Below are 54,003 nucleotides of genomic sequence, written 5' to 3' on the forward strand. Positions count from 1 at the left end.
CGCTCGGCTACATCAGCCCCGTGCAGTTCGAGGAGCAACATATCCGGCCCATGGTCAAATCAGCAGTCTGATTCTGTCCAGCACCAGGGGCCCACTCCAATACGGGGTCAAATTTGCGAGCCGATTGACAATCAGCCCAACTCTCCCTCCGGCGGACGGTTGTCGCATATTGAGTTGGGAGAATTCCTCAGGAGTGGAAAAGGCCCTGAACAGCAGGCACTGCTCCGGGTGATTGGTACGCTCGTGGAAGTGCCGCCATTTTACAGCGCGGATTGAACTTCCATGTTCGGCTCACGTTGCCGAACATGGCACGGCAATGGACATCAACTGACGATCGAGAACTTGCCTTGTTGAAAGAAACTCGGAAGCCCACTTCTGTAATCGCCAAACTCTTCCGCACCACAGAGGCGTCTGTCAGTAGTCGGTGGTCCGTTCTGCGTCGATCTATGTCTTCGGCGGATCGCGACCCAAATCACCAGAAAGCCAGCTCTTCGCCGTCTCGTCCCGTAGCCAGTCGCAGTCGACGCACGTGAGAACACGCGGACCTTTGCCGCCTGGCGGCAATGCCATGGTCATTGGCTTCCGGCAGATAGGACAGTTGGTTGTTTTGAGGAGTTGGCCCATCAGACAGAAAACCATGGCAGAGCGCCAAAGTCGAGCCATGTTTTGTCCAAAGCTTCCACCTCTGCGGGTCGTTGGTGTTTGGCGCCGTCTGAACAATCACGTCGACGGCGCGCTTACTTGCAAACTCAACCCCGCTCCGGCGGGGTTTTCTATTCCGGGAGCTAGAGGCTCTTTCGACCTTGCTAATCGATCGATTCGGCCGCCTCGTCGGCCTGGCTTGGGCGCCTGCGACCGACGTCACCTATTGACGTTTACGATCGCGCCGGTGCGCGCATCCACATCTACTTCCATATAGCTTCCGGCAACGTCATAGCCCTCGACCTGCCACTCGTTGCCCCATTTGTTCGTGTTTGACACGGAAACCAGTCCGATACCGTTGGCGATATCGACTGCCGCCTGAAGCGGCAGTGGTCCCGCCTGGGTGTAGCTCTCGGTCACCGGTTCCTGAACGTAGCCGACGTCGGCTGCCGACGCGGGAACAGTGAATCCGATCATGGCTAAGGCGGCGGCGGGAAACAGATTTTTTCGCATGATCGTTCTCCAAGCGCGTTCAGACATTAGACGTTGTTGACACATCTCAGCAAAACGCATGTGGCGGAAGACCGTTCCGCATTCATCGCTTCAACCGGGTCGAGGGGGGCCGGTCTGCTCGGACAGTTCTGCTTCTGATCCGCAAAAAGGCCCGCCGGGATGGGTATCGCGGCGGGTCTAATCGAAACGGTGATCATACGTCAGGCATGAGCCCGTTCCTCCGACCCAATGCGCGGAGCAGAAGGCGTTCCTATCGCTTCGCCTTCAGCGCGCGCTCCGGTGGGGTTTTCTTGGAGTTACGCTCCAAAGATCGCTTCGGAGGGGTTTTCTGGCCCACTCGGCAATGCCTTATCGACGATCGCCAGGATTATCTCTAAATCGCGCTTCATGACGGCGGTGTCCTCACTCTTTATGGCAACACGGGCCAGTGTTCGGATATCCACCAAGGCTTCCCTGGGATCGAGGGAAGGCTCTTTATCCCCCTGTCGAGAGGGGACTTCCTGCCCACGCGCCTTTATCAGTGTTCGGATGTGAGACAAGTTCTTACGCTTGTTCATCAAACCCTCCTTTTGTCGCGGCGACGTCTGGGGCGACGGCGTCGACCAACTCAGATGTAAATGGCGACGAAGACGACCGTCCCCAAATGCAGAAACGGCAGATGAACCACTAGCGACCGTATCGGTCATGGCCATCGTTCGAATGGGGTCTTTAACGCTTCGGTGCCCTGCATCCCGCGGCTTCGGCTTCTTTCTCAGAACAAAACCATCTGTGATCCGGCTTAGCCATGTTCATGTCCGCATACCAGCGATCACCCACGATGTGATAGATGCATTCGCCGTCGTGCACGCCGGCCTTAATGGTGCATGCCGGATCGGGAGCTTCCTGTGACGACATTCCTTCCAGCAAGAGCTTTTGAGCAGTCGCGGGCACTGAGACGGAGCCGAGAATGACGGTCTGTTTGCTCCGGGATCGCCAGTCCCATGGGGCAATAAACGCGCCAGACCAAAGTCCGGCGTGTATCTCGCGGGACCATGATTCATCAGCGACATAGCGGTTGGAATCCCTAACGGATGCGAGTGCCCATCCGTGCTGGACCATCCACTGATTGATGTCATGGCCGGCGATGGAGCAAAAAGCGAGCGAACGATCATAGCTTTCCTTGCCAGATACTTCGCAGGACCACGGCCGGTTGTTGGAGAAGTCCGAGAGAGCATCACGCGCGGCGATGCCACATGCCCATTTCTTACCTTCGGCATCCAGACACAGTTGGTCCGATTCTGGGGCATCGATACTCTGCAGCCGGATCTTTTTCTCTCCAATATCAACGGTATCGCCGTCGATAATGCGCGGCTCGCCTGAGATGGTCTCAGCGTGAGCTACGAGGCCGGCTAAACAGAGCAATCCAACAAAAGTAGTGGCGGCGACAGTGCGTGAGAGGGTGAACATTGGTACCGCCTGGGTAGGTGCGTTTCTCACTCTCTTGTAGCCTTAAATATCATGGCTGTATCGTTATGAAGAAGCTTTTGCTGTTCGCGGTTGTCCCACTTGATGACGGAGCGGCCACTGCTATGGCGGTCGGAACCGTCAACACTCCGGCCGCGCTGCAAAAGGCGAGGCCGGCGCCCCACAGCGTCATGTCGAGCGTTTTCTCGCAGATGCTGACGTGTTTTTCCTCCCAGAAGTGGCGAAGTCCATCTGCGATCGAAAGCGCCTTCGCGATCGGCTCTCCGTCTCGCTTCGCATTCGCAGCCAGGAATTCTTCGACGCGATGCTTCAGATTGCTGAATTCGTCGATTTCAGAATTTGAACCGCTCTCGCGCAGCAAGCTTGATCTTCAACTCGATTGCGGTGAGCAGCGCCACAGCGGTGAGCTGCGCCTGAATCTGGTTGCCTAAGACCGTCCGGATGATGACGTCCGCGTGGGGACCACGTGACCGTCAATGTGCGCCCCGTCGGGTTTCTCGACCAAAATGGCTTGGCCGTCTTCCGTTAAGAGCCGCGCGCCGTTTTCGTTGGCGAGATTAACCCAAGCATCGCTTGCCGATTCCTCGCCACCGGCCATTGCTCTAACGGCTGCGCCAGGAATGTCGATTTGCTTGTCTTCCTTTTCCAGCCAGTCATGTCCAGCTGGAGTCAGGCTGTGAACGACGACGCGATCTGCTCTGCCGCCCGCTCTATGAACAAGTGCGTGGATCAGCTTTTGTTGCTCTGCCAAGCCCAGATGGTCGACCACATCTTGGGGGCCTTCATCATCGATCGTCAGGTCATGCGGCCCGCCCGATGGTAAGGCCTCGACCTTTAGAAGGATACGGCGCAGCAAGTCTCGATTCCAACGCATCAACGCCCTCCGTCAAATTATCGACCGTTACCATCATAGCAACGCGCCCTTGACCGCAAATCCGCGCGGCGATGCTGACGGCTGGAAGTGGTGGCGAAGGGCCGCCGGGCCGTGCTGCCCTATTCGATAATGGCTTTGCCAACATAATGCCTACACGAGGCATTTCCGGATTGCGGTGATATGAGTTTAAGTTATTGATTTTGTTGGTGAGCGCGGAGGGACTCGAACCCTCGACCCCATGATTAAAAAGCCAGGTGCGGGCCAGTTACAAGCACGGGCGCGATGTTAAAACGGGCTGGGTTTGATCCAAGCATGGAGAACCCAATGCCAGTCCTGAAGTCCCTTTCCTTCACCGCAATGCCCAAGTCCGCCAGTGATCCGGTCCATATCCGGAGGGCTAAATTCATTGAAAAGCTGGAGGAGCAGAAGCTTCTTCTTCAAGATCCCGGATATGTCCGTACTGTCCAGAGGATGGCTGAGGTGGACGGCCAGAAGCAGGCGGTCGTCCGTAGGCAGAGGGTCCGGCCATGGTGGAAGATGGATTCCACCGGCCAGATCATCATGTCGGTCAAGTTCGGTGCCAAGCCCATCGAGTTTGAGAAGGGCAAGGCCGGAATCGCCGTCCCGTCGAAGGACAAGCTGCCGACGGTGATCAACACCCTGATCGAAGCCGTTCGCGCGGGCGAAATGGATGATCTCTTCGCAAATGCCAGCAAGTCGCGACCTGCCGTCGGGAAGAAGTAGAGCCCACCTGATAAACCGGGAGGCTCAATCACTCCCGGTTTCTGGGCTTCTGGAACGTCCAAATCCTTGAGAAGGTATTTCTCCATTCTTCAGACCCCGGACGTTCTGGTGTGTCCTGAAGAGGGATGAGTTGAGCCAAAGGATCTTCGGATGATCAGTCACCGGGAATCCTGTGAGCCGGTGAATCCTGTGCAGCGCGGATTTCAACGCAGGAATCTAGCGCTTACGGCCACGCCTCGGCGGACGTTGTAATAGGTCAGCTGGCTCGACACCAAGAGCGTCGCTGAGCTTGACCATGATTTCCAGCCCCACCCACGTATCGCCCTTTTCCACTTTGCTCATGTACGTCCGATTGACCTCAGCCTCATAGGCGAGCTCTTCCTGAGAAATCCCTTTCTCATGCCTGATCCGGCGCAGGTTGGCGGCAAAGACTTGGCGATAGTCCATACGGACAGCCAACCGCCGTGTCCGCTATAAACCCACCGCTTTAAACAGACATTATTTTCTGATAGGCCAGTTACTCATTCTGGGACCGAGGGTAGAATCTCGTCTGTGATGAGATGAAGGGAGGCTGAAATGCAAATTGACAAACTGTCGGCACTCGTTCTGGCCGGAGCACTGATCTTGTGGTTTCCGGGATATCGCTGGACGGATAAGGGAGCCATCTGGACGATGACGGCCTTGATCATCGTTGCGGGCGCCTACTTGGTGATGTGGGAGAAGCAGCGTTGGCGGAAATGACTAACTCTTCCGATCAGCCAGCGGAGCGGCCGACCTCGTTTGTCAGCCAGCGCGGGTTGGCGCTCACCGTCTACATCCTCTACCTCATCGGCTACGTGAACGGCGTCACGGCGCTGGTCGGGGTCATCATTGCGCACGTCAAGGCACCGTCGTCCGACGAGGTCCTGCGAAGCCACTACCGGTTTCAGATTCGGACCTTCTGGATCGGGCTTCTGTATCTCGTCGTCGGTTGGCCCCTTGCCTACGTCTTGATCGGCATCCCGGTGCTGGTCTGGTGGCTCATTTGGAGCATCATCCGCATCATCAAGGGAATGGTCGTCTTGAACGATGGCAGGCCGATTGCCAGACCCAAATCCTGGTTATTCGGTTGAGAGATCCCTTTAGAAGAGCGTGAGGCGTCCGAACTTCGATGGGCGGTTCAATCGAAGGCACCCGCCGACGCGGCATGCGGATCACGTAGTTTAACGCGTGCCGATGCAATTTTCCGGCCGCACCATCGAAAACGTCTCATTCCTCAAATCGCAACACGCAAGGCGACAAGCGGAAGTCCCATAGAAAAATAGAGGCTCTTCATGACCCAGAAAGTTCTGATCTTTTCTGCCGCAGTTGTCGCCGTTGGCCTATCGGCTGCTGTTTTGAGTGGCGCCTTCACCACGTCGCCGCAAGCCATGTGCTCGGCAAGGGACGTTGAGGGGACACTACATCGGGAGTGGGTCGACATGTTGTCTAACACCACTTTCGCCAGCATACTTGGACTTCCGAAAGATGCTGTCATTGGTCTGACGGAAGCTGAAATACAGAGTGATCCAGCCTATAAAGAAGCTTACGCGCAACTTCTGGAAGTGCAACGGGCTAAGACAATCGACCAGGTCAGGGCTAAGGAAATTCGTCAGGAGATGCTGCGAATTAAACAACGCGTCATTGACGAGTATAAGGCCAACCACCCGACGCCTAAGGCACCGCCGACAGAAGTCAGGTTCGTTTCAGACCCGGTCGCCCTCGAATTTGATCCCAATATTGAGCGGGTCACTTGCACTCGGCAGTTGGCCACCAACAATCAGTTCATAAACCTCATTCTCGGGGCCGACGGAGAAAACGGCGTGACAACGAGATACAGCGTTCAGCCGGGAACGGATGGGGGATATATGGTCTCGATCTTGGACAACCGCTGAGCTTCGTTACTTTCAGAAGTCAAATTTCGAGACGCACAAGTGCGGGAATCACGGCTCGGGTTTAAGTGGTCCGTGGGAGATCGCTATGGGTGACCATCGACGACCGAGGACATACATTGCGCCGTGACGGTTCGGAATGCAGTGCGTCGAAGGATCGATTTCAGACTGACAAAGACGCTGGCGCTATTTCTCCGGTGAGCGACCTTTCACGCGCCCGATCACATGTTCGTCTCCGTGAATTCTGGCTGGCGGTGTCTAAACATATGAAAGCCCGATGGCTCCCCTTGACGTTACGATACTGTTGATCGGAGCTGAGTGCCTCATTTGGTGTGAATCATCGGCTTCCATTTGCCGTCTCTGATCGCCAACATCACTTGCTCGCAATCAGCCTCGGCGCGGCGACCGTGTCCCAGTAGCCGACGACGGAGACGCCGATGATGATAGTCACATTGAATATTTGATGATGGGTAAAGCGCAGCTTGCTTCTCCTGAAAGCGTAGCACGGCCTATCCAAAGCGTCTGCCCGATCGCCGGCGTGCCGGACAGGTTGGTGGTGAATGAGGTGATTGCCGCCGCGAGCGCGGTGATCGCGTAGAACGCCACGCCGACCAGGCTATGAAGTCATGCCGAATTGCACGGCGCACGGAATCGAACTCATGTTACCCGTTGCCTGCATGAAGGATTGGACGGGCGGCGAACCCTCAGGCCCGTCCTTGCTCTCACGCGTGCGTGAGCGTACGCCTAGCTCGGTTGCTGTTCCTAACCATGCACAGCATGGTATTGGACTGCATTCCCTCGGAGGTTGAACATGAGTAGCGTAAGGCAAGGCTGGGTTATCGGAGGCGCGGTCGTCGTGCTGCTGGCCCTCTTTTCCTCCTTTTACAACGGAACGGGCACGCATTACCGGCCTGCCGGGACTGCCGTAGCGCAATCTGAGTGAGTTGAACTGGTTTCGCAAAAACGAAGCCGCCAGACCCTTCACAGGCGATGGCGGCTTCCTCTGCTCTTAGCTCTGTTTCTACGGCAGAATGTCGCTCTTTCCCGGCTTGGCGTACTTGATGTTCTCGTCGCCGCCCTTCTTTATCTTCTCGGCCAATTCCTTATCCGCTTCCTCGGTCAGCTGTTCCATAGTCTTGCCGAGCGTCTTCGTCGGGTCCTGCTTCGGCTCGCCCGCAGGGGGGAAGTTCGTGCTGCTGTCGTTGCCCATATGAAAGTCCTTTCGTTAGGGATGCGAGGACAACGGGTGCCTTCTGGAAGGGTTCCTCCGTGCAGCGGTTTTGCTCAACACGATTTCCGGGATGCATTCACGCGCCGTGCGCGACCAAGCCGCCGTTTCTAAGAGGCTAACAATTCATAGCGGCGCGACTGCGATCTTGATGCGGGGCTTCTGCTGGTCGTCGGCGAGCGCGACGGTCACCTGCCGTATCTGGCTGTTGTCATATGCGATGCTGTTGAGCGCGTCGCAGCTCAATTTGTGGAGATTATCCCAGTTCGCGCGGGGTGCTGCGTTGATTTCGGCTCGCCCGAGAGTAGGCGGTCTTCACCGATTAAGTGCAGCACCCGAATGGGCGAAGGGAGGGCTTCTGCGGTTAATCGGCGCCCTGTGCACTTCCTCGCCTTCGAGGTTGGTGGCGGAGATCGCGTAGTCCTTGCCTCTGAGCTCCGGCCGGTCCTTGTAGAGCTCGGACGCCATCCTGTCAGCTTCGTCCGCCGCGGCGATGTCATCCGCGAGATCGCGGCCGCCTTCGTCGGCAAGCGTGCATCCGTCTATGAGATCGAAATGGTAGTGCGCCATACGCCGCTAACGCTGAAGCGGCAGCAGCGTTCCAACAGAAACAAGGCCGCGCGGGCCTGTAGGTGTTTATGTCAATTCTGCTTGCGCTTCTCGTGAACCCTGCGGCTGTATCGGATGCGGTCGGCCTCCTTGCGGAGTACCGGCATGTCCCGCTCCAGATTTCCCTTCGCGCGCTCGGCGTCGAGGTCGGAGAGCGTGCAGTCGAGCCTGATGATGAAGTTCTCAAGCCGCTTGATGTACGCGTGGGTGATGCGGCTTGCTCCCGCTTCTCTTCCGAGAAGGCGCGAAGGTAGTCCGTCGCCTTAGAAGCATGCTCGCAGCCGATAGCATCGCTCGGCTGTCCTGCCTGAACGAATGAAAGCACAATGGCTTCTCTTATGACTTCACGATCCTCTTGAACTGGGATTCTCACTTGCCATGATTCATCGGCTTCCATTTGCCGTCTCTGATCGCCAACATCACTTGTGCCTGCGGCAATAGAATCGGATTTGTCTTGCTGGCTGCAGATGCTTCGACCTCGTCCCAGTCAATCAGAACTGTGCCGTCGTCTTTTACTTCATAAAGCGCAGTGTCGTTCAGAGGTTGGATGACTTTGACTGTCTTGATGGATTTTGGCTCTTGGGCTGAGGTAGTTGTCGCGTAAGCGAGCGCAGCCATCAGAACGATGCGGTGTAACATTTTTCCTCCCACCAAGGCAGCTTGAGCCTTCCAGACTACGCATTCGATGGAGCGGCAGATTTTCCATCCATACCGATGCAAGTTCCGGCCACGTCAAAAATGTCTCGATACCGCAAGCGTAGCGCTCAAACCCACAAGCAGAAGGCCCGAGAATCTAGGACGCTCTCGGACAGACCATATTGCCAGTAGAATGATCAACAGGCCCCGATTGGGGCCGAATGCCCGCATAACCGTGCCCGCTTGGGCAAGAACTCCTGTGACACCACTTTCGTTATCAGACATCCCGCAAAGTCCCTCGTCATCCTGCATGGGAATATAATCCCATAAAAATGCGGCAGGATTACGAGGTGTATATTCCTAACACCATCGCTTGTTTCAAGCGGACTAGCGAACCTGGCTAAGTTCTGAATTATTTGTCTCCGTATTCCACGGCAAAACGCTTATCGTTTCCCGGATGATCTGTAATTTGCTCCTCGTATTTGAGCGGGTCGTCATCACGTGGATAGACGACACGCACCGCATTGTTTCGAAAGCCCACCGCGAAATACCGCCTTGCAGTCTTACCCTCATTCAGACGTTTCTTCAGATGGGATATCACGTCTTCGGAATCGGGTTGCTGCTCAAGAAACTCGATCGTTCGTTGAAGTTTTGGCCTATCGCCCAAAGTCGCCACGCTAATCGTTAGCACAAGGTTTTTCAGCCGTGAGGCGATCTGCGCTCGCAGCTTGTAGAGCTCAGCGCCGGAGGGCCCCTGCAGACGCTCTAGGAGATGCGTGAGCCCGGCCCTGCTTTGACGCAAGCTTGAAGCGCGCAATGCTAAAGCATCACGGACTCGTTTTTTCTCGATCAGCTTAGTGTCACATTCATTGTCGCGTTGCTGCAATTCCTTAAGCTTGGCGGATACGAACTCCACAGCGCTGCCAGCGTCCAGCAGCGCGTATGTTTTCTCCATCGACGCCTTGATGTCGGCTAGCTGCCCCTCTAGCGAAGAGATCTCTGATTCGATCAGTTTACGTTGGGTCGCCTCGGCATCCTGATCGATCAAGCTCTCCAGATCGAGCTCAGAAACAAAGGCAAAAAACGAAGTCTCAAAGTCTTGGTAACGCCATCGCACGGCTTCACAGCCGAGGTGGCGTCGAGCGTTATCACAGACTAGGTAAGTACCACCTTTGGGCGTAGCTCCCTTGTTTTCGAACGACATCGAATAGTTGCAGTGAGCACAGTTAGCCAGCCCTGAAAAAAGATTCGTATAGGTCGGACCCTTCCGTCCAGCCCCCGCGCCACCACTGCTTCGCAGACTTTTGGCAGCTTGCGCCTGGAAATACGTCTCGCTGTCCATGATCGCAGGGTAGTAGTTTGGTATCGGGTCGCCGTCTGGAACGCGCTTCCCGTCCACTTTTCTGTGTGGTTGGAATTCGCCAAGCACCGCACGATTCGCTAAGGTTTTAGCGATGTAGGACTGATGCCAGCCGCTCTTACCTACGAACGCTGGTATACGGTCCTGGTTGAGGCGCTTCGCAACGGAATACATTCCGACGCCGGCGATTGTTTCCTCGAAAATGCGATGGACGATGTCGACCCTAGCCGGAATTATCTCATAGGCCTTTCGATCGGACGATAGGCGAAGCCACGCGGGGCACCGCTGAGTCATAGGTGTGCCTTCAGCAGCCTTGAGACGCTTATGATTCCAAGCTGCTCCAACCCGCTGACTCTTCTTAAGCGACTCCTCGTGTGCGGTGCTCATGATGACGAGCGATATGACGAGGTCTCCGAGATTTGTCTCGCCAGCGCGATACACTCGACCATCAGTTAATGTGACGAGATTGATCCCAGCTTGAATAATCCGAAGGAAAACTCCTTGTGCAGCGAGGACGTGCTCCCGACTAATTCGGTCTAGAGACTCGACAATGAGATATGATCCTCGCGCGACGGCACCCTGTTCGACTGCTTCCAGGAACCGGCCGAGGGCACCTTCTCTGAGGTTGGCCCCCTTGAACGCTGATATGCCGATGTCTTCAAGTTGAGCGTCGTCAGCGAGATCCAGCCCATTCCGATCTGCGTATTCTCGGGACGCCTCAAGCTGACGTCGACGACTATCCCCCTTCAATTGAAGGTCAGTCGACATCCGAAGATAAGAATATGCTTTCGAGTTCAAACGGTTGGGCTACATTCGAAGAGGACTTCTTCGGATACCACAGGTCCGGTTAATTGTACACATTATCAGCAGATGATGTCCGCCGGCGGCTGCGATCTCGAGCGCACGCTTGGCGCTCTCCTGCCCTTTGATGTCGCGAAGATCAAGAGCGCTACCTTGGGTTTCACGAATCCGGGGCTGCGGGCGAGACAGAACCTGAGTTCCCTTGAAATGATTTGCGATCTGAATGAGCGAACTGGCGGCGACGATCTGGATGTCGGGGCTCGCCCAGGCTGCCTCAGCGCCGCAGGCTGCGGGGCAGATCAGCCCTTCATCGCGCGCATTCGCACCGATCGCAGCGGGTAGAACCCCCGCCACCGCCGCAATCGATCCGTCGAGGCCGAGTTCGCCGAGTACCGTAAACCCCGACAACGCGTCGGAGGGAATCGCTCCGATCGCCGCCATCAGGCCGAGCGCAATAGGGAGATCGTAGTGACTGCCTTCCTTGGGCAGATCGGCCGGAGCCAGGTTGACGGTGATTCGTCTCGCCGGCAGCGCAAGACCTGAAGCGATCAGGGCCGCCCGCACCCGCTCCCGGGCCTCGGACACGGCTTTGTCCGGCAAGCCCACAATGTTGAAGGCGGGCAGGCCGGGAGCGACCTGCACCTGCACGTCGACCGCGCGCGCCTCGATCCCTTCAAATGCGACGGTGGATACCCGCTGAACCATGGCCGCCCCCTTTGCCACGGCGAAGCTAGCTTACAACTCCCCGATGTACAAGAACATTAAGGGAACGCAGGCTGCAGGATTTCTGGGTGAGCCTATTGGCGCTTCGCCTCGATCCCGTCCCAGATTTTTCCGGCGACATCCGGGCCGCCCAACGCGGCAAGCGCCCGAATTCCGGTCGGCGAGGTAACGTTGATTTCGGTGAGCAAGCCGTCGATGACGTCAATGCCGACAAACAACAGACCGCGCTCGCGCAGCGCCGGACCGATGCGCTTACAAATCTCGCTCTCGCGGGGAGAGAGGTCGGTTGCCCGCGCCGCACCGCCGCGCACCATGTTGGAGCGCAGATCGTCAGCGGCAGGCACGCGATTGACAGCACCTGCGAATTCGCCGTCGACGAGGATGATGCGCTTGTCGCCCTGTTTGACCTCGGGCAGGTATCGCTGGATCACCCACGGCTCGCGAAACGTCACCGAGAACATGTCGAACAGCGATCCGAAGTTCATGTCTTGCGGCGTGACGCGAAACACTGCGGCTCCGCCGTGACCATGCAGCGGCTTCATGACCACCGCACCATGCTCGTCACGAAACGAATTGATCTCATCGAGATTGCGCGAAATCAACGTCGGCGGCATCAACTCCGGAAAATCCATCACGAACAGCTTTTCCGGCGCATTGCGCACGCTTGCCGGATCGTTGACCACGAGCGTCTTCGGATGAATGCGCTCGAGCAAGTGAGTACTCGTGATGTAGGCGAGATCGAACGGAGGGTCCTGGCGCAGCAATACGACGTCGAAGGATTCTAGGTAAGCACGCGCCGCTTCACCGAGCGTATAATGGTCGCCCTCCTGATCCCGAACGGTCAACGGCTGGACCGACGCAACCACGTCCTTGCCGCGAAGCGATAACTTATCCGGCGTGTAGTATGAGATTTCGTGGCCGCGTCGCTGTGCCTCCAGCAGCAGCGCAAAGGTCGAATCGCCGCGAACGTTGATGCGCGCGATCGGGTCCATCTGAACGGCGACTTTCAGTTTCATCTTGTTGGTCCGGGTTGTGTCAATGCGGAAAGCGTCTGAATACGTCAGGCTATGTGCTGGCGTCGAATGCACCTAACAGATGACGCGGCAGACGTCGCGGCGCAATCAGCATGGCGTCAAAGCGGAATTCGAAAGCCGCATGTTCGGGGTGCGCCATCAGCCAGGCTTGGGCTGCGTTGATGATCCGCTGTTGTTGTCTTTGCGTCACTGCATAGGCAGCATCGTCGAGGCTGCGACGGGCTTTGACTTCGACGAAAGCGAGAAGTTGCCGCCGGCGGGCCACGATATCGATCTCGCCATGAGGCGTGCGAAACCGGCGTGCCAAAATCCAGTAGCCCTTGGCGATCAGATAGGCTGCGGCGAGACTTTCCGCCGAAAGACCGGTACGAAACGCCGCGACGCGCTCGGGCGCCGCCGCCTCTGGGCCGTTTCGGGAGCGGTCCTTACAGGCTGCCATTGTTGTCACTGTCCCTCATCTGTCCGGCGAGCTCAAGCGCGCGGGCATAGACTTGACGTCGGGGGAGGCCCGAGATTACGACCGCGTGAGCCACGCTGTCTTTGACGCTGCTCTCCTTCAACAACGTCAGCAGCAGATCGTCCAGCTGGTCGGAGGACATCGTGCCTGCATCAGCCGTTGGTGGTCCGACGACCAGGACGAATTCGCCCCGCGTTTCCAGCGTTTCGGCTCCTTGCGCGAACTCCGTGAGGGTCGCGCGGCGGATATCCTCGTGCAGCTTTGTCAGTTCGCGGCAGATCGCGGCGTCGCGATTGCCGAGGATGGCCGCGAGGTCGTGCAAGGAATCCCGGATACGACTGCCGGACTCGAACATGACCAGCGTGGCATCGATCCTTGCGAGTTCGGCAAGGCGCGTGCGGCGCGCGACCTCTTTTGCCGGCAGAAACCCCTCGAAGAAGAACCGGTCCGTCGGCAGCGCTGCTATGGACAGCGCCGCTAGCACCGAAGATGGTCCCGGAACCGCGATCACCTGATGACCAGCGGCACACGCTTCACGCACCAGCTTGAAGCCCGGATCGGAAATCAGCGGTGTGCCGGCATCGGAGACCAGGGCGATGGAGGCGCCTTGTGCCAGCTGCGCCAGGATTTTCGGCCGCGCTGTCGCAGCATTATGCTCGTGGTAAGGCTTGAGCACGCCTGTAATCGCGTAGCGTTCGGTGAGGCGGCGGGTGATGCGGGTGTCCTCGCAGGCGATGATATTGACGCCTGCGAGGGTCTCAAGCGCCCGTAAGGTGATATCTCCGAGATGACCGATCGGCGTAGCGACCAGGTGAAGACCGGGCGCGGCCGTCGGGGCAACCAGTTGATGGCCCGCTATGGAAAAGGTCCGGGTCCCCGGGGTTTCGATGTCCGATTTCAGAGAGGCGGGTTTTGCACGCATACTGCGACATTCTATAACATTTTCGAGAAAATGAGTTCGGCCCGTGTCAAGAAGCGTCTTCGGTGCCGGAGCCGGATAACACGAAGATTGCGTGCGAACGGATCCGTCCCATGCTTTCCGATGTTCCGCGGCACCCAAGGTTGGGTATGGAGCTAAATTCGGGGCGGACACGATCCGTTTGTTTTGGTTAACTGGCGGCATCGGCAATATGGCTGATTCTGCGGGGCTTGTGCCCGGACCTGTCCGGAATGGGTGCACTGCAAGGATAATGATGAAGGATCCCTTCGAACCGAAATCTGAGCGCCAGGGAGCGACTCGGCGAGCCGCGCTGGGCCTTGTCATCGGCGCGCCTCTGCTTGGCGCCTGCTCGGGCGTCCAGCAAACGCTGACGAACAATTTTTCCAGTTCCCCCGGTTCTTCTCCGCAGCCAGAGGCAGCCGGTCCGCCTCAGCAGGCAGCTACAATCGGTACGGGTCAGGTCAAGGTCGGTTTGATCCTTCCGTTGTCGGCCGCAGGCAATGCGAGCGTTGCGGCGCAGTCGATGAAAAACGCGGCCGAGATGGCGCTGTCTGAATTTCAGAACCCGAATGTCCAATTGCTGGTCAAGGACGCAGCCGGCACGGCGCAGCGTGCGCAACAGGGAGCGCAACAAGCGCTCGATGAAGGAGCCGAAATCATTCTCGGTCCGCTGTTCGCAGCATCTGTTCCGGCGGTTGCTCAGGCGGCGCGGACACGCGGCACGTCGGTGATTGCGTTCTCGACTGATTCGAGCGTGGCGGGCCGGGGCGTCTATCTTCTGAGTTTTCTCCCTGAATCGGACGTCAACCGGATCGTCGAATATGCCACCAGCACCGGAAAGCGCTCGTTTGCCGCCTTGGTGCCCGAAAATGCGTATGGCAATGTCGTCGAGGCGGCCTTCAAACAGACAGTTGGTCATCGCGGCGGGCGTATCGTCGCATTCGAGAAATATGGCGCCGATCGCGCCAGTGCGGCACGGAAGGTGGCGCAGTGGCTCCGCTCGGCTGATGCGCTGCTGATCGCCGATGACGGCGATGCGGTGGTTTCGGTCGTTGACGCGCTCGCCGCGGCGGGTGCGAATCTGCGCAATGTCCAGCTTCTGGGTACCGGTCTGTGGGACAATCCTCGCGTATTCGCCAGCGCGTCGCTGCAGGGCGGCCTCTATGCCGCCCCTGATCCATCCGGTTTCCGCAGCTTCGCAGGGCGCTACCGCGCCAAGTATGGCGGCGATCCGGTACGTACGGCCACCCTTGCCTATGACGCCGTCGCGCTGGTGGCGGCTCTTGCTCGCACCCAAGGCCCGCAGCGCTTCGCGGCCGAGACGCTGACCAATGCGTCAGGCTTCGCAGGCATCGACGGTCTGTTTCGGTTCCGTTCCGACGGCACCAACCAGCGGGGCCTCGCCGTCATGCGAGTCGCATCCGGCGGCGGCCAACCGGCGGCAGGTTCGCCAAAAAGTTTTGGCGCCTGATCTGTAGCCCGCGTCGTCAGATCACGATGATTTTGGATCGATTCGATCCAAAATCATGACGTGATTGGTTCCAAATATTTGAGACACGGGATGCGGGCGGAAAACCGCACCACACTTTCCTCTTCCCGCTCTACGCGGCGAGATCGGCCACCACGGCATCGAGGAGGGGAAAGCCATCCTGCGTGACGCGCAGGCGGCCCTCGGTGCTGATTGTGATCGCACCTTCGTCACGGAGGATTGCGATTCGCCGCGGATCAAGAGGGCGGCCCGATAGCGCCGCGTAGCGCTGCGGATCGATGCCCTCGCGCAAGCGCAGTCCCATGAGCAGGAATTCGTCGGCGCGTTCTTCGCTGTTCAGCAGATCGTCGGCGACGATTCCATTGCCGATCGCCTCGACCCGCATGAGCCAGGCTTCCGGCCGCTTTTCCGTGGCGACGGCATGCCTGATGCCGTCGATGTCGAGGCGACCGTGCGCTCCGGGTCCGATTCCCGCATATTCCTGGCCGCGCCAGTAAAGCAGGTTGTGCCGGCATTCCGCGCCGGGCAGCGCATGATTCGAGATCTCGTAGGCTGGCAGGCCGTGACGCGTGCAAACGTCCTGCGTGACGTCGTACAGCGCGCGTGCAATCGCTTCGTCGGGGGGCCTGAGTTTTCCGGCTGCGTGCAGGTCGAAAAACGGCGTACCCTCCTCGATAGTCAACTGGTAGAGCGACAGATGCTCCGCCGCTTCCGAGATCGCCTGCCGCAGTTCCTCGGTCCACATCGCTGGCGTCTGGCCGGGTCGCGCGTAAATCAGATCGAAGGAATAGCGATCGAAGACGGAGCGTGCGATCGCCACTGCTTCCAGCGCCTCGTGTGCGGTATGCAGGCGTCCGAGAGCCTTTAGCGAGGAATCGTCGAGCGCCTGCACGCCGAGCGACACGCGGTTGACGCCCGCTGCGCGATAGCCGCGGAATCGCGTGGCCTCGACGCTGGTCGGATTGGCTTCCAGCGTGACCTCGACGTTATCAGCGACGCCCCAATATTTTCCGATTGCGTCGAGGATCGCGCCAACGGTCTGCGGCCGCATCAAGGACGGGGTACCACCGCCGAAGAAAATGGAGGACACCTCCCGGCCGCGCGCGCGTGCGGCGGTGGTCTCGATCTCGCGCTTGAAAGCACGAACGAAGCGCTCTTCATCGATCGGCGCGTGGCGGACATGACTGTTGAAATCGCAATACGGGCATTTCGACAGGCAAAACGGCCAGTGCACATAGATGCCGAAGGCAGTGGTCGGATCAGCGCCGATCAAGAGCAATCTCCGCCAGCTTCACGAACGCGCGGGCGCGATGCGACAGGCCAAGGCCGCGCGGCGGAAGCCCGTGCTTTTCAATGCCCGTCATCTCGCCGAAGGTGCGCGTATGTCCGTCCGGGAGGAACGCAGGATCATAGCCAAATCCGGCCGTGCCCCGCGGCGGCCATACCAGCGTGCCGTCGACTCGTCCTTCGACTTCCTGGAGATGGCCGTCCGGCCACGCGACGCAGAGCGCCGAAACGAAGTGAGCCTTGCGCTTGTCCGCGCTCGTCGCGCCGCGCTCCTGCAGCAGGCGCTCGATCCGCGTCATCGCAACGGAGAAATCCTTGGTCTCGCCGGCCCAGCGCGCGGAATAGATGCCCGGCGCACCGTCAAGTGCGTCGACCACGAGGCCGGAATCGTCGGCAAAAGCCGGAAGCTTTGCGCTCAGGGCCGCAGCGGTCGCCTTGATCCGAGCATTGGCGCGGAAATCATCGCCTGTTTCCTCAGGCTCGCTGAGACCGAGCTCGCCTGCGGAGATTGCCTCGACGCCATACGGCGCAAGTAGCTCGCGCATCTCGGCGAGCTTGCCGGGATTGTGGGTGGCGATCACGAGCTTGCCGGCGATCCGACGATTCATGGCCGATCCTAGAGCCATTTCGACTTTGACGGAATTCAAAGTCAGGCTCCGGTTTCTTGTGTTGACGCAGTTTCTTGACGCGAACCGCTACCCACTCTGCTCGAAAACGCTATTGGAGGAGCATCCCACGGAGCGCTCGCAGAACGAATCACGCCAACGCCATTTTCTGCAAATCCACCAGCCGTGCGACTCCTTTTTTCGCCAGCGCCATGAGCGCAAAAAATTCGTCGTCGGAAAAAGGTGTCTTCTCGGCGGTTCCCTGCACCTCGATGATGCGTCCCTCGCCGGTCATCACGAAGTTTGCATCGGTGTCGGCTTCCGAATCTTCTGCATAGTCCAGATCGAGGACGGGCGTGCCATTGTAGATACCGCATGAGATCGCTGCGACATTGTCTCGAAGCACGCTGGCCTTGAGCATGTTGCGGGCCTTCATCCAGTTGACGCAGTCGGCTAACGCGACCCATGCGCCGGTAATCGATGCGGTGCGCGTGCCGCCATCGGCCTGAATGACGTCGCAATCGACTGTGATCTGGCGTTCGCCGAGCGCCTCGAGATCGATTGCGGCACGCAAAGAGCGGCCGATCAGGCGCTGGATTTCGACGGTCCGGCCGCCTTGCTTGCCGGCGGAGGCCTCGCGCCGGGTTCGCTCCAGCGTGGCGCGCGGCAGCATTCCGTATTCGGCCGTCACCCAGCCCCGGCCCTGGCCCTTGAGCCACGGCGGCAGCCGCTCCTCTAGCGTCGCGGTGACCAGCACATGGGTATCCCCGAATTTCACCATGCAGGAGCCTTCGGCGTATTTGACCACGCCACGTTCCAGCGACACGGCGCGCAGTTCATCCGGTGCACGGCGGCTAGGCCGCATGGGAACCCTCCAGCTATTCTATGAAAATCGTCGTGCCGTGCTTTTAGGGGTGAGGAGCCGCACCGGCAAGGGTCAGAACTGCGATTGCCAAAGGCTGCTTGTAACTGGTGCGCCGGAGAGACAAACTAGATCCGGTCCCAGGCGCAACAGTCATTATACGCGGGAGATATCGTTGGCCCATCACGATCCGATCGGTCTGATTGCGCCGAACGCCGGGCTTGCCCAGTTGAACGAGCGGTCGCGCGACATTTTTCGGCAGATCGTCGAAAGCTACCTTGCAACGGGCGAACCGGTGGGTTCCCGCAACGTTTCCCGCCTCATCGCGGTGCCGCTCTCGCCAGCGTCGGTCCGCAATGTGATGTCGGACCTCGAACAGCTCGGGCTGATTTATGCACCGCATACCTCAGCCGGCCGCTTGCCGACCGAGCTCGGCCTGCGGTTCTTTGTCGATGCCTTGATGCAGGTCGGCGATCTGACCGAGCCGGAGCGCCAGTCGATCCAGACTCAACTCGCGTCGGTGGGCAAGGCGCAATCGGTCGAGGCTGCATTGGGCGAGGCCTTGACACGGCTGTCCGGATTGACCCGGGCGGCGGCAGTGGTTCTGACGGCGAAATCCAATGTACGGTTGAAGCATATCGAGTTCGTCAGGCTGGAGCCCGACAAGGCGTTGGTCGTGCTGGTCGCCGAAGACGGGCAGGTCGAAAACCGCGTGCTGACGCTCCCCTCCGGCGTCCCGGCTTCGGCGCTGACGGAGGCGTCAAACTTTCTGAACGCTCGAATTCGCGGCCGGACGCTGGCCGAGGCAGGGCTCGAGCTTGAAACCGCGTTGACGCAGAGCAAGGCGGAGCTCGACCAGCTCACACAAAAGATCATCGCGGCAGGAATTGCGAGTTGGTCTGGCGGCGACAGCGACGACCGGCAATTGATCGTGCGCGGCCATGCCAACCTGCTCGGAGATTTGCATGCGATGGAGGACCTTGAGCGCGTGCGGCTGCTGTTCGACGACCTCGAAACCAAGCGCGGCGTGATCGATCTGCTTGGCCGCGCCGAACGCGCCGACGGCGTAAGGATCTTTATCGGTTCGGAGAACAAGCTGTTCTCGCTGTCCGGATCCTCGACGATCATCGCGCCCTACAGCGACGGCGCCGGCCACATCGTCGGCGTTCTCGGAGTGATCGGACCGACCCGGCTGAACTACGCGCGCGTGATCCCGATGGTGGATTACGCGGCCCGCATTGTCAGCCAGATGCTCGGCGGCTGAGCCCGCCCGCCGCCCTGCGCTTGATTTTTACGCCTGAAGCACGATATCCCGCACGACCATCCCTTTTAATTCGAGACCATGTGCAAGAAGGCTGTGTAATGACCGATTCCGACGGCAAATCAAACAATTCCGGCGATCCGGCTCCGGAGGCCGAGCCAGTGGTATCCAAGCCTTACATTATGCCCGACGATCCTGAGGAGGGGGCGGTTGAAGCGCTGACCAAGGAGGTCGCGGACGCCAAGGACCGGATGCTGCGCACGTTGGCGGAGATGGAAAACCTGCGCAAGCGCACCGCGCGAGAGGTGTCGGACGCGCGGACCTACGGCATCTCGGGGTTCGCTCGCGACGTGCTGGATATTGCCGACAATCTGCAACGCGCGCTTGATGCGGTGTCCGCCGAGGCACGCGCGGCCGCCGACCCCGGACTCAAAGCCCTGATCGAGGGCGTGGAGTTGACCGAACGCTCGCTGCACAACGCGCTGGAAAAACACGGTGTGAAGCGGTTCGATCCGGCTGGTGAAAAATTCGATCCCAACGTCCATCAGGCCATGTACGAAGTTCCCGATTCGTCCATCCCCGTCGGCACGGTCGCGCAGGTCATTCAGGCCGGCTACATGATCGGCGAGCGGGTGTTGCGTCCGGCGCTGGTAGGTGTTGCGAAGGGCGGAGCCAAGGCAGCCGCGTCCGAATGAATCCGCCCGTTCGCGGGCTTACCAATATTATGTCCTCGGGCTTGAATGCGAGAATCAAACACCACTGGCCGATATTGGTTGCTGGTCGAGTTTTGAATTCGACATTCACGCCCGGGACGCGCGGCTAGGTGGGTCGCGAATGTCAAATTCACTCCACTAGCGCGGCCGGATACCGTCACGAACCGCGCGGAAGCGCGAAAAAGCTTCAGACCACCCATCCCGCGGCGTACTTCCGATCAGACGCATTGCCGTTTTTCCGCTGCCAAACACCAGCCACTGCACGACCGTCACTGGCGTATTCGTTCGTGTGTTCGTGCCGTCGATCCGCGTTTCAAAACCGGGCGATCCGTTGATCCGCATCGACTCCGACATGGTGATACGTCCCTCACGCAGGTTCGGGATCGTGGCCGCGATGTCGCGCGCAAATCTGTCCCGGTCGTCCGGTCGTTCAGGGACCGAACCGATCGGGCTGATAATCATAAAGGCTTTGCTGTCGATGTCGTTTTCTGCTTCTGCGTCGGAAAGCAGGATAACTGCTCCTGGTGCCAGCGTGCGGATCAATTTGAAGGAGCTCAATTCGCTCAGCTTGAAGGGCAGCAGGCCGAGTTGCTCCTCGACCGGTACGTCCTTGCGCAAGGCGACCGTTGCGAACATCTTTCGCACCGCTTCATCGGAATAGATCTTTCCGACGTTCTCTGGCACCTGCGCTGCGACGTATCCGGAAAATGTGCCGCCCGAAATTACCATTGAATAGCGCCGGACATTGTCGTCGCCGTTCTTGGCCGCCTCGACGATGAAATAACCCTGTCCGCTCGCCGTCTCGAGGCCTTGTGGCTTCTGGCCTCGAGGGTCGGCCACGTTCGATTTGGCGACGTTTTCCACGTCTCTGAAGGCGGTGACGGGGAGTTCGGCGACGATGACCTTGACCCGCTGATCCGCGGTTTCGAAACCCGGAAATGTCTTTGCCGGGGTCAGACCTATCAGCGGAACCAGCCCGATCCGGCTGCCCGGCGCATAGACCACGTCGTCGGCGAGGGCCGAATTTGCGCTGCTCAATATGCAAAGAGCGATCAATACGTGCAGAAGGTGTCTCATGCGCGCTTATTGGATTTGCATTAAGGCCGTTCAATGATCGCCAGGTCGGCGGTGCTGGAAGGAGATTTGACTGCCGCCTCAAGCGCATGATTCGTCGGCAATCGGCCGAACCTCTCGTCGCTGTTGTGCGGCGGCCTACCACCGTTTTGATTATGAGGCCAAGGTGTCCGGTGAGGCTGGGTTAATTATCTGCCTATTCGGGCCGTCTCTGGCTGTCCGGGATTGCAAAAGAATTGCGTTTTCATCCGGTGGAGAGTGGTCTGGTCCTTGCAGCCCCCACCCCCCCTCCTATATGAGGCTCACCGTCGCTAATCGCGAGTAATTGATATCTGGGGGTCTGGATGAGGGTGCCGTCAGGGCCTGGCCGGACTGCCGCAACAAGAAGGATATGAGGACCATGGGAAAGGTCATTGGGATCGACCTCGGCACCACGAATTCGTGCGTGGCGGTAATGGACGGCAAGACGCCGAAAGTCATCGAAAACGCGGAAGGGATGCGGACTACGCCGTCCATCGTTGCCTTTAGCGACGATGGCGAGCGTCTCGTCGGGCAGCCGGCCAAGCGCCAGGCTGTGACTAATCCCGAGCGGACCATTTTCGCCGTCAAGCGTCTGATCGGCCGGCGGTACGACGACCCCACGGTTGAAAAGGACAAGAAGCTTGTCCCTTACAAGATCTCGAAAGCCGGCAACGGCGACGCCTGGGTCGAGGTCGACGGCAAGACCTATTCGCCGTCGCAGATTTCAGCCTTCACGCTTCAAAAGATGAAGGAAACCGCCGAGGCTCATCTCGGTCAGAAGGTTGATCAGGCTGTCATTACAGTTCCTGCCTATTTCAACGACGCGCAACGCCAGGCGACCAAGGACGCCGGCAAGATCGCGGGCCTCGAAGTGCTGCGCATCATCAACGAGCCGACTGCGGCCGCGCTTGCTTATGGCCTCGACAAGTCGAAGGCCGGCACCATCGCTGTGTACGACCTGGGCGGCGGCACCTTCGACGTGTCGATCCTCGAGATCGGCGACGGCGTGTTTGAGGTGAAGTCGACCAACGGCGATACGTTCCTGGGCGGCGAAGACTTCGACATGCGCCTGGTCAACTATCTGGCTGACGAATTCCAGAAGGAGCAGGGCATCAACCTGCGCAACGACAAGCTGGCCTTGCAGCGGCTGAAGGAAGCCGCCGAGAAGGCCAAGATCGAGCTGTCGTCGACCACGCAGACCGAAATCAACCTGCCATTCATCACCGCTGACCAGTCAGGTCCGAAGCATCTGACGATGAAGCTTACCCGCGCCAAATTCGAGGCGCTGGTCGACGATCTGGTTCAGAAGACGATCGAGCCGTGCCGCAAGGCGCTGAAGGATGCCGGCCTGACGGCGGGCGAGATCGGCGAAGTGGTGCTGGTCGGTGGCATGACCCGCATGCCGAAGGTCCAGGAAGTCGTCAAGCAGTTGTTCGGCAAGGAGCCGCACAAGGGCGTCAACCCGGACGAGGTTGTCGCGATCGGCGCGGCGATTCAGGCCGGCGTGCTGCAGGGCGACGTCAAGGACGTGCTGCTGCTTGACGTCACGCCGCTGTCGCTCGGCATCGAGACGCTGGGCGGCGTGTTCACCCGCATCATCGATCGCAACACCACGATCCCGACCAAGAAGAGCCAGGTGTTCTCAACAGCCGAGGACAACCAGAATGCCGTCACCATCCGCGTTTTCCAGGGCGAGCGTGAAATGGCGGCCGACAACAAGGTTCTCGGCCAGTTCGATCTGATGGGCATTCCGCCCGCTCCGCGCGGCATGCCGCAGATCGAGGTGACGTTCGACATCGACGCCAACGGCATCGTCAACGTCTCGGCGAAGGACAAGGCGACCGGCAAGGAACAGCAGATCCGCATCCAGGCATCGGGAGGTTTGTCGGAGGCCGACATCGAGAAGATGGTCAAGGACGCGGAAGTGAACGCAGCCGAGGACAAAAAGCGACGCGAGTCCGTCGACGCCAAGAACCACGCCGACAGTCTGGTGCACTCGACCGAGAAGGCTCTCGCCGAGCACGGCTCGAAGATCGAGGAAAGCGAACGCCGCTCCATCGAGGATGCCGTCAGCGATCTGAAGGAGGCGCTGAAGGGCGACGACGCAGAGGCGATCAAGACCAAAACCAACACGTTGGCGCAGGTATCTATGAAACTCGGCGAGGCCATGTACAAACAGCAGGCGGAGGCCGATGCGGCCAAGGACGCCGCGAAGGACGATGTCGTCGATGCGGAGTTTACCGAAGTCGACGACGACAAGAACAAGAAGTCTGCTTGAACGGCAGGTATGACCATGGCCCCGGCCCCCAAGGAGTGCGCAGCGCGTCTCGGAGGACGGGGTCATGTTTGTTTAGGTGGGACGCTGCATCCAGCGACAAGCGAATTTCTGACGCGTTTTCCGGGATAAAACGACGTTCGGGCGGAATGGACTGATGTCGACCAAGCGCTGTTACTACGAAACCCTTGAGGTCGAGCGGAGTGCGGACGACACCAAACTCAAGGCGGCCTTCCGCAAGCTGGCGATGAAATGGCACCCGGACAGGAATCCGGGCGATTCGTCCAGTGAGATGCGTTTCAAAGAAATCAACGAAGCCTATGAAGTTCTGAAGGACGGCAACAAGCGGGCGGCTTACGACCGCTTCGGTCATGCCGCGTTCGAGCAGGGCGGCATGGGTGGCGGTGGCCCCGGGTTCGGAGCCGGCTTCGCCTCATCATTCTCTGACATCTTCGAGGACTTGTTTGGAATGGCCGGCCAGCGCGGTCGTACCGGCGGTCGCGAACGAGGCGGAGATCTTCGATACAACATGGAGATCACGCTGGAGGAGGCTTTTCAGGGTAAGACTGCTCAGGTCGAAATCCCAGTCTCGGTGACTTGCGAATCCTGCTCAGGCACGGGCGCCAAGGCCGGGACCAAGCCGAAGAACTGTTCGATGTGCGGCGGTGCTGGCCGGATCCGCCAAGCCCAGGGTTTCTTCACGCTGGAGCGCACCTGTCCTGGCTGTCAGGGGCGGGGCCAGATGATTGAGGATCCCTGTCCGTCCTGCGGTGGGTCAGGTCGTGTCAACCGGGAACGCTCGCTATCGGTCAATATTCCCGCCGGCGTCGAGGATGGCACCCGCATTCGCCTGGCCGGCGAGGGTGAGGCGGGAATTCGTGGCGGTCCGCCGGGTGATCTCTACATTTTCCTCTCGCTGGCTCCGCATGAGTTCTTCCAGCGAGACGGTGCCGATCTGCATTGTCGCGTTCCGATCTCAATGGTTACTGCCGCGCTTGGTGGAGAACTTGAGGTGCCGACCATCGACAAAAGCAAGACCAAGGTGAGGGTGCCGTCTGGGACCCAGTCAGGCCGACGTTTCCGCGTTGCAACAAAGGGGATGCCAGTGCTGCGCTCCCGTCAGACCGGCGACATGTATGTGCAGATGGTGGTCGAAACGCCGCAAAATCTGACCAAGAGGCAACAGGATCTCTTGGCCGAGTTCGAAAAGCTATCTTCGGGTGAGACTCAACCCGAGACGGCAGGTTTCTTCACTAAGGTCAAAGACTTCTTCGGCACTCGCGCCACTCCGTAATGACCGTTTTGCTTGACCGTGTCGATTGTCGGTTGTACCTGTGTATAACTTAAGCCTGACTTCCTGCCAGTAGTGACCCACCTGGGTGCGAAATGCCTTTGCAATTGTCCGCGCGTGCGTCGAAGAAACCCCTTCGTCTTGACGACGAGGTACGCTTTCTCCGCTCGTGGATTGAAAAGCCGCTCCATATGGGTGCCGTCATGCCGTCCGGCCGCATCCTGGCACGCACGATGGCGCAGTATGTCGATGTCGGATCGTCCGATCCGGTCATCGAACTGGGACCGGGGACCGGTGCGATCACCAACGCGCTGATTGAGCACGGCGTCGATCAGAAGCGGTTGGTGTTGGTTGAATACGATCCTGGTTTTTGTGCGCTGCTTCGCGACCGCTACCCGCAGGCAACGGTTGTGCAGGGTGATGCCTATACGTTGCGAGATTCGCTGTGGAACGTGCTGAGCGCTCGCGCCTCGGCGATTGTCTCCGGGCTGCCGCTTGTCACCAAGCCGATGTTGACCCGGCTCAAATTGATCCGGGACGCTTTCGCGACGCTCGCTCCCGGCGCTCCGTTCGTGCAGTTTACTTATTCGGTCGTCCCTCCCATTCCCAAATCTCTCCCCGGTATTTCGACCGAAGCGTCCGAGCGGATTTGGATGAACCTCCCTCCTGCACGCGTCTGGGTATATCGCAAGCGCTGATGAGCTCGTGTGGTGGTTCAGAAGTTCGCTATTTTTTCTCTGCGAGTGCTTCGAGCGAACTTCTGAACCCAAACCACAAGATAGCGTTTTCGAGCGAAGGGATCCGGTTCGCGGGAAGAAAACGCGTCTAATCAATAGACGGAGTCTTTCACCGTTTCCGTGAAACGGGGAAAGAGAATTATGAACGTGCTAATGCCCTTTCGAATCTGAAGTCCGCTCTGGAAGGCGCCGCACAATGAGGCAAACTTCAGATTCAGGGCACGAGCGCGGCGGCTGGTGTCCCTGCAATGCGATCGACAGTTCTGTTCGCACCGAAAATTCTCATCATTCCCGGCTCGCTTCGCACCGGCTCGCAGAATGCAAGGCTTGCCGCCGTCGTAGCCGAGGAATTTGTTCGAGCCGATGTCGAGGTCACCCGAATTTCGCTTGGAGACTTCCCGCTGCCGATCTACGACGCCGATCTACAGGCAAATTCCGGCGTGCCCGCAAGCGCCATCAACCTCAAGCAGATGATCGGGGCGCATCATGGGATTCTTATCGTGACGCCCGAATACAACGCCTCGCTGCCGCCATTGCTCAAGAATGCGATCGACTGGATATCGTGCGTACAAAGTCCGCATGAAGCACGCGGTCAGGTTTTCCATGAACGCGCGTTCGCGATCGCCTCGGCCTCCGCGGGCCGGTTTGGCGGCGCAAGATGTCTGGCTCAGTTGCGTCTGATACTTACGGCGTGCGGGGCGATGGTGATTCCTAATCAGCTCGCGCTGTCGTTCGCCGGCGAAGCCTATGACGATATGGAACGGTTGAAGCGTTCGGCGGATGCGGATGCGCTGAAAAAGATGGTACGCCAGTTGATCACCATCGCCGGGGATATGCGATGAGGCCGCGCCTGATGTGAGGCACTGCGCTGATGTAGACCTGATCGGTTGCCGCGAAACGCAGCCCCCGCTATACCCGAAGAGCATTTGAGGAGTCGTGGCTGACATGCGGTTGATCGTTGCAGGAGCAGGCGGCCGGATGGGCCGCGCGCTGGTGCGCGCGATCGCGGAAACCGGTGACGCAGTGCTGGCCGGCGCGCTTGAGGCGCCCGGATCCGAGCTGATCGGGAAAGACGCCGCCGTCCTGGCCGGACTTCCCGCCAGCGGAATCGAAGTGTCGGCAGATCTCTGGTCTTTATCGGCAAATGCCGACGGTATTTTGGATTTTACGGTTCCGGCCGCGACCATCGCGAACGTTGCCGTCGCTGCCGAGCGGGGTCTGGTTCATGTCATCGGCACCACCGGACTCTCAGCGTCGGATATGGCGGTGATCCGAAGCGTGACCTCACGTACGGCGGTTGTGCAGTCGGGCAATATGAGTCTGGGCGTCAATCTGCTCGCCGCGCTGGTGAAGCGGATGGCGCAATCACTCGACGAGAGTTTCGATATTGAGATTCTCGAGATGCATCACAGAGCCAAGATCGACGCGCCTTCGGGCACCGCGTTGATGTTGGGACAGGCGGCGGCTGACGGCCGCAAGATCGGGCTGGATGAGCGCGCGGTACGCGGGCGAGATGGCCTGACCGGCGCCCGCAAAGCGGGCGACATCGGTTTTGCCTCGCTCCGTGGCGGCTCCGTGTCCGGAGATCACAGCGTCATCTTCGCGGGTCCGTATGAGCGCATAACGTTGTCGCATCACGCCGAAGACCGGATGATCTTTGCCCATGGTGCGTTGAAGGCCGCGAAGTGGGCGCGCGGCAAGGCGCCCGGGCTTTATTCAATGGCCGACGTGCTTGGGTTGGGCGTTTAGAATTTAAGAAACGGAGCAAACAGAATGAGCGAACGTCTTCTGGTGCTCGTGCGTCACGGCCAGAGCGAATGGAATCTGAAAAATCTGTTCACTGGCTGGAAGGATCCGGATCTGACGGATCTTGGCGTGACTGAAGCGAAGAATGCAGGGCGCAAGCTGAAGGGGCAGGGCTTTGTTTTCGACGTTGCCTTTACCTCGACGTTGATCCGCGCCGAGCACACGCTCGACCTTGTGCTGAAGGAATTAGGCCAGACCGGAATTCCGATCAGGAAAGATCAGGCGCTGAATGAACGGGACTACGGCGATCTTTCGGGTCTCAATAAGGACGAGGCTCGTAAGAAATGGGGTGACGAACAGGTGCTGATCTGGCGCCGCTCGTATGACGTGCCTCCGCCCGGCGGCGAGAGCCTGAAAGATACGCTGGCGCGCACGCTGCCGTACTTCGTGCAGGAAATCCTGCCATGCGTCCTCCGTGGCGAGTGCACGCTCGTCGCGGCGCACGGCAATTCGCTGCGCGCGCTGGTCATGGTGCTGGAAAAATTGTCGCCGGAACAAATCCTCGCGCGCGAACTGGCAACCGGTGCGCCGGTGATCTATCGGCTCAATGCCGATGCGACAGTGGCCTCGAAACTTGATCTCGCAGCCTGATAAACTTCATTCTCGAGTCTTTTCGTCGCTTCACGGGACCAGTGAAAGACTCTAGCTTTTTGATTTGACGCATTTTCTTCACGCGAACCGGGACTCCCCTTCGCTCGAAAAGGCTATAGGCCGATCTGCCCGGCTTCCCACCCCAGCATTGCTTGCTTGCGGGTGAGTCCCCAGTGATACCCGGTCAGCGCGCCGCTTTTGCCGAGCACGCGATGGCAGGGCACAACGAATGATACGGGGTTCTTGCCGACGGCGGCGCCCACAGCGCGCGAGGCGTTCGGGCGATCGACATTGGTAGCAATGCTCGAATAGGTCGTGGCCTTTCCCATGGGAATCCTGAGCAGGGTCTGCCAGACCCGAACCTCGAAATCCGTCCCGATCAGAACCACACGCAGCGGCTGATCTGCTCGCCAGAGCCTCGTATCGAACACGCGCTGCGCCAGCGCACCGGTGCGACCGGCATCCTCAACATAGGTTGCATTGGGCCACCGCCGCTTCATGTCGGCAAGCGCGGTCTGCTCCTCGCCTGGGTCGGCGAAAGCGAGTCCGGCGAGTCCACGGTCGCTGGCAATCACGATCGCGATGCCGAAGGGCGAGGGATGAAAGCCGAAAGCGAGCTTCATACCGGAGCCGCCATTCTTCCATTCGCCGGGTGACATCGCTTCATGCGTGACGAACAGGTCGTGCAGGCGCCCCGGACCGGAGAGTCCGGAATCGAGGGCTGCGTCCAGCACGCTGGCGGAATTGCGCAACAGCCCCTTGGCGTGGTCGAGCGTCAGCGCCTGCATGAACAACTTCGGAGTCAGGCCTGCCCAGCGCCGGAACAGATGATGCAGTTCGTCGGACGTCACTCCAGCGGAGTCAGCCATCGCTGCGATGGGAGGCTGCGAGCGCCAGTTTTCCGAGATGAAGGCGATAGCTCGCCGTACGGCGTCGTAGTCGCGCAATGCGGCACCCGGCGCGTCCGTGATGCAAGAATCACTCGGAGCGAGATTTTTTGTAAGCGTCATCATGGCCAAGATGTAGAACGGCTGCCGCCTCGCGGCCACCCGATTTACCGCGGCCCTCAAGTCGCCAGATTGTAGGTCGGTCCGCGTTTTGCGAGTTGGAGCGCTGCTGATAAGGCTTTAACGAAACTCAACTTCTCGTCCGGACCAAGAAAACTTGCGATCGAGATCCGGCGGCCGCGCGAAACCAGATAAAGCCGCTCAATGCCATATTCCTCGTGGATTTTCTGGTCGAGATGCACCCACAGCGGATTGGAAACCCACTCGACGATGTGACCGCGGTGACTGGTGCGGCGCACCCGCAACTCATAATGGGTGATGGAGATTTCCTCGGTCGCTTGGGCGCGCCGGAAGTTGATGCGGAAAGCCCAGTAGATGGCGAGGACGTCGAGACCTAAAAAGCCGAACACCGGCCAGGCGCCCATCATCAGGAATATCATTCCCGCGACAAAGCTTCCCATGGCTACAATCGTCATCATCACAACAAATCCAGTTTGAGACAACGAGCGATGGGGCGTTAGCAGCGCTGAAAACAGCGTCTGTTCAGGTAACTTCGGACCAGCCTGTGTATGGTCTAATGTCATTGGAAATCCACTATACCACGATCATGTCTAAAAACACCCGCCGCACATTTTCAAGGCTGAAGCCCGCTGGCGCCGGGACCGACAAACCACCCTCGAACAGCCCTGCGGCGAATTCTCGGCAGCAAAAAACCTCCGCGGCGAAATCGGAGCAGCCCGCGACGGCAAAAAAAAGGAAAACCGGAAAGCCGGCGGCACGCCAGACGGGGCCGACCTCCAAGGCCAAGCAGCCTTCCAGCGCGACGCAGGGATCCGCAGTGCTCCCGCCACCCCTTAAGCCCTGGACGCCAGCCGAAGTCCGTGAAGCCTTTGTGCGCTTCCGCAAAGCCAATCCCGAGCCCAAGGGCGAACTCGAGCACCTCAACCCCTACACGCTGCTCGTCGCCGTGGTGCTGTCGGCTCAGGCGACCGACTCCGGCGTCAACAAGGCCACTCGGGCGTTGTTCGCTATCGCCGACACGCCTGCCAGGATGCTGGCGCTCGGGGAGGAGAAGGTCCGCGACTATATCAAGACCATCGGGCTCTATCGCACCAAGGCGAGAAATATCATAGCGCTCTCCGAAAAACTGCTTGCGGAGTTTGATGGCGAGGTCCCGCACAGCCGGGCAGGGATCGAATCGTTGCCCGGCGCGGGACGCAAGACCGCCAATGTCGTGCTCAATATGGCCTTCGGGGAGCACACCATGGCGGTTGACACTCATGTTTTCCGCGTCGCCAATCGCACCGGTATGGCACCAGGCAAAACGCCTCTTGACGTCGAGCTCGGGCTCGAACGCGTCATCCCCGACCAATTTATGCTGCATGCGCATCACTGGCTGATCCTGCATGGACGCTACACTTGCCTAGCGCGATCACCGCGCTGCGCAGTGTGCCTAATCAATGACCTATGCCGTTGGCCCGAAAAGACGCTAGAGGGCTCCCGGTCATAATCGTCTGGTCCGGATGGCGCGGATACCTCCATCTTTAACAGTAACCGGGTACGCAGCGTTAGGTTCCCGTGAGTCGGAGTCTGATGTCGCGTGCGTTTGCGAACAACGAAAAGGCCCCGGCGAGACCGGGGCCTTGATACAATGCGCCTCATTGGGAGCAAACGATGACGGATCAGGAGCGATCCAGATCCGTCACAAGGAAGCTGCGCTTATTTGGTGTCGGTGCGCTGTTTCAGAGCGGTGCCGAGAATGTCACCCAGCGTCGCGCCAGAGTCGGAAGAGCCATACTGCGCGATGGCTTCCTTCTCTTCGGCCACTTCGAGCGCCTTGATCGAGACCTGCACCTTGCGGGCCTTCTTGTCGAACTGGATGACACGGGCATCGACCTTTTCGCCGACGGCGAAACGCTCGCTGCGCTGGTCGTTGCGGTCCCGCGCCAGTTCCGAGCGCTTGATGAAGGTCTGGAACTCGGTGCCGGAAATCTGCACCTCGATGCCGCCGTCCTTGACCTCAAGCACCTCGCAGGTGACGACCGCGCCCTTCTTGACGTCGCCCGGTTCGGCAAACGGGTCGCCCTCAAGCTGCTTGACGCCAAGCGAGATGCGCTCCTTCTCGACATCGACGTCGAGCACGACGGCCTTGACCATGTCGCCGCGCTTGAAATTGTCGATGACCTGCTCGCCCGGCTGCTTCCAGTCGAGGTCGGAGAGGTGGACCATGCCGTCGACATCGCCCTCCAGGCCCAGGAACAGGCCGAACTCGGTCTTGTTCTTGACCTCGCCCTCCACGGTCGATCCGACCGGGTGCTTCTCGACGAATGCCTCCCAGGGATTGCGCATGGTCTGCTTGAGGCCGAGCGAGATGCGGCGCTTGACGCTGTCGACCTCGAGCACCTGCACCTCGACTTCCTGTGAGGTCGAGACAATCTTGCCCGGATGCATGTTCTTCTTGGTCCAGGACATTTCCGAGACGTGGATCAGACCCTCAATGCCCGGCTCCAGCTCCACGAAGGCGCCGTAATCGGTGATGTTGGTGACGCGGCCGGTGAAGCGGGAGTTCAGGGGATACTTCGCTTCGATGCCCTGCCAGGGATCGTCGAGCAGCTGCTTCATGCCGAGCGAGATGCGGTGGGTCTCGTGGTTGATCTTGATGATCTTGACCTTCACCGTCTGGCCGATCGCCAGCACTTCGGTCGGATGGTTGACGCGGCGCCAGGCGATGTCCGTGACATGGAGGAGGCCGTCGATGCCTCCAAGATCGACGAAGGCGCCGTAGTCGGTGATGTTTTTCACCACGCCGTCGATCACCTGACCCTCTTCGAGGTTCTGCACCAACTCTTGTCGCTGTTCGGCGCGGGTCTCTTCCAGCACCGTGCGGCGGGAAACCACGATATTGCCGCGCCGGCGATCCATCTTGAGGATCTGGAACGGCTGCGTGTTGTTCATCAGCGGACCGACGTCGCGAATGGGGCGGATGTCCACTTGCGAGCGCGGCAGGAAGGCGACGGCGCCGTCCAGATCGACGGTGAAGCCGCCCTTGACCTGATTGAAGATGACGCCGTGCACCTTCTCGTTATTCTGGAATGCTTTTTCGAGCTTGCCCCAACTTTCCTCGCGGCGCGCTTTGTCGCGCGACAGCACGGCTTCGCCGAGCGCGTTCTCGATGCGATCAAGGAACACCTCGACCTCGTCGCCGACCTTCAGGGCGCTCTCGCGACCGGGTCCGGAGAATTCGCGCAGCGCCACGCGGCCTTCAGTCTTGAGGCCGACATCGATGACGGCCATGTCCTTCTCGATCGCGACCACCTTTCCCTTGATGACGGAGCTTTCCTGCAGGCTGCCGCCAGCGAAAGACTCATCGAGCATCGCGGCGAAATCGTCACGGGACGGATTGAGGGTATCAGTCGAAGCCATGTGTTCTCCAATGCGGGGTACTTGCCGGCCGTTCGGGTTGATGTGCGTTTCGCGCGGGAAGGGTCAGGGTCCGCAGTCCTGACGACCGTCGTGCAGAGAGCAACAACGGGCCGGCAGAAGCCTTCACGTTCGAGACGATGATTTGGTCCGGAGCCTGATTAAGAGCGATCGATCGTAAGGACGATCGATATGGAGACTGAGCGGGACATTCCTCCAATGGCGGCGGGAATTTGAGATTCCGGCCGGTCCGCTCGGACAGCCTCGACACTTCGACGATGGTCCGGATGCCGTGGATATACCGTCAAAGCCGCAAGCGAACAAGGCTTTTGTAAAACGTCCTACAGTGGTTTCGAGGGAAGTGGATACCGGTTCGCGTGAACAAAATGCGTCAAATCAAAATCATAGAGTTCCGCTTCTGATGAATCACCCGCGGCCGGAACCGATCCTCACCGCCTCGACGATCGCAATCGCCGCTTTCAGGCCGGCCTCGATGTCAAGATGGGAGTTGTCCAGCACATGGGCGTCCGCGGCCGCTTTCAGCGGTGCGACGGGCCGGTTGCGGTCCCGTTCGTCGCGCTTGAGGATATCAGCTAGAACCACCGCCTCATCGGCCTCCTCGCCACGCGCCCGCGCTTCCAGCGTGCGCCGCCGGGCCCGCACGACAGGATCGGCCACCACGAAAATCTTCACGTCGGCGTCCGGGCAGATCACGGTTCCGATGTCACGGCCGTCAAGCACCGCGCCGGGCGGCTCGGCCGCGAATTGGCGCTGGAAGGTCAGAAGCGCCTCGCGCACTCCGGGAAACGCCGAGACCACCGAGGCGGCCTCACCGATCGCCCGGGTTTTCAGGGCCGGATGGCCGAATTTTTCCGGGTCGAGCTCATGCGCGGCCGCGACCGCGTGTGCCTCGTTGGCCAGGTCCGCGCCGATGTCGAGCAGGGCCTTCGCGACCGCACGATAGATCACCCCGGTATCGAGATGGCGGAAGTGATAGTGATGCGCCAGCCGCTTGCCGAGCGTGCCTTTTCCCGAAGCGGCAGGTCCGTCGATGGCGATGATCATGCGAAATCCGCTCCCAACCGCTGCATCATCGGAACAAAATCGGGGAAGCTCGTGGCGATGAAGGCGATGTCGTCGACCTTGACCGGCGCGTCCGAGGCGCAGCCCATCACCAGCGCCGACATCGCGATGCGATGATCCATGTGGGTGGTGACGAGACCGCCGCCGGGCACACGGCCGCGGCCTTCGACGATAAGGTCGTCGCCGGCGATCTCGACTGCGACGCCGTTGACGCGCAGCATCGCTGCGGCGGCTTCGAGGCGATCGGATTCCTTGACGCGCAATTCGTGCAGGCCGCGCATGACGGTGGTGCCTTCGGCAAAAGCTGCGGCGACCGAAAGCACGAGATACTCGTCGATCATCGACGGCGCGCGTTCCGCCGGCACCTCGACCCCGCGCAGCTTCGATGCGCGCACGCGCAGCTGCGCCATCGGTTCGCCGGCATCAAGGCGTGTTTCGCTCTCCTCGATCGACGCGCCCATCTCGCGCAGCGTGACGAACAGGCCAGTTCGCAACGGGTTTGTCATCACGTCGTCTAGCACGATGTCGGAGCCTGCGGTGATCAGCGCGGCAACAATCGGAAACGCTGCCGATGACGGATCGGCTGGCACGGTGACTCCGGCTCCGTGCAGTTCGGGCTGTCCGGTCAGCGATATCCGGCGGCCGTGCGCCTCGTCGGCCACGGAAACGATGTCGGCGCCAAAATGCTTCAGCATCAGCTCTGTGTGGTCGCGGCTGGCTTCGCGCTCGATGACCGTCGTGACCCCAGGAGCGGACAGTCCCGCCAGGAGCACCGCCGATTTGATCTGCGCCGAGGCCACCGGCGTGCGATAAACGATCGGCAGCGGATCGTGCGCGCCCTCAAGCGTCAGCGGTAGGCGGCCGCCTTCGCTTTGTGAGATCACCCGCGCGCCCATCAATTCCAGAGGATCGAGAATGCGCCGCATCGGCCGCGAGCGCAACGAGCCATCGCCATCAAAGGCTGCTCTGATAGGGCAGCCGGCCACCGCGCCCATCACCAGGCGGCATCCAGTGCCTGAATTGCCGAAATCAAGCGGCGCCTGGGGTGTCGCGAATCCACTGGTGCCGACGCCGCGCACCGACCAGGCGATCCCGCCTTTGTCGTCGGTCCGTTCGACCTTCGCTCCCAGCGCCTGCATCGCCCGGGCCGTGTTAAGCACGTCCTCACCCTCGAGAAGGCCCCAGATTCGGGTTTCACCAACCGCCAGCGCGCCCAGGATCAGCGCCCGGTGGGAAATCGATTTGTCTCCGGGCACCCTGACGCGCCCGGTCAATGACTGGCATTTTCGCGCCTCAAGCGGCATGGTCTGGCCGGAAAGAGTCAAGTTGCACGTCCCCGTTGTGGCGGCTGGTATCACAGGGACGACGGCGCGTCACGCCTGCGAGCCGGTCTGCAAAGCGCTATTGACAGGGCCGCCGCAACTAGCCAAGTGAAGCACCGTTTTTCAAGAACTCCCGGGATTCCAACACGTGGCCAAATCCGAGCTCGGAACCAAGCGCATTTGCCCGACGACTGGCAAAAAGTTCTACGATCTGAACAAGACCCCGGTGATCTCGCCCTACACCGGCGAGGTCGTGCCGATCGTCGTGGCGCCGGTTCGGGGGCGAGGCGAGGCCGCCCGCGCCGCCGCTTCTGCGCCTTCCACATCCGACGCTACGCCGGAGGCCGAGACCGAAGAACTGGTTTCGCTGGAGGAGGCCGATGCCGAGGAGAACAGCGGAAAGGTCAAGAAGGCCGTCGTCCCAGAGTCTGAGGATGATATCGAGATCGACGACAGCCTCGACGACGACGAGGACGATGACTCCACCTTCATCGCCGACGAGGAAGAGGGCGACGAGGATGTGACCGATATCATCGGTGACGTAGGAGATGACGAGGAGACTTGAGATCGGCCCTGAACTGTGGTTCAGGGTCTTTGCAGATCGCGCCGCTCCCATTGGGTGGGGTCGGTCGAGGGGCCATAGCTCAGCTGGGAGAGCGCTTGCATGGCATGCAAGAGGTCGGCGGTTCGATCCCGCCTGGCTCCACCATATGCCGTCATCTTCCAAGGCGTGGCGATGTATGCCGGCGCCGGACAAGCGACATCCCTTCTAGCGCCTGTGAGGACAAATGGCGCGATCCTGACCTAATTCCAAAGCCTTAAAGGGTAGGTCGCACATCTTGAATGGCGTGCAAATCATGCCATATTTTGAGTTGACCGGCTGGGAGCACCAGACGGCCAAGCGGGGTGCCGCAAGGGCCCTGCGCGTTGACCCGCCGAAGTGTAGGCGGTTCGGCGATCCGGATCATACGCCAATAAAGTTGGCGCGCGACCGGACGCAAAACCGGTTTCACTTTGCTGGTCGCGCGCGTCAAAGTCGCTTCGAGAGGACTTTGTAATGTCTCGTGTTCCTTCGTTGTCCAGTCCGTTCCTTTTGGGATTCGACGAGATCGAGCGGGCGCTCGACCGCGTCGTCAAAGGCGCCGACGGTTATCCTCCCTACAACATCGAGCGGTGCGACCGTGACAGCGGAGAGCCCGAACGCCTGCGGATCACGCTGGCGGTGGCGGGATTTACCCGCGACCAGCTTGATGTAACCATTGAGGAAAATCAGCTTGTGATCCGAGGCCGGCAACAGGAGGATAAAGCCCGGCAATATATCCATCGCGGCATTGCCGCGCGCCACTTCCAGCGTACCTTTGTGCTGGCGGAGGGAATGTTGGTGCTGGGCGCGGACCTCAAAAACGGGCTATTGTCCATCGATCTGGCCAGGCCGGAACCTGAAAGGGTCGTTAAGACAATCGCGATCAATGAACACGAATGATGCATGACCCGAAAAAAGACCGGTTATCCGGCAAAAAAAGCTTTCGGGTGCAACGAGTAGCGGACTCGACCGCTTAGTCTAGCAAAAGGAGTCGAGACCATGAGTGAAGTGATTTCTACGTTCCGACCCGAAAACGTTTCGACCGAAGCGCTGGCGCAGCTTGGCGAGGGCCACATTGCCTATGTGAAGCAGGTTCGTTCCGAGGACGTTCCGGATCTGTTTCCGCAGGCGCCGAAAATCGCGCCCGGTCTCATGCTGTTCGCACTGCATGCTGCTGACGGCACGCCGATCATGCTCACCGATTCGCGCGAGGCCGCGGTCGCGAGCGCCTGGAGCAATGAATTGCAGGCCGTCAGCGTTCACTAGCGGTCATGCCGCAAAAAACGGGTACCGGCCTGCGATCAGAATACGAGCAAGTATCCGTTGAATGAGCCGCGTCGATTGCGCGGCGGAGTTGACGGGAAGCGGCGGCGCGTTGAGCGCTGTCGCTTTCTGGAGCAGGGATGAACAGAGGCCGGCATCGACCCCAAAATATTGCAATCGATTGATCATGATCGATCCGATCCCCAAATCATCTTGATCGAGGCCCCGCATCCGGCCGCGCGAGGCCTTCGCGGATGACAGCATTCGACGGTTGCATTTGACCTTGAGCGGCCGGCCTGTATGGTCACGCCAAGCTATTGAACCTTCGGGAAAAACCTTATGCCTGCCTATCGCTCCCGCACTTCCACACACGGTCGCAACATGGCCGGCGCTCGCGGCTTGTGGCGCGCCACCGGTATGAAGAACGAGGACTTCGGCAAGCCGATCATTGCGGTGGTCAACTCCTTCACCCAATTCGTGCCCGGGCACGTTCACCTCAAGGATCTCGGCCAGCTGGTGGCGCGCGAGATCGAGAAGGCCGGCGGCGTCGCCAAGGAATTCAACACCATCGCGGTGGATGACGGCATTGCGATGGGCCACGACGGCATGCTCTACAGCCTGCCCTCGCGCGAGGTCATCGCCGACAGCGTCGAATACATGGTCAACGCGCATTGCGCTGACGCCATGGTCTGTATCTCCAATTGCGACAAGATCACGCCCGGCATGCTGATGGCGTCGCTGCGCCTCAACATTCCATCGGTGTTTGTCTCCGGAGGCCCGATGGAATCGGGCAAGGTCACACTCAACGGCAAGGTCAAGTCCGTCGACCTGATCGACGCCATGGTCGCCGCCGCCGACGAGAATGTGAGCGACGCCGATGTCGAGGCGCTCGAACGCTCGGCATGTCCGACCTGCGGCTCGTGCTCGGGCATGTTTACCGCCAACTCGATGAACTGCCTGACCGAAGCGCTCGGCCTCGCATTGCCCGGCAATGGCTCTGTGCTCGCCACTCATGCTGACCGCAAGGGTTTGTTCGTCGAGGCCGGACATCTCATCGTCGATCTTGCGCGTCGTTATTACGAACAGGACGACGAACGGGTGCTGCCGCGTTCGGTCGCGAGCTTCAAGGCGTTTGAAAACGCGATGACGCTCGATATTTCGATGGGCGGCTCCACCAATACCGTGCTGCATCTGCTCGCCGCGGCCTACGAAGGCGACGTGCCCTTCACCATGAAAGACATCGACCGGCTGTCGCGCCGCGTGCCGGTCTTGTGCAAGGTCGCACCCTCCGTGCCGGACGTGCATCTGGAAGACGTGCATCGCGCCGGCGGCATCATGGGCATTCTCGGCGAACTCGATCGCGCCGGTCTGATCGACGCCGGTCTGCCCACGGTTCACAGCACCTCGCTGAAGGATGCGCTGGAGCGCTGGGACATCAAGCGGACGAAAAGCGAGAGCGTGCGCACCTTCTACATGGCCGCGCCGGGGGGTGTCCGCACCGAAGTCGCGTTCAGTCAGGACAAGCGCTTCGAGGAGCTCGACGCCGACCGCGCCAGAGGTTGCATCCGCGATGCTGAACACGCCTTTTCAAAAGACGGCGGTCTCGCCGTGCTTTACGGCAACATCGCGCGCGACGGCTGCATCGTGAAAACCGCGGGCGTGGACGACAGCATCCTGACCTTCTCAGGTCCCGCGCGCGTTTTCGAAAGCCAAGATGCAGCGGTGGACGCCATCCTTGGCAACAGAATCAAGCCAGGAGACGTGGTGTTGATTCGCTACGAGGGGCCGCGCGGCGGCCCCGGAATGCAGGAGATGCTGTATCCGACCAGCTATCTGAAATCGAAGGGGCTAGGCAAGCAGTGCGCGCTGATCACGGACGGCCGCTTCTCCGGCGGCTCGTCGGGCCTGTCGATCGGCCATGTCTCGCCGGAAGCAGCGGAGGGTGGTGCGATCGGTCTCGTCGAGGAAGGTGACGCCATCGCGTTCGACATTCCGAACCGGAAGGTTCATCTCGACGTCAGCGACGCTGAGCTGGAGCGCCGCCGCACGGCGATGGAGTCGAGGGGCGACAAGGCGTGGAAGCCGGCCGCTCCGCGCAAGCGCCGCGTGACGATGGCGCTGAAGGCCTACGCTGCGCATGCCACCAGCGCCGCGCTCGGCGCCGTGCGTGTGGTGAAGGAATAGCGTGCTCGGGTTGAAGCTTTTCGTCATGGTTGGGCATTGCCGTTCACCGAACGGCGAACGTTGTCCGCCTATGGGCTGAGCCTCCATGTCTTCGAACGCCCGAGACAGAACGACGTGTGCGTCTGGCCCAAGATCGGGCATGACAGATCCAGTTCCTGTCGTGAATGTTTGCCCCAAGCGTTAGAGCCTTCTTTTCACGGAAACGATGAAAGACTCCAGCTTTTTGATTTGACGCGTTTTCTTCACGCGCGTTCGCAATGTCGGAGTGGTCCGTTCCGTCAAAATAAGAATCGCTCCAGGGTTTGCTGGATTCGCAGCGATCAGGGGACTGTCGCCGGCGGCAGCGCCAGCACGGAATAGATCGCTTGCGCATCGCGGGAGGCCCGCAGCTTGTTGGCGATGTCCTGATCGCGCAGCAGCCGTGCGATCCGCGCCAGCGCCTTCAGATGATCCGCGCCGGCGCCCTCGGGAGCGAGCAGCAGGAAGACGAGATCGACCGGCTGCCCATCCATTGCTTCAAAATCGATCGGACGGTCGAGTCGCGCGAAAAGACCGAATATCTTGTCGAGTTTTTGCAGCTTGCCGTGCGGGATCGCGACACCGTAGCCGACAGCCGTGGTTCCGAGCTTCTCGCGCCGCAACAGCACCTCGAAAATCGCGCGGTCGTTCTGTCCCGTCAATTCAGCGGCACGCGCGGCCAGTTCCTGCAGCGCCTGCTTCTTGCTGTTGACCTTCAATGCAGGAATGATCGCCTCGGGTGCGACCAGATCGGTAATCATCATATGACGTTCCGAGGTGAGGTTTGCCGTCAGGTTGCGAAAGACACGTCAGACAAGCAGCAACAAACGTGAGCCCACATACGGGCGAACGCACACGCTAAGCGGTTCGCGGCCCTCCGGCCAGGATGACCGGCCTTATAGTCTAACGCGAGCCCGATGCCAATTCCCGAACTTTTATGTAGACCGATCGGGAAGGCCGCGGCCCATATGGATCGTCGTCCCAAGCGTCAATGGCAACAAGTCAGGCCGCGCCGTTGACGGACGGCGGGTCGATCCAGCCCACATTGCCATCAGGTCTGCGATAGATCATGTTTACGCGGCCGCTGGAGCCATGCTGGAACACCAACATGGGTGCGCCGGTGAAATCGAGTTCCATCACCGCTTCGCTAACCGAGAGCCGCCTCAGCGAGGTGACGGTTTCTGCGATGATCACCGGATTGAAGGCGGTGACCTCGTCTTCGCCGTCCACAGCTGGCGCCTCGATAACGTAGCTCGGCGCGTCGAGCCCGGCGATCGCCTCCGCAGCGGCGTGCGCTTTGCGCGCCGAGCGATCCTTGAGACGGCTCTTGTAGCGGCGCAGACGCTTTTCGATTTGCAGCAGTGCCTGATCGGCGCTCGCATAGGCATCCGCGGCATTAGATTCAGCCTCGAGCGTTACTCCAGAATCCAGATGCAGCGCGCAGTCGGTGCGGAATCCGAAACCGTCCTTGCTCAGCGTGATGTGGCCCGAATATTGTCCATCAAAGTATTTTCGGAGAACCTCGTCGGTACGGTTGTTGAGGCGCCCTCGCAGCGCCTCGCCGACGTTAATGCTCTTGCCCGAGATTCGAAGTGTCATGACAAGCCTCATCGATCATGAGTGGGGAGAGATTATCGGGTGTCGCGGGTGCGCAATCAAGCCGGTGCGGCATTGCGCGAGCGGTTCGGCGACGGAGCAGACGCCGTCTGCGCGCCGCCAAGCAGATTCTGCTTTTCGCGGCGGCGCTGCACTGAAGAAGGGATTCGCAGCGCTTCGCGATATTTAGCGACGGTGCGGCGGGCGATGTCAATTCCGGCTTCGCGCAGTCTTTCCACGATGGTGTCGTCGGACAGAACAGCCGACGGCGCTTCTGCATCGATCAGTTGCTTGATGTGGTGACGGACCGACTCCGCCGAGTGGGCGGAACCGCCGTCGGCCGCGGCGATCGATGCCGTGAAGAAATACTTTAACTCGAAGACGCCGCGATTTGTCGCCATGTATTTGTTAGCGGTGACGCGGGACACGGTGGACTCATGCATCTGGATCGCATCCGCCACGGTCTTGAGATTGAGTGGTCTCAAATGGGCGATGCCATGCGCGAAAAAGCCGTCCTGCTGCCGCACGATCTCTGTCGCCACCTTGAGAATGGTGCGGGCACGCTGGTCGAGCGCGCGGACCAGCCAGGTCGCGTTTTGCAGGCAGTCCGTAAAATAGGTCTTGTCGCCGTCCTTGTGGATCGTCTTCGACAATTCGGCATAGTACGTTTGGTTGACCAGCACGCGCGGCAGCGTATCGCTGTTGAGTTCCACGAGCCAGCCGCCGTCCGGACCGGGCCGCACGTACACGTCCGGCACCACCGTCTGCGTGCGCGTGGTGCCGAACCTCAAGCCCGGCTTGGGATCGAGATGACGGATTTCGCCGACCATCTCGGCGAGGTCGTCGTCGTCTACGCCGCAGATCCTGCGCAAGGCTGCGAGATCACGCCTCGCCAGCAGCTCGAGATGCTCGACCAGCGCCTGCATCGCTGGATCGTAACGGTCCTTCTCGCGCAACTGGATCGCAAGGCATTCGCTTAAGCTGCGGGCGCAGATGCCGGGTGGATCGAAAGTCTGCAACACCGCGATAACGGCCGCCAACTCGCTTTCGCTGGCGCCGAGCTTGTCGCCGACTTCGCTAAGATCGGCTGGCAGGTAACCAGCCTCGTCGACGAGATCGATCAGATACCGGCCAATCATGCGCTGCGCCGGCACCGTGACGGCCACCGCAAGCTGTTCGGCGAGATGTTCGCCGAGCGTTATCTCCGCCGCGACGAAGGCTTCGAGATTGTAGCTATCATCGCTGGAGGCGCCGCCGCCCCATTCCGTGAACGTGACCGGTGCGGCATCCTGCGCGGTCCGCGCTGCAGCCTCGGCCGGTTCTTCCGGAAAAACGTTTTCCAGGCCGCTGTCGAAGGTCTGTTCGATCTCCGCGCGGCTGCCGAGATCACGATTCATCCATTCGTCGGGCGCGGGTTCCAAATCCTGACCACCGGTGCCCTCGCCTGCGCCGCGGTCCGCGAACGCCGCCGCGTCGTCACCTTCTGAATATTCAGTGTCCCTTACGGCCGACCCTCCGGCGACCGGCGGGTCGGGGTCCTCGCTCGCGCGCTCCAGCAGAGGATTCCGCTCCAGTTCCTCCTCGACAAACGCAGAAAGGTCCAGATTCGACAGTTGCAGCAGCTTGATCGCCTGCATGAGTTGCGGCGTCATCACCAGCGACTGGGACTGTCGAAATTCGAGTTTCTGCGTTAGCGCCATGCCAAGAGCGGTCCAAATGGTCCGATTCTTGCTTAGCTTTTTTATGGCCGGATGTACACGCTTTACGATGACAATCCGACTTTTGGCTTAGTAATCGAGGGCTTGTACCGGAGGCAGCGTGACTTTCGGGGGAACCGCACGCGGTTCAGCGGCCATCGCTGCTGTCGATGTTGCGGTCCGGCTTGCCGTCTGCGCATCGGGTGCGCGGCCGCCGCTATCGGTCACGGTCGTCCGTCCCCGATGCCCTTGTTTGGAGGATTGCCGTCGCGACTTGGTCGATGAGTGGCGCAGTCCCCACGAACGCGCGATCGACGGCCCCGCAGTATAGCCAACCACCGCGCCGGCGACCGCCCCGACCGGACCCAGCACCACCGCGCCCGACAACGCGCCGAGCGCAGCGCTGCCGGCACGTTCCTGCGCCGCCGCCGCAGACGATAGCAGCGCGAGCGAGGCAATTGCAGCAAGGACTGTCTTCATTTCACGCTCCCCGTTTTGTCGACGAGAAAGAACGAAGAATGCGGCGAGACGGGGGTCGGCCCGCCGCCGATACGCCCGCGGAAGTTCCCAATTCGGCCATCGGCGCGGTTCAGCTTCGGGGCGTTGGCCGGCCGCCGCCGCGCCAACCACGCGAGGAAACTGCACATGTTCAAGACCAGCCTTCTTGTTGCCGCCGCGGGATTGTTATTCGCGCTCCCCGCGTTTGCCGCGGATTTCTCCTTCACCGGCGAAGCCCCGCAGATGATTTGCGACGACGACGGGAATTGCTACCGCACGCACGCGCCGCCGTTCGTCGAACGCTGGCAGGATGATGATGACGATGATGGCGTCTATGAGCGCCCCGGTTATCGTTCCCGCTACGGGGCGCCGGGCGTCGGCGTCTATCGCAACTTTGACGACGGACCGGCAATTGATGTCGATGTCAATGACGACCCCTGGTGAGGGGTCGAATCACGCGTAGCGTTGCAAGGATCGAGCGGAAAAGTCTGGCGGCGACTATCTACAACCGGAATTCCTCGCCCAGATACAGGCGCCGCACGTCGGGGTCGTTGACGATCGCCTCAGGGCTGCCCTCGGTCAGGATCTCGCCCGCATAGACGATGTAGGCGCGGTCGGTCAGGCCGAGCGTTTCGCGGACGTTGTGGTCGGTGATGAGCACGCCGATGCCGCGATTGGTCAGATGGCGCACAAGATCTTGAATATCACCGACCGCGATTGGGTCGATGCCGGCGAATGGTTCATCCAGCAGCATGTAATTCGGGCGCGTCGCCAGCGCGCGCGCGATCTCCACGCGCCGGCGCTCGCCGCCGGACAGCGCGATCGATGGCGATTTCCGCAGGCGCGTGATGTTGAATTCCTCGAGCAGCGCGTCGAGCTCGGCTTCGCGCTTCTTCTTGCTTGGCTCGACAACCTCGAGCACGGCACGGATGTTTTGCTCGACGCTGAGGCCGCGGAAGATCGAGGCTTCCTGCGGCAGATAGCCGATCCCGAGCCGCGCCCGCTGGTACATCGGCAGTTTGGTCACGTCGTGACCGTCGAGTTCGATAGCGCCGCGATCCGCAGGGATCAGACCAGTGATCATGTAGAATACGGTGGTCTTGCCGGCGCCGTTCGGACCCAAAAGTCCGACCGCCTCGCCGCGGCGGACATAGATGCTCACGCCGCGCACGACCTGACGGGAGCCGAAACTTTTTTCCACCCCGTGTACGGCCAGGTAACCAGGACGCGCGGCCATCCGTGGCGCGGCAGTCCCGTTGGAGGCGGTGCGCGGCCGGGAAGCTTCTGGCCGGGACGTTTCAGGCGCTGAGCGCGCCAGAACCCGGGGTTGCGAAACGGACGGGGCCGGCGGAGCGTTGCGACGGGTCCCGTGAGCGATCGGCGGTGCGTCGCGCACCGGATTGGTCAGCATGTCGCCAATGGTATCGCCGAGTGCCGTGATGTCCGTCCGGGTCCGCGCAAACGCTTGCGCCCCGCGCTTCTGCGGCCGCTTACGGAATACATTGAAGATATCCACCATGGGCGCCTGCTCAGCTTCTCACGGTCGTTCGCCTGCATCCCGCAGCGTGCCTGATTCGTCGCCTCACCATGAATGAGGAAACATCCGTTGCCCGCAACACCCGCCTCCGCCGCGGCAGCTTTAAATCCGCTTGCGGTAGATACAAACGAGCGACTGCGGATTCAACTTCCTGCCGCCATGTCCTTGGACAATTAACTGATATCATTTGGGCTTTTGTGTTGATCCGGGGAGCGACAGCGGTCCACCCAGCGGCCCTCCCTGCCCGGACGACTGAAACAGGCCCTGTACCCGCCCATTCTTTGATTCGACGCGGGAAACGCCGGTGGTCATGTCTACGATCAGCCTGTCGCCGCGTAATACGTTCTTGCCCTGGGTCAGAACAACTCCGCCGAGCATGGTGACCAGATTTGTCTTGGTGTCGAACACCGCGGTTTCGCCGGTCACGACCTGGTCCTTCTGGGTCACGACCACGCTGCCCTTGGCCTCCAGCCGCTTGATCGAGGATGCACCCGATGGGCCCGGTTCCGCCGATTTCATCGCCGTCCTCGCTGGTGCCTTGGCCTTGCCGTCAGCGGTCGAACTGCCGCCCTCGTAATAGACCACGAGCGTCTTCGATGTCATCGTGGTGTCGCCCTGCACCACCTTGACGTTTCCGGAGAAAGTCGCCTCTTTTTTCTTATCGCGCATCTCCAGCGCGGCGGCCTCGATCTGGATTGGCTGATCGCGATTCTGGGAAAAACCCTGCATCGCGTTGGGAACGCCCTGCACCGAGCTTTGTCCGGCCGCTTCGCCGACAGCCATCACGGCGACGGCGACCAATCCGCCGCGCAGCAGGAGAGCTATGCGGGAAACCGGGGGAAAGCAGCGAAAACTTGGCACGGTCGAATTCATTTCGTATCGCCGCCCGCACCGGCAGTTGCGGGAGGGCGGTCCATCACCAGATGCATGACGACATTTTTCTCGAATCGCACCACGTCGCCCTTTTCGGTGACCTGCATGGTGTCGGCGGTCAGCGTTCCGTTCAGCAGTTTGACATCGACGGGCTGGTCCGAGGTGACAGTGCCCCGGCCCATATCGACCATGGCATGGGTCAGCCGCGCCTCGTATCCGGTCGAAGACTGCATGAGGATATCCTTATGCAGGTCGAGCACTTGCGTTTTCGTGTTGAACATCCCGGTGCGGGAATTCAAGGTCACCGTCGAGTTGTCCTCCATCCGCACTTTGGCCTGCAAGGTATGCAGTTCGACATGATCGGGGTCGGTGACGTCCTGCGTTGCTGTGGTGGCCTGCATCTCGTAGGGCCGCTTATCCGGCGTGAAGCCAGCGAGGCGCGGCGATTCCATCGTGATCTTGGTGCCGGAGACGACGAGATTATCCATGTCGAGCGGCAGGCTCGCCAGCGCGCGGAAGGGATTGAAGGTTGCGATCCCGATCAGCGCGGCCATCGCCAGCCCAACCGCCCCGGGCACCGCGATCCGCAATACCCGCACCAAGCGGCTGTGTCGGGCGGCGCGGGCGAACCTTGCTTCCAGCCCAGTCTGCATTCCGGCTTGATAGGTGGGATTGTGAACCGAGTACACCGCTGCTCCGGGCGCCTGTTCTGGTTATCCTACCCCGAAATGGGGGTCTTCGCAGCCCGGACATCGTGCGGCGGCACACCCGCACGCGCATCTTTCGGTCGCTGCTGGTGCCGAGCGCGTTTGCTGCTTTAGCCGCTTTGACCTCGAAGCCTGCCCCACCGAGGACGAGGAGTGTGACCGAAAGGGGGCGAAAGGCCGACCACGAGGCTGCGATCTTCGGGCGCGGCTCACGAATGCGCGAAAATGTCGTCGGCTTCCCAGCCGGAGAGATCGAGCTTCGCTCGCGTCGGCAGGAACTCGAAACACGCTTGCGCCAGCGCGGTGCGATCCTCGCGCGCCAGCATCATGTCGAGCTTGGCGCGCAAAGCGTGCAGATGCAGCACGTCGGAAGCGGCGTAAGCGAGCTGCGCGTCGCTCAGCGCCTGCGATCCCCAATCGCTCGATTGCTGCTGCTTCGACAGGTCGATGCTGAGAGCCTCGCGCACCAGATCCTTCAAGCCGTGCCGATCGGTATAGGTACGGGTCAATCGCGAGGCGATCTTGGTGCAGTAGACCGGCCGAGGCATCACGCCGAATGCGTTGTACAGCGCGGCGAGGTCGAAGCGCGCGAAGTGGAAGATCTTGACGACGGCCGGATCGCCGAGAAGCTTCTTCAGGTTCGGCGCGTCACCCTGCCCTTTGGCGATCTGAATGACGTCGGCCGAACCGTCGCCCGGCGACATCTGGACCACGCACAGCCGGTCGCGGTGCGGATTGAGGCCCATGGTCTCGGTATCGATCGCCGCCGAACCGGTGTAGCGCGTAAGATCCTGGTCCGGTAGGTCGCCACGGTGCAGACGGATGGTCATAATGTCTCGGCCTCGTCGAATCGATTGGGGCTAAAATATCGTTGCAATGACTATAGCGTTTTCGAGTGAAGTGGGCACCGGTTCGTGCAAGAAAACGCGTCAAATCAAGATCATAGAGCCCCGCTTCTGATTTCGTCAGAAGCGGGAAGGGCTCTCACAAACGGCGGACGATTCCTTTAAAAGACCTGGGCGGCCAGCAGCGCTCGCAGCGGATAAGGCCGGGTGGCTTATGAATACTTCCAATACAAGGAAAAATCTGGGTTCTTTCACAAGATTTCACTGACTCCGGTCCCTGCTTGTGTGCCTGACGGCGGCCCATCTTTCAATAATATCAACGAAATCGCGACAACATCGGCAGGTTACGTCTCTCAAGGCGTTGGATGAAAGTCGAACAACAACGATCGCCCCGTTATGGACCTCTGCATGACGGTCGGATCAATGGATTTTGCCTGGTCTCGTTGGACAGTGATTTCACGAGTCTTGCCACCGGGCTGCGGCGTGAAGGCGCGAAAGTTTATGGGTTTGACGAAAAGAAAACTCCGGGCGGCTTTGAGCGAGCTTGCGATAGGATCTCGCTTGAAAAGCTTCTTCCGCAAAAAACTGAACTCAAACCCGTAGCTGTTCCGTCACCGATATCGCCCCACTCTAAAATCCTGAAGCCGCCGCGCCGTTCCGATCCTTAACAAGGCCCTTTCGCAGATCGAAAACGAGAATGGATGGGGGCTTCTCGGTCCTATGGGGCAACAGAGATCAAAACTGGCTTCGGATTTCGATGTCCGTACCTATGGGTTCGGAAAGCTCAGCAGTCTTATCCGAGAAATCGATGTGTTTGAGATCGACGAGACGAACGGACCGATGCGCATCCGCCGTGCAAAACGACGGAAACCGACGCCCCTAGGGCGTCAAGTGAAGAATTGACCATGAACCTTGAAACCACGGGCAGGCAGTTCGGCCAGGTCGTCCTGATCCTTGCGTGGCGAGTTTCCCGACGATACGATTCCGAGCAGCGGAGTAGCTGGAGGCGAGGGTAGCGATGCAGGCGGATATCAAGGAACAGATACTTTCCATAATAAACCTCCGGCTGCTGACGATCCTGCTGCCGGCAGTCGTCCTGTCGATCCTGGCGGGATGGATAATGTACGCGCTGGGCTATCCGGCGATGGTGTACGGAGAGGTGGCGCTCATTCTTAAGACGCTCATGCACCTATTGCTCGCAGTCTGGTCGGCGTTTAAGGCGATTCTTCTGGGGATCGTGGTCTTTGGGCTTCTGCTCGTTTTTCTATCGCCGGTCCTGATCGTCCTGCGGGAACTGCGGAAGCAGCGGAACCTGCCATCCAACGCCTCAAGCCTGGCGGCCTCATCCAGCACGGCGGTAGAAACACGGCCATAACCGCGCGCCACGGCATCCAGGCGGCCTGCCTCAGTGGCGGTCTCTGGCTCAGGCATGGGTCCCACCGTCACCTTGCCTGCGCTCATCCTGACGGCGTTTTCGAGCGAAGTGGATGCCGATTCGCGTGATTTTATCAGAAGCGAAAAAGGCTCTAGGGACTGCCGGTGCTCCCCTTCTGGGCGCTATACAAGTCGTCCAAATTGCTCCGCGATTTCACGACATCAGCGTGATCGGGGCCGAGCCCTTTCTCCCGGATCGCCAGCGCTCGTTTGTAGAGCGGCTCGGCATCGGCGTAGCGGGCCTCTGCTTTGTAGAGTGAGGCCAGATTGTCCAGCGCCGACGCGACGGAAGGGTGACCCTCGCCGAGCGCCTTCTCGAAGATGACGACAGCCCGCTTGTAGAGCGGCTCGGCCTCGGCGTAGCGGCTCTGGGCGGTATACAGTTTGGCCAGACCGTTCAGCGATTGCACGAGATCGGGGTGACTAGGCCCGAGGGCTTTTTTCCAGGTCGCCAACGCCCGCTTGCAGAGCGGCTCGGCCTCGGCGTAGCGGCCCTGGAGGCCGTAGAGTTCGGCCAGATCGGTCAACCCTAGCGCGACAGAGGGGTGATCGAGCCCGCGCGTCTTCGCGCAGATCGCCAGCGCTTGTCTGTAAAGCGGCTCGGCTTCGGCGTAGCGACCCTGCTCTTTAAAGAGCTCGGCCTGATCGTTCAGCCTCGCCGCCAGCATGATATCGGACACGGCCATGAACGGTGCACTCCTGACGCATGGATAAGTTTAGCAAGAAAGCCGGTATGCCACTAATTCCTACCCATTGGCAGTGGGTGCTTTCGGCCCCTCGGCGACAGCAAAGCGAGGCCGTTTCCGGTACGGGGTTGAAGGCTCGCCAACGCGCGCAACTCAGCGTTAGTATGTGGAACTCGGCAGATCAAGCATCGTTCTATCCACCAGCAGTTCCTCGCACGCAGCGTCTATTGGAGATCTGACCTGCTTACGAATTCCTCGATTCTCATACCGGGACAAACCGTGTGGTTCAAGTGCCGGGCGCCTCGAATGGCGGTTCTCAATGATGCCGCCGAATACTTCGCGGCGTTACGGGAATCCTTTCTGCGGGCCGAAACACAAATACAGATTGTTGGATGGGATATTCATAGCGAAACCCCGCTGGTCGGGCCCTCGGGGGTCGTCAACGACGGATTGCCGCTTTCGCTGGCCTCTTTTCTAAAGGCGCTGTTAAAACTCAAGCCCAAACTCACAATCAACATTCTCATTTGGGACTTTGCGGCGCTGTACGCCGCCGAGCGCGAAGTCAGTTCTGCTGCCAAATTCGCCGGTGCGGCCGATGACAGGATTCGTTTCTGCTGGGATTCGTGCCTTCCGCTTGGATCGGCGCAGCACCAGAAATTTGTCGTCGTCGATAACTCGCTGGCTTTCGTCGGTGGGCTCGACCTGACGATCCGGCGCTGGGATACCAGCGACCATCTTCCCGAGCATCCATTTCGAAAAGATCCGCAGGGAAAGCGCTATCCCCCCTTCCATGACGTCCAGTGCATGGTCGACGGCGAAGCGGCAGCGGCTCTCGGTGAGCTTGCGATGCGGCGCTGGCAGGCGGCGGGTTGCAATTTTGAGAAGGTCGGTTCTGCCGGCGACGACCGGTGGCCGAAATCCGTACCGATCGGAGCCCGGGAAGTCACCGTCGGGATCGCCAGGACAGAGGTGGCAGGCCACTCATCCGAGGACGTTCACGAGGTTGAACTCCTGTTCGAAAGGTTGATTGGCGTCGCGACGACGTTTGTCTACCTCGAAAACCAGTTCATCAGTGTCAGGAAGATCGCCGAGCTCCTCGCCCAACGGATGGCAGCTGTCCCATCACTTCAAGTGCTGATTATCGTGCCGAAGCTACATTCGTCATGGCTTGAGTCGCGGGCGATGCAGAGCGGTCGCGACTCCTTTCTTGATCCATTCAAGAAAGCCGGCGTCACGGAACGATTGCGCATTCTTCATCCATCTACGGCGGGCCAGCCTATCATGGTCCACAGCAAACTGATGATTATCGACGATGATCTCGTCCGGATCGGATCGGCCAACCTCAACAACCGCTCAATGGGTGCGGATAGCGAATGCGACCTTGCGTTTGAAGCGACGACCGAAGCCCATCGCGACTTTGTTCGCAGGTTGCGTCGGCGACTCATCGGTCATTTTTGCGGCGCGGCCGAAGAAGAAGTTGCTGAGAATGAATCTCGTCTGCTGCGGTTCCTCGATGCTTATGCAGTCGCGGGAGCGACCAAGGCGTTGCAGCCGATCGAGGTCGGTCAGGTTTCGTTTCGTGCGCTCAATGATTTCATCCAACCCATTGCCGATCCCCGCATACCTTTGAATCTCAAACGCGCCGCAAACAGAATGTGGACCACAAGAACCCTCCTGGGAACGGCGGGCCTCGTGCTTATGCTTATGGCCCTGACGTTGCTCTGGCGTTACACGCCGCTGCGCAGCTACGCTGATATCGGCTTTCTGTCGGCCATCATGAGTCAGCACGACTCCCCGTTTGCTGCGCTCATCGCGGTCGCCTGCTTTGTGCTCGGCGGTTTGATCATATTTCCTGTCGTGGTTCTGATCGCAGCGACAGCCGCAGCATTGGGACCCTGGACCGGCGCGATAACTGCTGTGGCAGGGGTCATTTTGAGCGCCTCTCTACTCTTCATGATTGGGCGCTATCTTGGCCACAAACGGCTGCAAAACCTTCTCGGGCCTCGCGCGCTGCGCGTTCAGGGGCGGCTGGCTGGGAAGGGGATTATCGCGGTCGCCATCCTCCGGATGGTCCCACTCGCACCATTCTCGATCGTCAATGTTGTCGCGGGCGCGAGTCAGTTGAAATTGAGAGACTTCCTGGTGGGTACGATTTTTGGCATGATGCCGGGTATCGTGGTCATGGCTGCGCTGGGTTCACAGATCGCCGATTTTGCGAAGAGCGAATCCTGGGGGAATGTGATTTCTCTCGGATTGACGATTGTTATCTGGATTGCGATCTGCCTCGCGGCTCAGTTTGTCGTCACCTGGCTCGCCGGGCGGAAAGCATGACGCTTACAATCCGCGTGATGACGTGGAACGTACACGGCACATTCAATCTCAATCCGCGCTTTGATATCGGGGCGGTCTCGTCGATCATTCGGAAATGGTCGCCCGATATTGTGGGACTGCAGGAGATCGACTCTCGCGGACGCAGCGACAATCCTTTCGAACGTCTTGCAGGTGTCGTGGGCGCGCATAACGTCGATGCCAGATCGATCGTCACGGCGGATGGCGATTACGGACAGGTTTTGCTGAGTAAGTGGCCCTTCATCCGGGCACCGACCATCGTGGATGTTTCATACCGGGAGCGAGAGGCGCGCAGGGCGATTTCCACTTGTATTCAGTTCCCGATCGGGGAGGTTGCAGTGATCGCTACCCATCTCGGGCTGAGCATCCGCGAGCGTCAGGAGCAGGCTCGCGCAATCGTCAATCTCATCGATGCTCCCAGAACGATCGTGCTCGGTGATTTCAACGATTGGTTCTGGGTCAAATCGGTCAGGCGAATATTGGCGCAGCGATGCCCTGTGCGGACCAGACTGCGCACCTTTCCATCATGGTGTCCCGTGCTTCGACTTGATCGCATTTACACCGTGCGGACGGGGTGTATCGCCAGGGCATGGACCGATCCCGAAGCCCGCGCTTGCTCGGATCATTTGCCGGTCATCGCCGACGTGACGTTCTCCTGAGAGAACGCTTAGGTTCCGCAGGCGGAGCAAGGACCGGGCCAGGCAAGCGCTCACTGATCGCACTGCTGCTTGGTCAGTGTATCTGCCGTTGAAAGAACGACGCGCGCAGCCTGGAGGAACGATCTCCGAGGCAGCCCGTTTTTCTTTCCTGAGCGATACGCAGTTCCACAACGGATACCCAACAGATTTTAGGAGCGATCGAATGGCAAAGATGGAAAACGGACACATCGTCGAAACCGCAACGGAAGCACGGGGCGCAGAGCGCGGACCCACGGTGCGCAACGTGCTCGTGGCAGGAACCGGTTTGGTCGTGGCCGCCTTCATAGTTGTCTATATCGCGTACTTCGCAGCCTGAGGGCTGACGGGCATATCGCCGCATCGCGAGCGGCCCTGCGAGCTTTCCGCTCGCAGGGCAGTCCCTCTCAAGATTCCATCGTCCAATCCAAAATCAACTATGAGAAAACCCCACCAAAACCCCACCCCGGCACAGATTCGCCGCCGTGCGTATGAGCTATGGCAGCAAGAAGGCTTCCCTTCCGGGAAGGATGAGGAGTTCTATCTTCAGGCCGAGAAAGACTTGTCCGGCGAAGAAAAAGCAGATCCCATTTCAGAACGAGTAGCGTGGACTGAATGACACCAGTCTGCCAGGTTCGATCGGATTATTCTGATTTATCGGGTGGATGTTTCGACAATCGGAGAAGGGCAGGCCGATAAGGAGGATAGGGATCTTCGTCGTCGGGGATCGCGCAATATCCAAATTCCTGCTGTATCCGCTGGATCTCAGCGGCGCGTTCATTCAAGCGTTGGGCATGCTCCTGCGACTGGGCCCTCCAATAGCGGAAGGTTTCGGGCGTGACGGGTACGAACGCCGTGCCGAAGAGCGTCGGATCGGGGACGGCGGTTCGCCCGAGCAGGAGAAATTTGTCAGAACCGACGAAGACGAGGGTGGCATAGCCGGGGTTTCCTCTCGCCCTTATCCCATTGAGTGACAACTCGCACAGCTTGCTGAAGTACGGCTCCTGTCGCCATCGGTCGGGATATTCGGGATCGACCTGAACGTTGACCGTGTTCTCGCTGAAATGCATCACCAGGCGAGCCTTCTCGGGAAACCAGTCGTCGTTGAAATGACCTTGCAGCCAGGCGCACGTGAACGATCGGCACATTTGAGGACGATCGTTGTAGATGGTGCATCCTTTGCCGGTCTCCCAATACTTGCATAACTCATTCACCGGTTTTGCGACCGCTGTCACCTCGAGGATATCGCAACAGCAGTTGCACGATCCACATTGCCGGACGTTTGGTTTCGTCGGCTTGCCCGGTGGCCTGAAGCCTTCACTGTCGCGAACAATCCGCTTCTGCTTCTCAAGCGTTTGCAGTGCGCGTTCGACTTTAAGACGAGACAACCCGGTCACATCGATAACACCACGAACCGTCGTTGCGCCTCTTTCGACCGCGAGAGCAACTTGCGAAATCGCTTCCATCGCTTTTTTCCTACTTATGACTCAGCTGCGGCGCGCTTCTTCTCACCCTTTCGTTGAGTAGCCGTCTTGTCCGAGTCACGAGTGCGCTATTCTACGGGAATGCGCCGCACATCGTCTCGATTCCGAACCGAAAAGAGGATGGTCGGGAGTCGGCCTGAGTAGAGGGACAACGAAATATCCGCAAACACCAAGAATTGTAACGGCTCCGACGTCTCATTGGCTTGCGTCTCGATTACGCGCTGCCAGCCGCCACGGGGCTTTTGCTCAATGGCCGGGGCTCCGGGCGCGATTCTTAACCGTCCGCCCAAATGCGATAGAGCTCGCCGCGAGTGCGGTGGCCTGGTAATGCGCGCATCTACGGGAATCCGCTACACGAAAACCGGAATACGAGAGCCATCGCGCTTCATCGGACCGACTAGCCGAAACAGCATTGTTGCGCACCCTTGTTACACAGCCGGGCAAGTGCAACACTCTGATAGGGCTTAATTTATTGAAGGAGAAGAGGTCTTCAATGAAATGGTGCCCAGGAAAGGACTCGAACCTTCACGACCTTGCAGCCACTGGCACCTGAAGCCAGCGCGTCTACCAATTCCGCCACCTGGGCCCGGCCGGGTTAGTAGGCATCGGCCGCGCGCTTGTCAAATCCTTGAAGGCGTCCTCAATAGGTGGCTGAGCGGTCCGCCGGTTGACGTGCCGCGGAACGGCGGAATATCCATTCTCTAGACCTGAAATTATCGCCCTTGAGGACCGCATCATGGCATCGCATTCGGACACGCTCGTCACGGTTTTCGGAGGCTCGGGCTTCCTCGGCCGG

63 protein-coding genes, 2 tRNA genes and 1 pseudogene (1 of these 66 only partly in view) are annotated in these 54,003 nt (G+C 59.9%); 31 read left to right on the forward strand and 35 right to left on the reverse strand.

Going from position 1 to position 54,003, the window contains the following annotated elements; translation table 11 throughout:
* Positions 1-861: 861 nt before the first annotated feature.
* The 5 genes from B2M20_RS00675 to B2M20_RS00695 form a co-directional block, all read right to left on the reverse strand.
* Positions 862-1,155, reverse strand: coding sequence for a PepSY domain-containing protein (locus B2M20_RS00675; protein WP_079445190.1), 294 nt, complete (start codon positions 1,153-1,155; stop codon positions 862-864).
* A gap of 296 nt (positions 1,156-1,451) precedes the next feature.
* Positions 1,452-1,712, reverse strand: coding sequence for a hypothetical protein (locus tag B2M20_RS00680; RefSeq protein ID WP_079445191.1), 261 nt, complete (start codon positions 1,710-1,712; stop codon positions 1,452-1,454).
* 151 nt (positions 1,713-1,863) lie between these two features.
* The gene (locus B2M20_RS00685) at positions 1,864-2,601 is read right to left on the reverse strand and encodes a thermonuclease family protein (RefSeq protein ID WP_079445192.1); all 738 of its coding nucleotides are present in this window, start codon (positions 2,599-2,601) and stop codon (positions 1,864-1,866) included.
* A 49-nt stretch (positions 2,602-2,650) separates the two neighbouring features.
* Positions 2,651-2,980 carry a hypothetical protein gene (locus tag B2M20_RS18855; protein WP_139372801.1) on the reverse strand — a complete coding sequence of 110 codons (330 nt, stop codon included), beginning with the start codon at positions 2,978-2,980 and terminating at the stop codon, positions 2,651-2,653.
* Between the two features lie 66 nt (positions 2,981-3,046).
* The gene (locus B2M20_RS00695; protein WP_079445194.1) at positions 3,047-3,493 is read right to left on the reverse strand and encodes a DUF2513 domain-containing protein; all 447 of its coding nucleotides are present in this window, start codon (positions 3,491-3,493) and stop codon (positions 3,047-3,049) included.
* Positions 3,494-3,817: 324 nt separating this feature from the next.
* Here B2M20_RS00695 and B2M20_RS00700 point away from each other — a divergent pair, with 324 nt between their 5' ends.
* Positions 3,818-4,237, forward strand: a complete 420-nt coding sequence (locus tag B2M20_RS00700) for a DUF6641 family protein (protein ID WP_173815866.1) — start codon at positions 3,818-3,820, stop codon at positions 4,235-4,237.
* Positions 4,238-4,453: 216 nt separating this feature from the next.
* On the opposite strand, the gene B2M20_RS00705 is transcribed toward B2M20_RS00700, so the two are convergent.
* Complete coding sequence (locus B2M20_RS00705) at positions 4,454-4,684, reverse strand: helix-turn-helix domain-containing protein (RefSeq protein ID WP_079445195.1); 231 nt, start codon at positions 4,682-4,684, stop codon at positions 4,454-4,456.
* A gap of 129 nt (positions 4,685-4,813) precedes the next feature.
* Between B2M20_RS00705 and B2M20_RS19355 the strand changes: the two genes are divergently transcribed.
* From B2M20_RS19355 to B2M20_RS20490, 5 genes are all read left to right on the forward strand, one after another.
* A complete protein-coding gene (locus B2M20_RS19355; RefSeq protein WP_158081477.1) occupies positions 4,814-4,978 on the forward strand; it encodes a hypothetical protein in 165 nt (54 codons plus the stop codon).
* On the forward strand, positions 4,975-5,349 hold the full coding sequence (locus B2M20_RS00710; RefSeq protein ID WP_210189113.1) for a DUF4870 family protein: 375 nt from the start codon (positions 4,975-4,977) through the stop codon (positions 5,347-5,349). The genes B2M20_RS19355 and B2M20_RS00710 overlap by 4 nt, the downstream gene beginning before the upstream one ends.
* Positions 5,350-5,550: 201 nt before the next feature.
* Positions 5,551-6,150, forward strand: coding sequence for a hypothetical protein (locus B2M20_RS00715; protein WP_079445196.1), 600 nt, complete (start codon positions 5,551-5,553; stop codon positions 6,148-6,150).
* Positions 6,151-6,613: 463 nt separating this feature from the next.
* Positions 6,614-6,745 carry a hypothetical protein gene (locus tag B2M20_RS20485; protein WP_274533921.1) on the forward strand — a complete coding sequence of 44 codons (132 nt, stop codon included), beginning with the start codon at positions 6,614-6,616 and terminating at the stop codon, positions 6,743-6,745.
* Positions 6,746-6,958: 213 nt separating this feature from the next.
* Positions 6,959-7,090 carry a hypothetical protein gene (locus B2M20_RS20490; RefSeq protein ID WP_274533922.1) on the forward strand — a complete coding sequence of 44 codons (132 nt, stop codon included), beginning with the start codon at positions 6,959-6,961 and terminating at the stop codon, positions 7,088-7,090.
* Between the two features lie 78 nt (positions 7,091-7,168).
* Here B2M20_RS20490 and B2M20_RS00720 read toward each other — a convergent pair whose 3' ends face one another.
* The 3 genes from B2M20_RS00720 to B2M20_RS00730 all read right to left on the reverse strand — a co-directional run bounded on the left by B2M20_RS00720 (position 7,169) and on the right by B2M20_RS00730 (position 7,945).
* Entirely contained in the window at positions 7,169-7,357 is a 189-nt protein-coding gene (locus tag B2M20_RS00720; RefSeq protein WP_079445197.1) for a hypothetical protein, read from the reverse strand.
* 144 nt (positions 7,358-7,501) lie between these two features.
* Positions 7,502-7,663, reverse strand: a complete 162-nt coding sequence (locus tag B2M20_RS00725) for a RusA family crossover junction endodeoxyribonuclease (protein ID WP_079445198.1) — start codon at positions 7,661-7,663, stop codon at positions 7,502-7,504.
* 27 nt (positions 7,664-7,690) lie between these two features.
* Positions 7,691-7,945, reverse strand: a complete 255-nt coding sequence (locus tag B2M20_RS00730; protein ID WP_079445199.1) for a DUF6894 family protein — start codon at positions 7,943-7,945, stop codon at positions 7,691-7,693.
* A gap of 68 nt (positions 7,946-8,013) precedes the next feature.
* Between B2M20_RS00730 and B2M20_RS00735 the strand changes: the two genes are divergently transcribed.
* The gene (locus B2M20_RS00735; RefSeq protein WP_079445200.1) at positions 8,014-8,238 is read left to right on the forward strand and encodes a hypothetical protein; all 225 of its coding nucleotides are present in this window, start codon (positions 8,014-8,016) and stop codon (positions 8,236-8,238) included.
* Positions 8,239-8,353: 115 nt separating this feature from the next.
* Here the strand turns inward: B2M20_RS00735 and B2M20_RS00740 are convergent, their stop codons facing one another.
* The 6 genes and pseudogenes from B2M20_RS00740 to rsmI form a co-directional block, all read right to left on the reverse strand.
* Positions 8,354-8,623 (reverse strand): hypothetical protein, encoded by a 270-nt coding sequence (locus tag B2M20_RS00740; RefSeq protein ID WP_079445201.1) that lies wholly within the window; start codon positions 8,621-8,623, stop codon positions 8,354-8,356.
* 409 nt (positions 8,624-9,032) lie between these two features.
* Entirely contained in the window at positions 9,033-10,778 is a 1,746-nt protein-coding gene (locus B2M20_RS00745; RefSeq protein ID WP_087881079.1) for a recombinase family protein, read from the reverse strand.
* Between the two features lie 60 nt (positions 10,779-10,838).
* Positions 10,839-11,486, reverse strand: a pseudogene (locus B2M20_RS00750) (magnesium chelatase domain-containing protein); the annotation flags it as partial.
* A gap of 92 nt (positions 11,487-11,578) precedes the next feature.
* Positions 11,579-12,520 carry a glutathione synthase gene (gshB, locus tag B2M20_RS00755; RefSeq protein ID WP_079445204.1) on the reverse strand — a complete coding sequence of 314 codons (942 nt, stop codon included), beginning with the start codon at positions 12,518-12,520 and terminating at the stop codon, positions 11,579-11,581.
* A gap of 49 nt (positions 12,521-12,569) precedes the next feature.
* Entirely contained in the window at positions 12,570-12,977 is a 408-nt protein-coding gene (locus B2M20_RS00760) for a YraN family protein (RefSeq protein ID WP_079445205.1), read from the reverse strand.
* Positions 12,964-13,917 carry a 16S rRNA (cytidine(1402)-2'-O)-methyltransferase gene (gene rsmI / locus B2M20_RS00765; RefSeq protein WP_079445206.1) on the reverse strand — a complete coding sequence of 318 codons (954 nt, stop codon included), beginning with the start codon at positions 13,915-13,917 and terminating at the stop codon, positions 12,964-12,966. The genes B2M20_RS00760 and rsmI overlap by 14 nt, the downstream gene beginning before the upstream one ends.
* 268 nt (positions 13,918-14,185) lie before the next feature.
* Between rsmI and B2M20_RS00770 the strand changes: the two genes are divergently transcribed.
* Positions 14,186-15,406 carry a penicillin-binding protein activator gene (locus B2M20_RS00770; RefSeq protein ID WP_420799255.1) on the forward strand — a complete coding sequence of 407 codons (1,221 nt, stop codon included), beginning with the start codon at positions 14,186-14,188 and terminating at the stop codon, positions 15,404-15,406.
* A 130-nt stretch (positions 15,407-15,536) separates the two neighbouring features.
* Here the strand turns inward: B2M20_RS00770 and hemW are convergent, their stop codons facing one another.
* The 3 genes from hemW to rph all read right to left on the reverse strand — a co-directional run bounded on the left by hemW (position 15,537) and on the right by rph (position 18,181).
* Entirely contained in the window at positions 15,537-16,697 is a 1,161-nt protein-coding gene (gene hemW / locus B2M20_RS00775) for a radical SAM family heme chaperone HemW (protein ID WP_087881080.1), read from the reverse strand.
* On the reverse strand, positions 16,684-17,319 hold the full coding sequence (gene rdgB / locus B2M20_RS00780; RefSeq protein ID WP_079445207.1) for an RdgB/HAM1 family non-canonical purine NTP pyrophosphatase: 636 nt from the start codon (positions 17,317-17,319) through the stop codon (positions 16,684-16,686). The genes hemW and rdgB overlap by 14 nt, the downstream gene beginning before the upstream one ends.
* 148 nt (positions 17,320-17,467) lie before the next feature.
* Positions 17,468-18,181, reverse strand: a complete 714-nt coding sequence (rph, locus tag B2M20_RS00785) for a ribonuclease PH (RefSeq protein ID WP_079445208.1) — start codon at positions 18,179-18,181, stop codon at positions 17,468-17,470.
* Positions 18,182-18,353: 172 nt separating this feature from the next.
* Here rph and hrcA point away from each other — a divergent pair, with 172 nt between their 5' ends.
* Together hrcA and grpE are read left to right on the forward strand one after the other, a co-directional pair.
* Entirely contained in the window at positions 18,354-19,442 is a 1,089-nt protein-coding gene (hrcA, locus tag B2M20_RS00790) for a heat-inducible transcriptional repressor HrcA (RefSeq protein WP_079445209.1), read from the forward strand.
* A gap of 98 nt (positions 19,443-19,540) precedes the next feature.
* Positions 19,541-20,134, forward strand: a complete 594-nt coding sequence (gene grpE, locus B2M20_RS00795; protein ID WP_079445210.1) for a nucleotide exchange factor GrpE — start codon at positions 19,541-19,543, stop codon at positions 20,132-20,134.
* Between the two features lie 156 nt (positions 20,135-20,290).
* Here the strand turns inward: grpE and B2M20_RS00800 are convergent, their stop codons facing one another.
* Positions 20,291-21,229: a hypothetical protein gene (locus B2M20_RS00800; protein ID WP_079445211.1), complete on the reverse strand. Its 939-nt coding sequence runs from the start codon at positions 21,227-21,229 to the stop codon at positions 20,291-20,293.
* A gap of 397 nt (positions 21,230-21,626) precedes the next feature.
* Here B2M20_RS00800 and dnaK point away from each other — a divergent pair, with 397 nt between their 5' ends.
* From dnaK to B2M20_RS00830, 6 genes are all read left to right on the forward strand, one after another.
* Entirely contained in the window at positions 21,627-23,525 is a 1,899-nt protein-coding gene (gene dnaK / locus B2M20_RS00805; protein ID WP_079445212.1) for a molecular chaperone DnaK, read from the forward strand.
* Positions 23,526-23,679: 154 nt separating this feature from the next.
* Positions 23,680-24,816 carry a molecular chaperone DnaJ gene (dnaJ, locus tag B2M20_RS00810; RefSeq protein ID WP_079445213.1) on the forward strand — a complete coding sequence of 379 codons (1,137 nt, stop codon included), beginning with the start codon at positions 23,680-23,682 and terminating at the stop codon, positions 24,814-24,816.
* A gap of 92 nt (positions 24,817-24,908) precedes the next feature.
* Positions 24,909-25,511: a class I SAM-dependent methyltransferase gene (locus B2M20_RS00815; RefSeq protein ID WP_079445214.1), complete on the forward strand. Its 603-nt coding sequence runs from the start codon at positions 24,909-24,911 to the stop codon at positions 25,509-25,511.
* 302 nt (positions 25,512-25,813) lie between these two features.
* The gene (locus B2M20_RS00820; protein WP_079445291.1) at positions 25,814-26,392 is read left to right on the forward strand and encodes an NADPH-dependent FMN reductase; all 579 of its coding nucleotides are present in this window, start codon (positions 25,814-25,816) and stop codon (positions 26,390-26,392) included.
* A gap of 94 nt (positions 26,393-26,486) precedes the next feature.
* The gene (gene dapB / locus B2M20_RS00825; protein ID WP_079445215.1) at positions 26,487-27,299 is read left to right on the forward strand and encodes a 4-hydroxy-tetrahydrodipicolinate reductase; all 813 of its coding nucleotides are present in this window, start codon (positions 26,487-26,489) and stop codon (positions 27,297-27,299) included.
* 24 nt (positions 27,300-27,323) lie between these two features.
* Positions 27,324-27,947 carry a 2,3-bisphosphoglycerate-dependent phosphoglycerate mutase gene (locus tag B2M20_RS00830; protein WP_079445216.1) on the forward strand — a complete coding sequence of 208 codons (624 nt, stop codon included), beginning with the start codon at positions 27,324-27,326 and terminating at the stop codon, positions 27,945-27,947.
* 113 nt (positions 27,948-28,060) lie between these two features.
* Here B2M20_RS00830 and B2M20_RS00835 read toward each other — a convergent pair whose 3' ends face one another.
* Both B2M20_RS00835 and B2M20_RS00840 read right to left on the reverse strand, forming a co-directional pair.
* Positions 28,061-28,960, reverse strand: a complete 900-nt coding sequence (locus B2M20_RS00835) for a methylated-DNA--[protein]-cysteine S-methyltransferase (RefSeq protein WP_079445292.1) — start codon at positions 28,958-28,960, stop codon at positions 28,061-28,063.
* Between the two features lie 53 nt (positions 28,961-29,013).
* The gene (locus tag B2M20_RS00840) at positions 29,014-29,538 is read right to left on the reverse strand and encodes a DUF2244 domain-containing protein (RefSeq protein ID WP_079445217.1); all 525 of its coding nucleotides are present in this window, start codon (positions 29,536-29,538) and stop codon (positions 29,014-29,016) included.
* A 23-nt stretch (positions 29,539-29,561) separates the two neighbouring features.
* Here B2M20_RS00840 and nth point away from each other — a divergent pair, with 23 nt between their 5' ends.
* Positions 29,562-30,464, forward strand: a complete 903-nt coding sequence (gene nth, locus B2M20_RS00845) for an endonuclease III (RefSeq protein WP_079445293.1) — start codon at positions 29,562-29,564, stop codon at positions 30,462-30,464.
* Positions 30,465-30,673: 209 nt separating this feature from the next.
* Here nth and rpsA read toward each other — a convergent pair whose 3' ends face one another.
* The 3 genes from rpsA to aroA all read right to left on the reverse strand — a co-directional run bounded on the left by rpsA (position 30,674) and on the right by aroA (position 34,782).
* A complete protein-coding gene (gene rpsA / locus B2M20_RS00850) occupies positions 30,674-32,377 on the reverse strand; it encodes a 30S ribosomal protein S1 (protein WP_079445218.1) in 1,704 nt (567 codons plus the stop codon).
* 423 nt (positions 32,378-32,800) lie between these two features.
* Complete coding sequence (gene cmk / locus B2M20_RS00855) at positions 32,801-33,439, reverse strand: (d)CMP kinase (protein WP_079445219.1); 639 nt, start codon at positions 33,437-33,439, stop codon at positions 32,801-32,803.
* The gene (gene aroA / locus B2M20_RS00860) at positions 33,436-34,782 is read right to left on the reverse strand and encodes a 3-phosphoshikimate 1-carboxyvinyltransferase (RefSeq protein ID WP_079445220.1); all 1,347 of its coding nucleotides are present in this window, start codon (positions 34,780-34,782) and stop codon (positions 33,436-33,438) included. The genes cmk and aroA overlap by 4 nt, the downstream gene beginning before the upstream one ends.
* 145 nt (positions 34,783-34,927) lie before the next feature.
* Here aroA and B2M20_RS00865 point away from each other — a divergent pair, with 145 nt between their 5' ends.
* From B2M20_RS00865 to ilvD, 5 genes are all read left to right on the forward strand, one after another.
* The gene (locus B2M20_RS00865; protein ID WP_079445221.1) at positions 34,928-35,344 is read left to right on the forward strand and encodes a TIGR02300 family protein; all 417 of its coding nucleotides are present in this window, start codon (positions 34,928-34,930) and stop codon (positions 35,342-35,344) included.
* A gap of 68 nt (positions 35,345-35,412) precedes the next feature.
* Positions 35,413-35,488 (forward strand) — tRNA-Ala (locus B2M20_RS00870).
* A gap of 348 nt (positions 35,489-35,836) precedes the next feature.
* Positions 35,837-36,262, forward strand: a complete 426-nt coding sequence (locus B2M20_RS00875; RefSeq protein ID WP_009796516.1) for an Hsp20 family protein — start codon at positions 35,837-35,839, stop codon at positions 36,260-36,262.
* A 99-nt stretch (positions 36,263-36,361) separates the two neighbouring features.
* Positions 36,362-36,628, forward strand: coding sequence for a BQ00720 family protein (locus B2M20_RS00880; RefSeq protein WP_079445222.1), 267 nt, complete (start codon positions 36,362-36,364; stop codon positions 36,626-36,628).
* Positions 36,629-36,964: 336 nt separating this feature from the next.
* Entirely contained in the window at positions 36,965-38,809 is a 1,845-nt protein-coding gene (gene ilvD, locus B2M20_RS00890; RefSeq protein ID WP_079445224.1) for a dihydroxy-acid dehydratase, read from the forward strand.
* 320 nt (positions 38,810-39,129) lie between these two features.
* Here the strand turns inward: ilvD and ptsN are convergent, their stop codons facing one another.
* The 4 genes from ptsN to B2M20_RS00910 all read right to left on the reverse strand — a co-directional run bounded on the left by ptsN (position 39,130) and on the right by B2M20_RS00910 (position 42,600).
* Positions 39,130-39,591 (reverse strand): PTS IIA-like nitrogen regulatory protein PtsN, encoded by a 462-nt coding sequence (gene ptsN / locus B2M20_RS00895; protein WP_079445225.1) that lies wholly within the window; start codon positions 39,589-39,591, stop codon positions 39,130-39,132.
* A gap of 238 nt (positions 39,592-39,829) precedes the next feature.
* On the reverse strand, positions 39,830-40,426 hold the full coding sequence (hpf, locus tag B2M20_RS00900) for a ribosome hibernation-promoting factor, HPF/YfiA family (RefSeq protein ID WP_079445226.1): 597 nt from the start codon (positions 40,424-40,426) through the stop codon (positions 39,830-39,832).
* 56 nt (positions 40,427-40,482) lie between these two features.
* Positions 40,483-42,123 (reverse strand): RNA polymerase factor sigma-54, encoded by a 1,641-nt coding sequence (gene rpoN, locus B2M20_RS00905; RefSeq protein ID WP_079445227.1) that lies wholly within the window; start codon positions 42,121-42,123, stop codon positions 40,483-40,485.
* Between the two features lie 87 nt (positions 42,124-42,210).
* The gene (locus B2M20_RS00910) at positions 42,211-42,600 is read right to left on the reverse strand and encodes a DNA-directed RNA polymerase subunit N (protein ID WP_079445228.1); all 390 of its coding nucleotides are present in this window, start codon (positions 42,598-42,600) and stop codon (positions 42,211-42,213) included.
* 123 nt (positions 42,601-42,723) lie between these two features.
* On the opposite strand from B2M20_RS00910, the gene B2M20_RS00915 reads away from it, so the two are divergent.
* A complete protein-coding gene (locus tag B2M20_RS00915) occupies positions 42,724-43,062 on the forward strand; it encodes a hypothetical protein (RefSeq protein ID WP_244553366.1) in 339 nt (112 codons plus the stop codon).
* A gap of 58 nt (positions 43,063-43,120) precedes the next feature.
* On the opposite strand, the gene lptB is transcribed toward B2M20_RS00915, so the two are convergent.
* The 4 genes from lptB to B2M20_RS00935 form a co-directional block, all read right to left on the reverse strand.
* A complete protein-coding gene (gene lptB, locus B2M20_RS00920; protein WP_079445229.1) occupies positions 43,121-44,137 on the reverse strand; it encodes an LPS export ABC transporter ATP-binding protein in 1,017 nt (338 codons plus the stop codon).
* 201 nt (positions 44,138-44,338) lie between these two features.
* Entirely contained in the window at positions 44,339-45,028 is a 690-nt protein-coding gene (locus B2M20_RS00925) for an LptA/OstA family protein (RefSeq protein WP_079445230.1), read from the reverse strand.
* Positions 45,025-45,717: an LPS export ABC transporter periplasmic protein LptC gene (lptC, locus tag B2M20_RS00930; RefSeq protein WP_079445231.1), complete on the reverse strand. Its 693-nt coding sequence runs from the start codon at positions 45,715-45,717 to the stop codon at positions 45,025-45,027. The genes B2M20_RS00925 and lptC overlap by 4 nt, the downstream gene beginning before the upstream one ends.
* A 227-nt stretch (positions 45,718-45,944) precedes the next feature.
* Positions 45,945-46,565: a ribonuclease D gene (locus tag B2M20_RS00935; protein ID WP_079445232.1), complete on the reverse strand. Its 621-nt coding sequence runs from the start codon at positions 46,563-46,565 to the stop codon at positions 45,945-45,947.
* Positions 46,566-46,945: 380 nt separating this feature from the next.
* Between B2M20_RS00935 and B2M20_RS20025 the strand changes: the two genes are divergently transcribed.
* From B2M20_RS20025 to B2M20_RS20035, 3 genes are all read left to right on the forward strand, one after another.
* Positions 46,946-47,248, forward strand: a complete 303-nt coding sequence (locus tag B2M20_RS20025; protein ID WP_244553367.1) for an NYN domain-containing protein — start codon at positions 46,946-46,948, stop codon at positions 47,246-47,248.
* Between the two features lie 52 nt (positions 47,249-47,300).
* Positions 47,301-47,483 carry an OST-HTH/LOTUS domain-containing protein gene (locus B2M20_RS20030; protein WP_338013155.1) on the forward strand — a complete coding sequence of 61 codons (183 nt, stop codon included), beginning with the start codon at positions 47,301-47,303 and terminating at the stop codon, positions 47,481-47,483.
* A gap of 115 nt (positions 47,484-47,598) precedes the next feature.
* Complete coding sequence (locus B2M20_RS20035; protein ID WP_079445233.1) at positions 47,599-47,955, forward strand: hypothetical protein; 357 nt, start codon at positions 47,599-47,601, stop codon at positions 47,953-47,955.
* Positions 47,956-48,106: 151 nt separating this feature from the next.
* Here B2M20_RS20035 and B2M20_RS00950 read toward each other — a convergent pair whose 3' ends face one another.
* Positions 48,107-48,700 (reverse strand): tetratricopeptide repeat protein, encoded by a 594-nt coding sequence (locus tag B2M20_RS00950; protein WP_079445234.1) that lies wholly within the window; start codon positions 48,698-48,700, stop codon positions 48,107-48,109.
* Between the two features lie 306 nt (positions 48,701-49,006).
* On the opposite strand from B2M20_RS00950, the gene B2M20_RS00955 reads away from it, so the two are divergent.
* From B2M20_RS00955 to B2M20_RS00965, 4 genes are all read left to right on the forward strand, one after another.
* Complete coding sequence (locus B2M20_RS00955) at positions 49,007-51,031, forward strand: VTT domain-containing protein (protein ID WP_079445235.1); 2,025 nt, start codon at positions 49,007-49,009, stop codon at positions 51,029-51,031.
* Positions 51,028-51,708, forward strand: coding sequence for an endonuclease/exonuclease/phosphatase family protein (locus B2M20_RS00960; protein ID WP_079445236.1), 681 nt, complete (start codon positions 51,028-51,030; stop codon positions 51,706-51,708). Before B2M20_RS00955 ends, B2M20_RS00960 begins: the two co-directional genes overlap by 4 nt.
* A 202-nt stretch (positions 51,709-51,910) precedes the next feature.
* Positions 51,911-52,063, forward strand: a complete 153-nt coding sequence (locus B2M20_RS19715) for a hypothetical protein (protein WP_173815868.1) — start codon at positions 51,911-51,913, stop codon at positions 52,061-52,063.
* A 99-nt stretch (positions 52,064-52,162) separates the two neighbouring features.
* Positions 52,163-52,342 (forward strand): DUF2934 domain-containing protein, encoded by a 180-nt coding sequence (locus B2M20_RS00965; protein WP_079445237.1) that lies wholly within the window; start codon positions 52,163-52,165, stop codon positions 52,340-52,342.
* Between the two features lie 25 nt (positions 52,343-52,367).
* On the opposite strand, the gene B2M20_RS00970 is transcribed toward B2M20_RS00965, so the two are convergent.
* Together B2M20_RS00970 and B2M20_RS00975 are read right to left on the reverse strand one after the other, a co-directional pair.
* Complete coding sequence (locus tag B2M20_RS00970; protein WP_079445238.1) at positions 52,368-53,189, reverse strand: zinc/iron-chelating domain-containing protein; 822 nt, start codon at positions 53,187-53,189, stop codon at positions 52,368-52,370.
* Positions 53,190-53,706: 517 nt separating this feature from the next.
* Positions 53,707-53,793 (reverse strand) — tRNA-Leu (locus B2M20_RS00975).
* 150 nt (positions 53,794-53,943) lie between these two features.
* On the opposite strand from B2M20_RS00975, the gene B2M20_RS00980 reads away from it, so the two are divergent.
* Positions 53,944-54,003: the 5' portion of a complex I NDUFA9 subunit family protein gene (locus tag B2M20_RS00980; protein WP_079445239.1), read on the forward strand. 909 nt of this gene lie beyond the right edge of the window; the window shows 60 of its 969 coding nt (coding positions 1-60); it begins with the start codon at positions 53,944-53,946; its stop codon lies beyond the right edge, outside the window.

This window comes from Nitrobacter vulgaris, from assembly GCF_002028545.1.
Classification (GTDB): domain Bacteria; phylum Pseudomonadota; class Alphaproteobacteria; order Rhizobiales; family Xanthobacteraceae; genus Nitrobacter; species Nitrobacter vulgaris.

Coding starts and splice junctions, on each gene's coding strand:
- B2M20_RS20490 (WP_274533922.1), top strand. CDS start 6,959: ATGAGTAGCGTAAGGCAAGGCTGGGTTATCGGAGGCGCGGTCGTCGTG.
- B2M20_RS00680 (WP_079445191.1), bottom strand. CDS start 1,712: ATGAACAAGCGTAAGAACTTGTCTCACATCCGAACACTGATAAAGGCG.
- B2M20_RS00950 (WP_079445234.1), bottom strand. CDS start 48,700: ATGGCCGTGTCCGATATCATGCTGGCGGCGAGGCTGAACGATCAGGCC.
- B2M20_RS00730 (WP_079445199.1), bottom strand. CDS start 7,945: ATGGCGCACTACCATTTCGATCTCATAGACGGATGCACGCTTGCCGAC.
- B2M20_RS00675 (WP_079445190.1), bottom strand. CDS start 1,155: ATGCGAAAAAATCTGTTTCCCGCCGCCGCCTTAGCCATGATCGGATTC.
- B2M20_RS00710 (WP_210189113.1), top strand. CDS start 4,975: ATGACTAACTCTTCCGATCAGCCAGCGGAGCGGCCGACCTCGTTTGTC.
- hpf (WP_079445226.1), bottom strand. CDS start 40,426: ATGACACTTCGAATCTCGGGCAAGAGCATTAACGTCGGCGAGGCGCTG.
- B2M20_RS00700 (WP_173815866.1), top strand. CDS start 3,818: ATGCCAGTCCTGAAGTCCCTTTCCTTCACCGCAATGCCCAAGTCCGCC.
- B2M20_RS00815 (WP_079445214.1), top strand. CDS start 24,909: ATGCCTTTGCAATTGTCCGCGCGTGCGTCGAAGAAACCCCTTCGTCTT.
- B2M20_RS00685 (WP_079445192.1), bottom strand. CDS start 2,601: ATGTTCACCCTCTCACGCACTGTCGCCGCCACTACTTTTGTTGGATTG.
- dnaK (WP_079445212.1), top strand. CDS start 21,627: ATGGGAAAGGTCATTGGGATCGACCTCGGCACCACGAATTCGTGCGTG.
- B2M20_RS00875 (WP_009796516.1), top strand. CDS start 35,837: ATGTCTCGTGTTCCTTCGTTGTCCAGTCCGTTCCTTTTGGGATTCGAC.
- B2M20_RS00715 (WP_079445196.1), top strand. CDS start 5,551: ATGACCCAGAAAGTTCTGATCTTTTCTGCCGCAGTTGTCGCCGTTGGC.
- B2M20_RS00760 (WP_079445205.1), bottom strand. CDS start 12,977: ATGGCAGCCTGTAAGGACCGCTCCCGAAACGGCCCAGAGGCGGCGGCG.
- rpoN (WP_079445227.1), bottom strand. CDS start 42,123: ATGGCGCTAACGCAGAAACTCGAATTTCGACAGTCCCAGTCGCTGGTG.
- B2M20_RS00740 (WP_079445201.1), bottom strand. CDS start 8,623: ATGTTACACCGCATCGTTCTGATGGCTGCGCTCGCTTACGCGACAACT.
- B2M20_RS00965 (WP_079445237.1), top strand. CDS start 52,163: ATGAGAAAACCCCACCAAAACCCCACCCCGGCACAGATTCGCCGCCGT.
- B2M20_RS00770 (WP_420799255.1), top strand. CDS start 14,186: ATGATGAAGGATCCCTTCGAACCGAAATCTGAGCGCCAGGGAGCGACT.
- rpsA (WP_079445218.1), bottom strand. CDS start 32,377: ATGGCTTCGACTGATACCCTCAATCCGTCCCGTGACGATTTCGCCGCG.
- B2M20_RS00720 (WP_079445197.1), bottom strand. CDS start 7,357: ATGGGCAACGACAGCAGCACGAACTTCCCCCCTGCGGGCGAGCCGAAG.
- B2M20_RS20025 (WP_244553367.1), top strand. CDS start 46,946: ATGAAAGTCGAACAACAACGATCGCCCCGTTATGGACCTCTGCATGAC.
- B2M20_RS00970 (WP_079445238.1), bottom strand. CDS start 53,189: ATGGAAGCGATTTCGCAAGTTGCTCTCGCGGTCGAAAGAGGCGCAACG.
- B2M20_RS00835 (WP_079445292.1), bottom strand. CDS start 28,960: ATGATGACGCTTACAAAAAATCTCGCTCCGAGTGATTCTTGCATCACG.
- B2M20_RS19715 (WP_173815868.1), top strand. CDS start 51,911: ATGGCAAAGATGGAAAACGGACACATCGTCGAAACCGCAACGGAAGCA.
- nth (WP_079445293.1), top strand. CDS start 29,562: ATGTCTAAAAACACCCGCCGCACATTTTCAAGGCTGAAGCCCGCTGGC.
- B2M20_RS00840 (WP_079445217.1), bottom strand. CDS start 29,538: ATGACATTAGACCATACACAGGCTGGTCCGAAGTTACCTGAACAGACG.
- B2M20_RS00800 (WP_079445211.1), bottom strand. CDS start 21,229: ATGAGACACCTTCTGCACGTATTGATCGCTCTTTGCATATTGAGCAGC.
- B2M20_RS20030 (WP_338013155.1), top strand. CDS start 47,301: ATGGGGCAACAGAGATCAAAACTGGCTTCGGATTTCGATGTCCGTACC.
- B2M20_RS00955 (WP_079445235.1), top strand. CDS start 49,007: ATGGCGGTTCTCAATGATGCCGCCGAATACTTCGCGGCGTTACGGGAA.
- ilvD (WP_079445224.1), top strand. CDS start 36,965: ATGCCTGCCTATCGCTCCCGCACTTCCACACACGGTCGCAACATGGCC.
- grpE (WP_079445210.1), top strand. CDS start 19,541: ATGACCGATTCCGACGGCAAATCAAACAATTCCGGCGATCCGGCTCCG.
- dnaJ (WP_079445213.1), top strand. CDS start 23,680: ATGTCGACCAAGCGCTGTTACTACGAAACCCTTGAGGTCGAGCGGAGT.
- B2M20_RS00880 (WP_079445222.1), top strand. CDS start 36,362: ATGAGTGAAGTGATTTCTACGTTCCGACCCGAAAACGTTTCGACCGAA.
- B2M20_RS00960 (WP_079445236.1), top strand. CDS start 51,028: ATGACGCTTACAATCCGCGTGATGACGTGGAACGTACACGGCACATTC.
- B2M20_RS19355 (WP_158081477.1), top strand. CDS start 4,814: ATGCAAATTGACAAACTGTCGGCACTCGTTCTGGCCGGAGCACTGATC.
- B2M20_RS20485 (WP_274533921.1), top strand. CDS start 6,614: ATGGGTAAAGCGCAGCTTGCTTCTCCTGAAAGCGTAGCACGGCCTATC.
- rph (WP_079445208.1), bottom strand. CDS start 18,181: ATGCGGCCTAGCCGCCGTGCACCGGATGAACTGCGCGCCGTGTCGCTG.
- B2M20_RS00935 (WP_079445232.1), bottom strand. CDS start 46,565: ATGACCATCCGTCTGCACCGTGGCGACCTACCGGACCAGGATCTTACG.
- B2M20_RS20035 (WP_079445233.1), top strand. CDS start 47,599: ATGCAGGCGGATATCAAGGAACAGATACTTTCCATAATAAACCTCCGG.
- B2M20_RS00705 (WP_079445195.1), bottom strand. CDS start 4,684: ATGGACTATCGCCAAGTCTTTGCCGCCAACCTGCGCCGGATCAGGCAT.
- B2M20_RS00925 (WP_079445230.1), bottom strand. CDS start 45,028: ATGAATTCGACCGTGCCAAGTTTTCGCTGCTTTCCCCCGGTTTCCCGC.
- B2M20_RS00695 (WP_079445194.1), bottom strand. CDS start 3,493: ATGCGTTGGAATCGAGACTTGCTGCGCCGTATCCTTCTAAAGGTCGAG.
- B2M20_RS00735 (WP_079445200.1), top strand. CDS start 8,014: ATGTCAATTCTGCTTGCGCTTCTCGTGAACCCTGCGGCTGTATCGGAT.
- cmk (WP_079445219.1), bottom strand. CDS start 33,439: ATGATCATCGCCATCGACGGACCTGCCGCTTCGGGAAAAGGCACGCTC.
- gshB (WP_079445204.1), bottom strand. CDS start 12,520: ATGAAACTGAAAGTCGCCGTTCAGATGGACCCGATCGCGCGCATCAAC.
- B2M20_RS00910 (WP_079445228.1), bottom strand. CDS start 42,600: ATGAAGACAGTCCTTGCTGCAATTGCCTCGCTCGCGCTGCTATCGTCT.
- ptsN (WP_079445225.1), bottom strand. CDS start 39,591: ATGATGATTACCGATCTGGTCGCACCCGAGGCGATCATTCCTGCATTG.
- rdgB (WP_079445207.1), bottom strand. CDS start 17,319: ATGAATCGTCGGATCGCCGGCAAGCTCGTGATCGCCACCCACAATCCC.
- lptB (WP_079445229.1), bottom strand. CDS start 44,137: ATGGTGGATATCTTCAATGTATTCCGTAAGCGGCCGCAGAAGCGCGGG.
- rsmI (WP_079445206.1), bottom strand. CDS start 13,917: ATGCGTGCAAAACCCGCCTCTCTGAAATCGGACATCGAAACCCCGGGG.
- B2M20_RS00830 (WP_079445216.1), top strand. CDS start 27,324: ATGAGCGAACGTCTTCTGGTGCTCGTGCGTCACGGCCAGAGCGAATGG.